The sequence below is a fragment of the Halalkalibaculum sp. DA3122 genome (assembly GCF_043951865.1).
In the GTDB taxonomy this organism is placed as follows: domain Bacteria; phylum Bacteroidota; class Rhodothermia; order Balneolales; family Balneolaceae; genus JAMQKA01.
The window spans coordinates 57672-115342 of record NZ_JBINJF010000003.1; the positions used below are offsets into that span (position 1 = coordinate 57672).

General features: G+C 51.1%; 37 protein-coding genes. 19 read left to right on the forward strand and 18 right to left on the reverse strand.

Translation table 11 applies throughout. The features are described from left to right. The first annotated feature begins 648 nt into the window (after positions 1-648). Together ACG2F4_RS03110 and ACG2F4_RS03115 are read left to right on the forward strand one after the other, a co-directional pair. On the forward strand, positions 649-2856 hold the full coding sequence (locus ACG2F4_RS03110) for a PAS domain S-box protein (RefSeq protein WP_395258284.1): 2208 nt from the start codon (positions 649-651) through the stop codon (positions 2854-2856). A gap of 386 nt (positions 2857-3242) precedes the next feature. After that, on the forward strand, positions 3243-4505 hold the full coding sequence (locus tag ACG2F4_RS03115) for a GAF domain-containing sensor histidine kinase (RefSeq protein WP_395258287.1): 1263 nt from the start codon (positions 3243-3245) through the stop codon (positions 4503-4505). Positions 4506-4699: 194 nt separating this feature from the next. Here ACG2F4_RS03115 and ACG2F4_RS03120 read toward each other — a convergent pair whose 3' ends face one another. The 3 genes from ACG2F4_RS03120 to ACG2F4_RS03130 are packed head-to-tail and all read right to left on the reverse strand — an operon-like array spanning position 4700 to position 9884. After that, positions 4700-5419: a hypothetical protein gene (locus ACG2F4_RS03120; RefSeq protein WP_395258289.1), complete on the reverse strand. Its 720-nt coding sequence runs from the start codon at positions 5417-5419 to the stop codon at positions 4700-4702. Between the two features lie 7 nt (positions 5420-5426). After that, positions 5427-9389 carry a T9SS type A sorting domain-containing protein gene (locus ACG2F4_RS03125; protein ID WP_395258292.1) on the reverse strand — a complete coding sequence of 1321 codons (3963 nt, stop codon included), beginning with the start codon at positions 9387-9389 and terminating at the stop codon, positions 5427-5429. A gap of 9 nt (positions 9390-9398) precedes the next feature. Beyond that, positions 9399-9884: a hypothetical protein gene (locus ACG2F4_RS03130; RefSeq protein WP_395258294.1), complete on the reverse strand. Its 486-nt coding sequence runs from the start codon at positions 9882-9884 to the stop codon at positions 9399-9401. 523 nt (positions 9885-10407) lie between these two features. Between ACG2F4_RS03130 and ACG2F4_RS03135 the strand changes: the two genes are divergently transcribed. Both ACG2F4_RS03135 and ACG2F4_RS03140 read left to right on the forward strand, forming a co-directional pair. Beyond that, positions 10408-12726 carry a tetratricopeptide repeat protein gene (locus ACG2F4_RS03135; RefSeq protein WP_395258296.1) on the forward strand — a complete coding sequence of 773 codons (2319 nt, stop codon included), beginning with the start codon at positions 10408-10410 and terminating at the stop codon, positions 12724-12726. A 296-nt stretch (positions 12727-13022) separates the two neighbouring features. Further along, positions 13023-14630, forward strand: coding sequence for a sensor histidine kinase (locus ACG2F4_RS03140; RefSeq protein WP_395258298.1), 1608 nt, complete (start codon positions 13023-13025; stop codon positions 14628-14630). Positions 14631-14948: 318 nt separating this feature from the next. On the opposite strand, the gene ACG2F4_RS03145 is transcribed toward ACG2F4_RS03140, so the two are convergent. The 5 genes from ACG2F4_RS03145 to ACG2F4_RS03165 all read right to left on the reverse strand — a co-directional run bounded on the left by ACG2F4_RS03145 (position 14949) and on the right by ACG2F4_RS03165 (position 23954). Then, entirely contained in the window at positions 14949-16073 is a 1125-nt protein-coding gene (locus ACG2F4_RS03145; RefSeq protein ID WP_395258300.1) for a GNAT family N-acetyltransferase, read from the reverse strand. A gap of 226 nt (positions 16074-16299) precedes the next feature. After that, positions 16300-18753 (reverse strand): SLBB domain-containing protein, encoded by a 2454-nt coding sequence (locus tag ACG2F4_RS03150; protein WP_395258302.1) that lies wholly within the window; start codon positions 18751-18753, stop codon positions 16300-16302. Between the two features lie 480 nt (positions 18754-19233). Then, on the reverse strand, positions 19234-21648 hold the full coding sequence (locus tag ACG2F4_RS03155) for a GumC family protein (RefSeq protein ID WP_395258304.1): 2415 nt from the start codon (positions 21646-21648) through the stop codon (positions 19234-19236). A 194-nt stretch (positions 21649-21842) separates the two neighbouring features. Beyond that, positions 21843-22490, reverse strand: coding sequence for an SDR family oxidoreductase (locus tag ACG2F4_RS03160; protein ID WP_395258307.1), 648 nt, complete (start codon positions 22488-22490; stop codon positions 21843-21845). A gap of 216 nt (positions 22491-22706) precedes the next feature. Next, positions 22707-23954 carry a glycosyltransferase gene (locus tag ACG2F4_RS03165; RefSeq protein WP_395258309.1) on the reverse strand — a complete coding sequence of 416 codons (1248 nt, stop codon included), beginning with the start codon at positions 23952-23954 and terminating at the stop codon, positions 22707-22709. 341 nt (positions 23955-24295) lie between these two features. On the opposite strand from ACG2F4_RS03165, the gene trxA reads away from it, so the two are divergent. Continuing rightward, on the forward strand, positions 24296-24610 hold the full coding sequence (gene trxA / locus ACG2F4_RS03170) for a thioredoxin (RefSeq protein WP_395258311.1): 315 nt from the start codon (positions 24296-24298) through the stop codon (positions 24608-24610). A 94-nt stretch (positions 24611-24704) separates the two neighbouring features. Here trxA and ACG2F4_RS03175 read toward each other — a convergent pair whose 3' ends face one another. Together ACG2F4_RS03175 and ACG2F4_RS03180 are read right to left on the reverse strand one after the other, a co-directional pair. Then, complete coding sequence (locus ACG2F4_RS03175; protein WP_395258313.1) at positions 24705-25637, reverse strand: aldo/keto reductase; 933 nt, start codon at positions 25635-25637, stop codon at positions 24705-24707. 185 nt (positions 25638-25822) lie between these two features. Beyond that, on the reverse strand, positions 25823-26449 hold the full coding sequence (locus ACG2F4_RS03180) for a CPBP family intramembrane glutamic endopeptidase (protein WP_395258315.1): 627 nt from the start codon (positions 26447-26449) through the stop codon (positions 25823-25825). Positions 26450-26888: 439 nt separating this feature from the next. On the opposite strand from ACG2F4_RS03180, the gene ACG2F4_RS03185 reads away from it, so the two are divergent. The 5 genes from ACG2F4_RS03185 to ACG2F4_RS03205 all read left to right on the forward strand — a co-directional run bounded on the left by ACG2F4_RS03185 (position 26889) and on the right by ACG2F4_RS03205 (position 31984). Then, positions 26889-28358, forward strand: a complete 1470-nt coding sequence (locus tag ACG2F4_RS03185) for a GNAT family N-acetyltransferase (protein ID WP_395258317.1) — start codon at positions 26889-26891, stop codon at positions 28356-28358. Continuing rightward, positions 28327-28620 carry a hypothetical protein gene (locus tag ACG2F4_RS03190; RefSeq protein WP_395258319.1) on the forward strand — a complete coding sequence of 98 codons (294 nt, stop codon included), beginning with the start codon at positions 28327-28329 and terminating at the stop codon, positions 28618-28620. Before ACG2F4_RS03185 ends, ACG2F4_RS03190 begins: the two co-directional genes overlap by 32 nt. A gap of 17 nt (positions 28621-28637) precedes the next feature. Beyond that, entirely contained in the window at positions 28638-29240 is a 603-nt protein-coding gene (locus tag ACG2F4_RS03195; RefSeq protein WP_395258320.1) for a flavin reductase family protein, read from the forward strand. Between the two features lie 3 nt (positions 29241-29243). Further along, the gene (locus ACG2F4_RS03200; RefSeq protein WP_395258322.1) at positions 29244-30416 is read left to right on the forward strand and encodes a M20 family metallopeptidase; all 1173 of its coding nucleotides are present in this window, start codon (positions 29244-29246) and stop codon (positions 30414-30416) included. A 296-nt stretch (positions 30417-30712) separates the two neighbouring features. Then, positions 30713-31984, forward strand: a complete 1272-nt coding sequence (locus tag ACG2F4_RS03205) for an MgtC/SapB family protein (RefSeq protein ID WP_395258324.1) — start codon at positions 30713-30715, stop codon at positions 31982-31984. Positions 31985-32001: 17 nt separating this feature from the next. On the opposite strand, the gene ACG2F4_RS03210 is transcribed toward ACG2F4_RS03205, so the two are convergent. After that, positions 32002-32892: a sialate O-acetylesterase gene (locus tag ACG2F4_RS03210; protein WP_395258326.1), complete on the reverse strand. Its 891-nt coding sequence runs from the start codon at positions 32890-32892 to the stop codon at positions 32002-32004. A gap of 601 nt (positions 32893-33493) precedes the next feature. Between ACG2F4_RS03210 and carA the strand changes: the two genes are divergently transcribed. Both carA and carB read left to right on the forward strand, forming a co-directional pair. Beyond that, complete coding sequence (gene carA / locus ACG2F4_RS03215) at positions 33494-34612, forward strand: glutamine-hydrolyzing carbamoyl-phosphate synthase small subunit (RefSeq protein ID WP_395258328.1); 1119 nt, start codon at positions 33494-33496, stop codon at positions 34610-34612. 102 nt (positions 34613-34714) lie between these two features. Then, the gene (gene carB, locus ACG2F4_RS03220; protein WP_395258330.1) at positions 34715-37552 is read left to right on the forward strand and encodes a carbamoyl-phosphate synthase large subunit; all 2838 of its coding nucleotides are present in this window, start codon (positions 34715-34717) and stop codon (positions 37550-37552) included. Positions 37553-37838: 286 nt separating this feature from the next. Here carB and ACG2F4_RS03225 read toward each other — a convergent pair whose 3' ends face one another. The 4 genes from ACG2F4_RS03225 to ACG2F4_RS03240 form a co-directional block, all read right to left on the reverse strand. Further along, positions 37839-40379 carry a DUF5916 domain-containing protein gene (locus ACG2F4_RS03225; protein WP_395258332.1) on the reverse strand — a complete coding sequence of 847 codons (2541 nt, stop codon included), beginning with the start codon at positions 40377-40379 and terminating at the stop codon, positions 37839-37841. A 685-nt stretch (positions 40380-41064) separates the two neighbouring features. Continuing rightward, on the reverse strand, positions 41065-42399 hold the full coding sequence (locus ACG2F4_RS03230; RefSeq protein WP_395258335.1) for a hypothetical protein: 1335 nt from the start codon (positions 42397-42399) through the stop codon (positions 41065-41067). Continuing rightward, complete coding sequence (locus tag ACG2F4_RS03235) at positions 42396-42749, reverse strand: hypothetical protein (RefSeq protein WP_395258338.1); 354 nt, start codon at positions 42747-42749, stop codon at positions 42396-42398. Before ACG2F4_RS03235 ends, ACG2F4_RS03230 begins: the two co-directional genes overlap by 4 nt. Before the next feature lie 2 nt (positions 42750-42751). Beyond that, positions 42752-43876, reverse strand: a complete 1125-nt coding sequence (locus tag ACG2F4_RS03240; protein WP_395258341.1) for a hypothetical protein — start codon at positions 43874-43876, stop codon at positions 42752-42754. Positions 43877-44198: 322 nt separating this feature from the next. Between ACG2F4_RS03240 and recQ the strand changes: the two genes are divergently transcribed. The 7 genes from recQ (at position 44199) to mdh (ending at position 53730) form a co-directional block, all read left to right on the forward strand. After that, positions 44199-46385, forward strand: coding sequence for a DNA helicase RecQ (gene recQ, locus ACG2F4_RS03245; protein WP_395258344.1), 2187 nt, complete (start codon positions 44199-44201; stop codon positions 46383-46385). A 231-nt stretch (positions 46386-46616) separates the two neighbouring features. Further along, complete coding sequence (locus ACG2F4_RS03250; protein WP_395258347.1) at positions 46617-47429, forward strand: alpha/beta fold hydrolase; 813 nt, start codon at positions 46617-46619, stop codon at positions 47427-47429. 11 nt (positions 47430-47440) lie between these two features. Next, positions 47441-48523: an ATP-binding protein gene (locus ACG2F4_RS03255; protein WP_395258602.1), complete on the forward strand. Its 1083-nt coding sequence runs from the start codon at positions 47441-47443 to the stop codon at positions 48521-48523. Between the two features lie 389 nt (positions 48524-48912). Continuing rightward, positions 48913-50115, forward strand: a complete 1203-nt coding sequence (locus ACG2F4_RS03260; RefSeq protein ID WP_395258349.1) for a D-alanine--D-alanine ligase family protein — start codon at positions 48913-48915, stop codon at positions 50113-50115. A 158-nt stretch (positions 50116-50273) separates the two neighbouring features. Next, positions 50274-51764 carry an ABC transporter substrate-binding protein gene (locus ACG2F4_RS03265; RefSeq protein WP_395258351.1) on the forward strand — a complete coding sequence of 497 codons (1491 nt, stop codon included), beginning with the start codon at positions 50274-50276 and terminating at the stop codon, positions 51762-51764. 33 nt (positions 51765-51797) lie between these two features. Further along, the gene (locus tag ACG2F4_RS03270) at positions 51798-52670 is read left to right on the forward strand and encodes an NAD(+)/NADH kinase (protein WP_395258353.1); all 873 of its coding nucleotides are present in this window, start codon (positions 51798-51800) and stop codon (positions 52668-52670) included. 103 nt (positions 52671-52773) lie between these two features. After that, positions 52774-53730 (forward strand): malate dehydrogenase, encoded by a 957-nt coding sequence (mdh, locus tag ACG2F4_RS03275; protein WP_395258356.1) that lies wholly within the window; start codon positions 52774-52776, stop codon positions 53728-53730. Positions 53731-54190: 460 nt separating this feature from the next. On the opposite strand, the gene ACG2F4_RS03280 is transcribed toward mdh, so the two are convergent. The 3 genes from ACG2F4_RS03280 to ACG2F4_RS03290 all read right to left on the reverse strand — a co-directional run bounded on the left by ACG2F4_RS03280 (position 54191) and on the right by ACG2F4_RS03290 (position 57175). Next, positions 54191-54949 (reverse strand): DUF4412 domain-containing protein, encoded by a 759-nt coding sequence (locus tag ACG2F4_RS03280; RefSeq protein WP_395258358.1) that lies wholly within the window; start codon positions 54947-54949, stop codon positions 54191-54193. A 168-nt stretch (positions 54950-55117) separates the two neighbouring features. Next, entirely contained in the window at positions 55118-56248 is a 1131-nt protein-coding gene (gene mnmA / locus ACG2F4_RS03285) for a tRNA 2-thiouridine(34) synthase MnmA (RefSeq protein WP_395258361.1), read from the reverse strand. A 429-nt stretch (positions 56249-56677) separates the two neighbouring features. Next, positions 56678-57175: an HNH endonuclease gene (locus ACG2F4_RS03290; RefSeq protein WP_395258363.1), complete on the reverse strand. Its 498-nt coding sequence runs from the start codon at positions 57173-57175 to the stop codon at positions 56678-56680. Between the last annotated feature and the right edge of the window lie 496 nt (positions 57176-57671).

Consider the following 57671-nt stretch of genomic DNA (forward strand, 5'->3'; position numbering starts at 1 on the left):
CTCAGGGGTTTCATTCCCGCTAAAGAAAAACTGAAGGTCCTGCCCCCCCTGTCAAACTGTTGAGGACATCCACTCTGCATGCGCATAGTGTAATAATTCCTATACAAGGAAACCAATATAGCACCATTTTGCTAACACAGAATTATTCTGTCCTGGAATTTAATCGCCAGGAGGAAAGATGGACAAACGGCCGCACGCAGAACATACAGCATCAGCTGTCGGCATTGTGATGAGATGCTGAATGAAACTCTTTTCGGGTTTCGAAAGTCTCAAGAGGACAACACTATTTTTACTTAAAAATATTTAACGTTTGCAAAACAGCCACTTAAACCGCATCTTTGCCACCTTGAAGGACTTGAGTGCCCCGCCAGCTTCTTATATGCCGGCTTCGCTTTTGTTTTCATATTCATTAAGCGAGGGCTTTGAAAAATCAGGGGTTTTGGTCGAGGTCAACGCTTGAGCGAATTTGAACCCGGAGCTTATTAGCTGTAAGTGAGGATTTCAACTTTGCGAAAATACCGAGACTGGCCAAAACATCGGTTTTGCAAAGGTCTCTAAGCAAGAACAGACATCGTTTACAATTTCATCCGCATTAACCGGTCTACTGAAATCGATCAACAGCATGCCCTTCTGGAGGCAGGATAATTCATGGTTTCTACTCCCTATACATCTTATGGAGAACCGCTTCAAATAAAGGCATTCGATCAACCCGAGATTGTGCTCGCGGTGGGGAACCATGAGAACCGCCGGCTCATCCAGCAATTTTTGCCCGATCATTTTTCAGTGGATGTACCGGACCCCCGCATCGGCGAAGGTGATTTTGACCTCTGTATTCTTGATGAACATTCTCTGGAACTCAACCGGGAGGCCCTGGAGAAGCAAAAACGGGAAGCCGCACCGACCTTTTTACCCATCATGCTGTTGACAAGCCATCATTCCGAGCTCCGAAACGCTTCGTACATATGGGATTTTGTAGATGATGTCCTCTCGATACCGGTACCGGAGGGCGTATTCAATTCGCGCATCAACCTGCTGCTGCAATCAAGAACGTATTCGCTGGCCCTCAAGCGGAAGAACAAGCACCTTCGGGAGCAGAAAGAGCGGTTCCGGCTGATCGCAGAAAATTCTACCGACATGATTAGTCGTCACGCCCCGGACGGTACCTACTTGTACGCCTCCCCCTCCTCCGAGCAGCTCATGGGATATACTCCTGGCGAGCTGGTGGGCAATAACGCCTACGAATACTTCCACCCCGATGATATTCCGGCGGTCGAACAACAACACAAATTTATCTCCCCGCGCGATGAGATCAAGTCGGTGGCCTACCGCATTAAAACCAAAAATAACGGCTACAAGTGGGTGGAAACCACCAGCCGTACCGTCAAAGATCCACAATCAGATCAGCTGGTCGAAATACAGGCAAGCACGCGCGATATTTCCGATCGAAAAGCGTACGAACAACAGCTGGAAGAAGAAAAAGAGTTTGTCAATACGGCCGTAGAGAGTTTACCGGGTATTTTCTATATGCTTGACTCCGACATGAATTTTATAATGTGGAACAAGAACTTTGGTGCCGAACTCGGTTACAGTGATGAGGAGATCAGGCGCAAACACTACCTGGAATATTTCCCGGAAAAAGACCAGGAGCGACTTCAATCTGCGGTAAAAAAGATTTGGACCGAAGGATACGCCGAAATTGAAATTGACGTACTGAGCCGCCAGGGCGAGCGGTTCCACTACTTCCTTTCGGCACGTAAGCTGATAAAAAACGGGCAGGAATTTCTTATCGGGTCCGGGGTCGACATCTCGGCGAGAGTGGAAGCAGAAACGAAGCACAGGTTAAGCGAAAAACGGTGGGAGCAGCTGGTCCAGAAAAACCCCGGGCTTGTCATGATATCCAACCGGGATAAAATTATCAGGTTTATCAATCCCGCCGGTACCGAGCTAATGGGGAAAGAAGATCCCCGCAACCTGAAGGGAAACCAATGGACCGACTACCTGAACCTTGAGGACGGGGAGCGGCTGGAAATGCGTATTCAACAGGTTATGGAGGGCCAAGTGCTGGAACCGGCCACCTTTCGAGCCTCTACCTGGAATGGACGCGAACTGTATGTTGAACTGCAGGGAGTATCGATTCAGTACAAGGGAGAAGAGGCGATTCTCACCATTGGCAAAGATGTGACACAGCGCATGAAGTATGAACAGGAACTGGAAAAATCGATCCGTGAAAAGGAAATTTTGCTGCAGGAGATCCACCACCGGGTCAAAAACAACCTCGCAATTATATCCGGGCTGCTTGAGCTGCAAAGCGGAGAGATCGATGACCAGGAAGTGCAGCAAATCCTGGAAAAGAGCAAGCGGCGCATCCACTCCATAGCCAAAGTCCATGAGCTGCTGTACCGGAACGAGGAACTGAACCGTATAGATTTCAAGGCGTATATTTTTGAACTTATCGACACGATGGACCAGCTCACCCACAATCCCAGGCTCGATATCTCGCTGAATTACGAGCTGGAGCCGGTTTTTATGAATATTGACCAGGCGATTCCCTGCGGAATGGTGATCAACGAACTGATTACAAACTCGATCAAGCACGCCTTCCCGGATCGGGAAGAAGGCACGATCACCATCGGACTTTCAGAAAATGACCGCCGGGCCTCCATTACGGTGGCCGACAACGGGACGGGCCTGCCAGATTTTTTCGCTTCCACCCGGCATAAAACGCTAGGCAAAACCATTGTCGAACTGCTGGTCAAGCAGCTGGATGCCGATTTCAACTTCGGAACCGACAACGGTTCCTTTTTTGAGCTCTCGTTTGAAAAAAGGAGATATTCGGGTCCGGCCGGCAAGGTGTAAAACAGTATTGTTAATATTCACACTTTTATACATTTTAACATCTGTTATAAATACAACGAATCCTCGTGCCTCCGTACAGCACTCTTAATACCTGTAATGGCTTTTCAACAACTTCTGATCAGGCGGTGCCAAAAATCCCGAATTTCGGTCTTTCCAGGCCAGAACCCGGATTACAGCGATCACGCCGATCTGTGCAGACAGATCATGGAAAGATATTCCCTGAACTGCCGTGCCGTGCTGTTATGCGGGAGCATCTTCTCTTGCCCCGACAACCGGAACGCCCTGCACTCCGTGCAACATGAACACCCCGTTTTGAAGAACCCCTTCCCGGGCTGAACATCACCAACTGGTTAACTGGTCACATTATACAACTCAACTGCATCCCAATGAACAGAAACACCCACGATACCGAACAGGCTCCGACACCGGAAGATGAATTAGCACGCATTCTCGAGCTTACCGACCTCGACCTTGACTATACCGATCTTGAAGACAGCCTGAAAGATCTCAGCAAACTTGCCGCTCATGTAGCCGGAACGGAGATCTCCCTGGTCAACCTTATCGACTCATATACCCAGTGGTCGGTCTCCCATTTCGGCCACCACATTGATCAGACTCCGCGGGAGGAGACAATCTGCCAGTACACCATTTTAGATGACCAGGAACTCGAGGTCCCACACCTGCAGCAGGACAGCCGCTTCAAAGACAAAGAGTTCGTCACCTCCAACCCGGAACTGAATTACTACCTGGGCATCCCGCTCTCCACTCCCGATGGAAACCGGATCGGGGCCCTCTGCGTGCTCGACACGGAGAGCAGGGAGCTGACCCCGGAAAAGATTGAGCTGCTTAAAATTATCTCCAACGAGATCGTTAACCGCCTGCAGTCGATCCATGAAATCAACCAGCTAAAGCAGACGCTGGACAATATTTCGGACCTTCCCAAAAAGGTGCTTCATGATATCAAAGGTCCCGTGGGCGGAATTATCGGGCTGACCGACATCATGAAAGATGAGGTGGAAAAAGAGAACCTGGAAGATATTATTGAGCTGATCGAACTGATCAACAAAGGGGGCAAATCGGTCCTTGAACTTGCCGATGAGCTGCTGAGCGTCGATCCCGGCAACAGTCAAAACGGGGTGCCTGATCCAAAAGATCATGAATTTAACCTGGTTTTGCTCAGGGACAAGCTTAAAAAGCTTTTCACCCCCCAGGCCAAGAGCAAGGGCGTGAACCTGCAGATCACCGTCTCCGGGAAAAACCAGCAGCTCCCTTTTCCCAAACAGAAACTGCTGCAAATTATCGGAAACCTGACTTCCAACGCCATAAAGTTTACGCCTGAAGAGGGCAACGTCGCCGTCAAACTTGATCTTGAAAAACCGGGACAGCCGAAAGCCGATTCTTCGCATCATCTGCTTATCTCGGTTAAAGACACGGGCGTAGGCATGGATCAGGAACAGGTAAAAAAAATCCAGGACCAGGATACAAATATGAAAAGCAGGTCTACCGACGGGACCCGCGGTGAAAAGGGTTATGGATTCGGAATTCAGCTTGTAAAACACCTGGTGCAAACACTTGACGGGCAACTCGAAGTCACCTCGGAGAAAGGAAAAGGATCTGAGATTAAAGTGCTGATCCCAATGAGTTTGTAGGAAAAAGGCGCAATCATTGACCGAAAAGTGGCCGGCAAGTCACCCAGAGCCACCTGCTGTATAACCCGGATTATTCACGAAATAGTGAAACTAAGAAGTTAAGCCTATGATATTATTTTATTTATCAAAAACCACCTATAGCTCAAATTTGGGTGGAGTTGCAATTTGCTGCGAATAATCCGGGATAAACCGGTTTAATTGCCGAGTTCATATTCAATCAGCAGGTGGTCCGCCTCCCCTTTTTCAATAGAGAGCTCACCAGTTTCGATCATATCCACTTCAATGGAAGCGTCTTCGCTCCGCAGCGTCACCGATCCGTTCAGCACCGTCTCATTCAACGTCCAGGAAAAGTGCAGTGAGTCGGTCTGCCCCGGCTGTAGCTGCAGGTTCCAGGTAACAGTCGGGGTCTCTGCGTTGCGGTAGTCCCAAAAAAGGTCCTCATCATGCTGAAAGTAGGCGTGCAGATTTTCCGGCGGCGGTGGTGGGGCTGCGGGGTAATCCTCTTGATCTATTCCGTCGGTGGCGGTGGTGAGCTGACCGAAACGGAGTACATTCAGCGTGTCGGAGGTATCAGCAACGGAAAGATGTACCCGGTACTCCGAGCTGGTGGCCTCGAAATTGGCCACCAGGTCAGTGTCTTCCTCGATAATAAAACTATATGGATTTTCCGATGATGTCCTGTCGCCGCTCCACTCTACAAAACCGTACCCGTTGTATGGAAAAGCCTCTACCCTTGCCGTGTCTCCACTTTGAAATTCAGCAGAGGTAAGCGAAAGAGAGCCCGCCTCCTCCATATTTCTGGTCACATTCAGAACGACGGTTTCGGGTTCTCCTCCGCCGGATCCCCCCACCCCGCACCCCGAGATATAGAGAAGACTGGCGAAAAGGAGAATATGCAACATATATTTTTCCATACCGAAATTACTTGATTAAGGTCATCTTCTGAACTTTCTGGAAATCGCCGGCCCGGATACGTAAAAAATAGGTGCCGCTGGACAGGTTGGAACCGTCGAACGTGACGCGGTATTTTCCGGGATTCTGGACCTGGTTTACCAATGTTTGCACCTTGCGCCCCACCAGGTTATACACCTCCATATTTACCATACCCTTTGCTGCTACCTGGTATTCAATGGTAGTACTGGGATTAAACGGGTTCGGGTAGTTCGGGGAGAGCTCGTTGCTCAACGGCATTTCACCGCCACCGAGGCCGGTCAGCAGCAGGCGGTCATAGGCGTTCCCGATCGTTACCGATTTACCGGGCACCAGGTCAAAATGCACTTCCTCCCCGTCATTGATTCCCACCAGCCGATACGCTTCACCTTCGGCTGAACCGGCACTAAGCTGAACCTGCACGGGATACGATGAAGCGGAAATTTCAATCTCGGTCTCATTTTGATCGACTATACGGTACCCCTGGCTGGTGCGCACATCCACTACCGGTCGGGGAGATTTCGGGGGCATCAGGTAGTACTGCTTCTCCTCCGGGGAGAGCGAGCTGCGGCTTAGCATCAGCGAACTGGTAACACCGTTTCGTGAAAACAGCAGGGCATCCAGCTTCTCGCGAGGTACAGGGGCGGCTTCAGCTGCCAGCCTTTTACCGGCACTGGCAGCAGTGCTGGTGTCTACCTCCATCAAGATGATTCCCTCCTCCCGGGCGTGGATAAAGTAGCCGCCCGCCGGTGCGATAAATTGCGCATCCTGGTACCCTGTGCCACTATACGCTTTGACCGGGGTTGTACTCAACACTCCGTTGGGGTCCTGTATATCATTGACCGAAATCGTATCACCGATACCGGAAACCAGGTTCCATCCCTGCTGGAGCTGAAACTCCTGCGAGGTAGAAGCGCTTCCAAGATATTCGATAACCGCCGGTTCGGAATGCTTGACCCAGTACCCCCGGCCCTGCTCTACTTCATCGGCGATCTCGTAGACCCCGTCAAAACCGATCAGGTTTACCCCGTTCGGAATAGTCACTCCTTCAGCCGAGTTTAACGGGACCCCCGCCAGCCTCCAGTTTTCATCGATGGGCAGATCTTCCCGGTATGCCGCAACGGGTCGCGACTGCAGGCTTTCATTCCCTTCGGCATCAACAGCGGATATTGCATAATAGCGAGAAGCAGGAGAAGATTCTTTATCAACAGCCGTAGTTTTCCCCACATTTTTAAAAAGTGTCAACTGGTTTGGCTGAGTCCCGCGGTAGACGTTATAACCGGCGATATCCACTTCCGGATTTTTTTCCCACGAAAGAGTAACAGAATCCTCGGTTACTGAAGCCAACAATCCCAAAGGGGCGCTGGGAGGTCCCGGAGAAGTAAATGTGCCCTGAAACTCTCCTACAAAAATTCCCCGTCCGTGAGTACCCAGAGCAACCGTCCCGTCTGTGTGCCGGGAGGTCACGTATTCTGTAACGGCATTTCCAACACCACCAGGATTCTCCTGTGCCCATTCAGTAGAGCTACCATCCAGGGTTTCAGTCGAAAAAAGTCCAACGCTGGTACCAAGCAAGTAGACAGTATTGGTGCCGTACGGCATAATCGTTGCACTTCGGATGGACGGTCCCACCTCCGACTGGTTGTCCGAGAGGTTCCCCTCAACGGCGCTCCACGAACTCCCGCCGTCGGTTGTGTGATAAACGCCTGTTATTCCGTAGTTGGACATGACGACGATCGCCTCGTCCGCATCGACGGGGTTGAGTGCAATATCGTGGACATAGGCGCCGCTGGCCGCATTGTCGATTGAAATTTCGGTTATATCAAACGTTCCGCTGGCGTTGGCCGCCCTGAAAACACGCGGCGGACCGGATGAGGAGGAAGCCCCAAAATAGAGGATGTTCATCGGCCGCTGGCTGACCTCCAGGCTCGTAACCTGGTATCCGCCGCCACTCAGCATGTCCAGGTCAATATTTTCCCATCCAAGGCTGGTTCCATCCCCGGTGAAGTCGCCCGATCCAATTTCATCAATGGTGGTATTTATCCATATCCGGGGTGTCCCGCTGTTCACATCCGGGTAGTACATCACGGTCTCATTATTGGGATCAACCGCATACGGGTGGACAAACAGCTGGTTTTGTGCGCCTTCGGGGTTAACAACAGCCGTAGCGGTATAGGTTTCGCCCTCCAGGTCGTAGCGAACAATACGACCCAGCTGAGAGGAAGTAAACATGTGGTTTTCCGTAAAATAGGCGTATGATCCGTCTCCAGTACTGGCATCCTGGGACTCCGAATCCTGGTTCCAGCTCTCATCCACGGTAAAATAGGGCGATCCGTTGTCCTGCGTACCGCCGACGATGGAGGGATTTTCCGGGTCATCGGGCAGGGCCACCGTATAAAACTGCGAGGTTATGTATCCCTCGTTCCGGTCTGACCAGGTGACAGCGCTGTCGGTTACATTTTCCGTCAGGCTGACGCCCCCGTCGTGCCCCGACCACATCCGGTTGTCATCGGCGGGATCAAACGCTATGATATGCTGGTCGGGATGCTGATTTTCATACAGTGAGACGTCGTTTGAGCGGGCGTAGCCCCCGATCCAGTATCTCGTTTTTGTGAGATCGCCCGACCCGTCGGGGCCCGTTGCGAAGCCGTCGGCTGAACGAAACAGGTTAATGCCCCCGACCAACACATAATCCGGGTCATCGGGCTTTACATGTACCACCATGTTGTATCCCCCCTGCGGATCGACGCCCCCCACCGGCTCCCCGAAATCGGGGATATTTGCGGAGCGGTCGTCTGTGGAGATCGTGTCGGTGGCCGCTTCATTCAGGGTAAACCTGTGGAAACTGATGCCCTGGTTATTGCCGCCTCCCTTGTATGAGAACACGTAAAATATGGAGGGATCGGACGGGGCGAACGCGCTTACGCTCCGCAGGTGGGTGTTCGGAAATGTATCGGGGGTGATCTCGGTCCAGCTGTCGCCGTCATCCGTTGAAATATGCACGCCGGGTTCCGTTGGTGTTAAGCCCGCTCCATCCGTAGATAGTACCGCCACAATGGTGCCATCCGGGGCGATATCAAAATCTGAGTACCGGTATTCGCGGCTCTCTCCTTTCACGAGCGTATAATTGGTGCCGTCGGAAGAGCGGAAAATCCCGAACCCGTTGGAAGCAAAGAAGACGGAACCCGTGGCAGGGTTCACTTCAATTTTGCTGATATAGTCAAATGGAGAGTTCCACTGGTTGTTGTCCCCGGTTTCAGCAAACACCTGGGCCCATGTTTCTCCATTGTCGGTGGAGCGGTAGATGCCGGTCCCGAAATAGGCGGCATCCTGGCTCCGGTCGGAAGCCGAGTTCCCGATAAACTCACCAGAAGCGTAGTACCAGGTGTCGGGGTTATTGGGATCCTGGGTAAGATAGGAAACACTCATATTCTGGCTGGGATCGGTTTTCATCTCCCACGTATCGCCCCCGTCGGTCGACTTCCAGATGCCCCCGGAGACGCCTCCCGCAATAATGATATCGGAGTTTCGCTGGTCGATACCGAGCGCACGGGTCCGCCCGCCCACATCGCGTGGACCCGCGGAGTTCCAGGCGTACTTCGACCCGTGAGACGACTGGGTCGACATCTTGCTGCGTCCCGAACCACTGTTTCCCCGTTGCGGTAGCAGCCTGGCGAAGCTCAGCTCCCGGGCCCTGATGTTTACAGGAATGCTGTTGGTGGCGGGATCTCTCAGCATCCTGAAAAAATATTCCGCCCGCGCAGCCTTTTTCTCCTGCTTGTTCATGGAATCTTCAAGCACGAGGCCGGGACTACTCAGTCCTTTTGCACGTTCGGACTCGCGCTCCTGTCCTGCAGGGGAATTTGTAAGAGATTCGGCACTGTAGATCCATGCAACAACAATCGTCAGGCATGCGACCGCCATCCACGGCAGAATTTGTTTAACTAACTTCATGACGTCTGTTTATTTCAGTTGCTCGAGAACAGTAACAAGGCTCCAGCTGGGGCTGTTGGAATTACCGGTTCCTTCAAATACCTTCTGGTGGCGAATGATACAGATTAGCTCATCCCGGTCAGCAAAGTCCCCTGGTGCAGCATCGACATTGCTGAAATAGGTGGCGGTATGTATGTTCAACTCGGTTCCTGCTGCCAGCGGGGGCGTGGCCGAACCATAGCCCAGTATCTCCCTTATTTCCGACACCCAGATATCCTGATCCTCATCTCCCGAAATCACCTCTTCTACCTTCAGGCGAACCTGGGCCGTACCGGGAGCTAAATTTTCGGGTGCTTTCAAGTCTGCTTCTCCACTGGAAATTGAGGTTCCCCCACCGGGAGAACTGTCGTTATTTTCAGAACTCTTTTCGGTAGAGCTACAGGCAGCCACCAGTAATATGGCAGCTAACGCGCCGGCAGCGCATCTCAATATTGATGGAAAAAATATTCTTGTCATGTTAAAAAAATGATCCCTGTCAGCTGAATTGGAACTTGTGAAAGGCCTTGCCACCCCGGGCATCCATCATTGAGTACGGGCTGCAATTATCGTATATCGGTAATAATCAAAACACTAAAAATGTGCACGCCCGCCCAGCAGAAGATTTGCAGGTCACAAAGCCCACCGAGAACGTAAAACTCTTTTCACTAGGAATTAATAGATTATGTGTAACTTTTGAAAATTTTATTTTGATCTGACTTTCAAGTAACCCGTTTTTTACGGCTAAAGAGGCTTCGCCTTTCGTTGCCCTTCCGATATTCCAGCCAGGAAAATAGTCCCTGCAAGTTCTTTATTATCAGATATTTGTATAAACTGTGTGAGATAATGATAAAACATGTGACACTTTACACCCGTAACGCCCGTATGAACAGTCAATTAGAAATGTAAAGGAACGGTCCTGATACGAGATTCTGGAGCAAGCAGACCAGGTAACACTGCAGACTTCGGTTGAATAGCGACCGAATCCAACCAGTTAAACAAAATGAATTTCATTGCCATCATACTCTGTGTATCGCTTTTCAGCTTCAGTTCGGCAGTAGCCCAGCCAGGAACGGTAGACAGCCTGGAATCAATTCTTGATGAGGTGAGCGGCAGCGATCGCATCCCCGTGCTGGCCCGGCTGGCTGAGGAGCTTCAGAGAGAGCAACCCGCCACTGCGATACGTTACAGCTCGCAAGCCCTGGCCCTGCTGGAACGTTATCCCGACAGAGCGCTGCAGGTGGATGTGCTGTTTAACAAGGCGTGGGCCCATTATTCACTAAACGAATATGATTCACTGCTGACGCACGCCCATAAGATCCGGCAGATCGCCCGCGCTACCGGTCGACCGGAATACCGGGTCCGGGCCTTGCTGCTTGCAGCCCGCTTTTACAGGCAGCGTGGAGAGTATGAGCAGGGTATCGCCCGTCTTGACAGCGCCCTCACGCTAAATATTGAACAGACAAATTTTTTACAGCCCCTCATCCTGAATGAACTGGGATCCATCTGCCGGCGGCAGGGTCGCAGCAAAGAGGCGCTCGAATACCACCAGCAGGCGCTCGAGGTTATGAACCAGCTAAATGATCGTGCGGGCATAGCAACGACGCTTGGGTATATCGGAATCATGCACGATATCATGGCTCATTATGATGAAGCACTTCGAGCTCATCAACAGGCGCTTGAACTACGGGAGGAGCTAAATGATCAGCGTGGAGTGGCGGCTTCGCTGACGAATATCGGCATCATATACCAAAAACTGGCCAACTATGATGATGCCCTGGATTTTTACGAACGGGCCAAGCAGGTGTGGGATCGCATGGGGCTCAAGGCACAACAGGCCGCAACCCTGAACAATATGGGCGCAGTCTATGAACTGCAACGCCTCTATAAAAAAGCACTGGAACATTACCGGGAGGCTTTTACCATCTGGGACGAACTGGATGACCGGTACAGCGTTTCGATTGCGCTCAGTAATATGGGGGCTATCCACATGCACCTGGGGGAATACCGGCCTGCGCTCGAATTTCAACAACGGGCGCTTCAAAACCGGCAGATGATCGGGGATCAGTATGGCAGTGCGAGTACGCTGCTGGATATTGCGGAGGTGTACCACAAACGAGGGATGCCGGACTCCGCCCTGGTCGCCGCCCGGCAAAGCCTGGCACTGGCGGAAGAGACGGGAAGCTGGTCGCTGCTCCGCGACGTACACGAAATGCTTTTCACCATTTTTGAAGCGCAGCAGGAATATGAACAGGCCCTCTCCCACTTCCGGAGCTTCAAAACGGCGGAGGATTCGATCTTTAACTCGGAACGCCAGTCGGTGATCGCCGAGTTGCAGGAACAGTACCGCACCCGCGAACAGCAGCAGCGTATTGAGCTACTTCAACAGACGCAGGAGGTGCAGTCCCTCTGGCTGGGTATCCTGGTCGGCGGGGTCATCCTGGTAACTTCCATACTGGGCCTACTCTACAACCGCTACAAGCTCAGGCAGCGCGCCCACGAAGCGCTGGAACAACTTCACAAAACTGAAATCGAGAAAGCAGAACTGCGGACCAAAGCCGCCGAGGCGATCTCAAACTATTTCCAGGCTGAAAACGAGCGAAAGACCCAGGAGCTGGAAGCGGCCCGCGAACTGCAACTTTCGCTCCTTCCCTCCGAGGTTCCGCAGCCAGCCACAGCCGAGATATCAGCGTTTATGCAGACCGCCGCCGAGGTGGGCGGCGACTACTACGACTTTTTTCCTTCCGGTGATGAAAGCCTCACGATTGTCCTGGGCGATGCAACCGGTCACGGCACCAAGGCGGGGACGCTGGTAACGGCTACCAAAAGCCTGCTGAACCTGCTGGCCCGGGAGGAGAACCTGGTTACCATCCTGCAACGCACTTCCCACGGACTCAAAAAAATGAACTTCCGCAAGCTGTATATGGCAATGGCACTGGTTCGCCTGAAAGACCACACCATTGAACTGGCAGGGGCGGGCATTCCACCGGCTCTTCTATATCGTGCAAATACCCGAAAAGTGGAACAGATACCGCTGAAGGGAATGCCACTGGCCGGCGTCCCGGAATATCCCTATCGACAGACAACCATTACTGTTGAGGAAGGGGATGCGCTGCTTCTGGCCACCGACGGACTCCCCGAGCTCACCAATGAAGAAGGGCTCATGTTTGGCTACGAACGCATGCCCCGGATACTGATGAAGTGTGCTGAAGAAAGTCCCGAACAGATCATTCACCGCTACAGGGAGGAAGCGAAACGGTGGCTGAATGGGACTCCCCAGCAGGATGACTTCACGTTTATCGCACTCAAGATCAAAGGGTGAGTTTTTTTCGGAATCAGCGGTGGATGGCGAATGTTTTTTACAAGTTGTAAATTCGCTTTGGGCATTCATTTTTCGGCGATGGTTGTATCTTTCATGGACAACATTGAAGTTGAAACAGCCCTTCATCCTGTTCAAACTGTATTTTATTTCACTTTCGGCTATATGTTGTACCTGGTATATTTTTTCTCAGGCACAACCCACCTATTTTTTATTAATAAATATTAGAGTTTCTTAATAAAAAATAGTATTCTTTAAACGGGAAAACAAAACCAACAATCATATCCAATTCCACAACCTTGAGTGCAAGAGAACATCAGGCAGGTTCTGACCATTACACCTGGCAGCCGGTACCACTCGATTTTTTATTATCGAGCTACTCAGCCTTTAATTTTCGTGTGCTTGCCATTTTAAGTACATGGACTTTGTGCATCGCTTTTACGCTCGCAGCCACCATCTACCTGCTGCCGGAGAACCGTATGGTGATCGGCACAGAAAGTACGGAGGTGATAAAATTTTTCCTCTTCAATCCCGCCCTCATACTCGGGCTTCTACTCTTTTTCTGGTTTGGCTTTGAATGGGGATTCATCCCGGTGTTTCTCAGCTCATTTATCATTGCATTCCACTCGAGCATGGCGTGGGGGTGGGCCCTGCTGTTCGGCATCTCTTTTGTGCTGGGCATGTCGATCATGGCGATGGCATATCAAAGTTTCAAGATCTCCTACAACCTGCGGAGTTTGAAGAGCATCGCTTTTTTTATCTCCATCTCATTTATCGCATCGATCGGCAGCTCGCTGGGAGCGTTCATCTGGAGCCTTTCGCATCATTTAAGCGCCCTGGACACGCTCATCGTCTGGAAAGGATGGTGGAGCGGCAGCTTCCTGCAATCTGCTCTTTTTATCGGTCCCCTGCTCTTCTTTTTTACTCCTGTTGCAGAGCACCTCAAGCATCGGTGGCTCAAGATCCCGGAGCAACAGCCGATCTCGCTACGATGGGTGTATGGTGCGGTCATCTCGGTCACAATTGTGCTGGTCATTTTCATTTTGTCCGGTAAAATTCTCGGGGAACTGCGGGTCCAGGAGGTCATGACCGGGGCACAGCGTATCACCCTGACTTCGGTCATGGGAGCGCTGGAGTCTTTTGAAATAATCTCCTGGATATCGATGGGACTCATCATCGTCACCGGCTACGGGGCAATTTATCTTATCAGCGGGTGGAACCGAAAACTGAACAGGGAAGTCAATAAACGAACAGCCGAACTGAGTGAAAGCCAGGAAAAGCTCAGGAAATCGCTCAATGAAAAGGAATTCCTCCTCAAGGAGATCCATCACCGCGTCAAAAATAACCTGGCGCTGGTAAGCGCGCTTCTTGAACTGCAGGAAATGACCAGCGGTGCCGGGCAAAATCCCGAACTGCTGCAAACCTCACGCTCGCGCATCAAGTCGATGGCCCTGGCCCACGAAGCGCTCTACCAGAATGAGAACTTTTCAGATATCAACATCAGGAATTTTATCGAACGCATCGCAGATCTGACCCATAAATCATTTGCCCCCAAAGATGGCTCCATCCGGCTGCATCTTCATCTTGAGGATGCCCGGCTTAATATGAAGCGCTCAATATCGCTTGGCCTGTTGCTGAATGAAATTATGATCAACGCCTACAAGCACGCTTTCAAAGGGCAGCAGCAGGGAACTATTCTGCTCCAAAGCAAAACCGTAGGTGGAAAAGTACTTCTCGAGATCAGCGACGACGGGGTGGGACTCCCTGAAGATACCGGGATGGACAGCCAAAAATCCCTGGGAATGAGCCTGATAAAAAAAATGGCCAAACAGCTCTCCGGCAAGCTGGATATAAGCAGCAGCCAAGAAGGCACCACCTTTCGGCTCAGCTTTGACGAGGAGGACTAGCCTGGATTACCTCACCAAAAAATTTGTTCTTCAGCTAGGCAAAGGGAAAATGTCGCGCAGACGTACCATTGTACGTTGAGCAGGTGATTTACCCTTTAACGCAGCTGAAGGGTAAATCTCGCAGCGCTCTACCCCCTGTCAAATAAAAAGGTCGGCAACATATGAGGTAAGATACTGCCTGCCATCAGGGTACATGATTTGTGCATACATTATCGTGAGAAATACAGGCCAGCCACTTTTTCCGGTACACGCTTTGTTTGTAAATATTCCAGGGTAGATCTGCTTAACCAGCACGAATACTTTTCTCTGCCTGATCCGTTATTCCAGCTCCCTCCGATAGGTACGGCGCCTTTTGTGGAGCTCGTTCTCGTAGCTGTTCCACAGCGCCTGGATCGCCTTGTTGTCCTCCAGCTCGGGATTGGTCTCCACTTCGGTAATACCGCGCCGGTTAAACATCTCGTTCATCTCTTTAAAAATGATCGAAGTCAGCCCCTTGTTTTGGTATTCCGGCTTGATCCCGATAAGGTAAAAAGCGGCTTTCTGGTGAAAAAAGCGAGCCCGCAACAGGTGAAACCAGCCAAAAGGAAACAGCCTGCCTCCAGCACGCTGCAGTGCCTTTGCAAATGAAGGCATGGTGATGGCAAACGCAACAATCTCTCCGTCGCTGTCGGCCACGCAGTTGATAAAGTCGGGATGTAGATAGCGAAAATATTTCTGTTTGTAGTACGCAACCTGCTCCGGCTGTACAGGCACGAATGTACTCAGGTTGCGGTAGGTATCATTGACGAGCTCAAATATTTTGTCGACATGCTTCAGAATCTCTTTTTTACTTGAGAAGCGCACTACCTTCAAATTATATTTTTCCAAAATCAGGCTTGAGAACCGCTTCACTTTGTCGTTGGGACCCTCACCCGGAATTTTTATCTTGAACTCCACCCACTCCTTTTCCCTTTCAAACCCCAGCTGTTCAAAATGCTGCTTGTAGTATGGCAGCCCGTACCAGGTGATCATGGTATTCGGGTGCTCAAAACCCTCGACCAGCATGCCGGCTTTATCCATATTCGAAAACCCCACCGGTCCCTCCATAAATTGGAGCTGGTGGCGGCGGCCCACTTTCTCCACCTCCTGCACCAAGGCCCGCGTCACCTCAATGTCATTAATCGCGTCAAACCAGCCGAATCGAACCTTGGGTTTGTGCTGTTCATTCACTTCCAGCCAGTTTATAATGGCTACTATCCTGCCGGCGGGTCTGCCATCTTTAAAGGCCAAAAAAAAGTGCGCATCTGCATTTTTGAATACCGGGTTTTTACTCTGGTCAAACGTCTCCAGCTCTTCCTTGATGATTGGCGGGACCCAGTACGGATTATCTTCAAAAAGCGAAAAGGGAAATTCAACAAATGCTTTCAGCCCGGAGGTGGTCTTCATCTCTTTGATTTCGATCATGAGTACAGATTCTCCATCCAAAAATTGACTGCTAGCTCTCGTAACCCCGTCATAAACATTCTACAGACCGTTTGTCATTTAATTTTTACGTGTGGTTTGTCATTATGCACCCCGGTTGCAGGTGACCTTGCTGTGCTGTTGCTGCTTGCCTAATGATAACCATTTCTCTCCGCCGTCTGTGAGTTTTGGATAAACGTGCAGCGGCAATGCCAGGTCCGACAGGTTATCAGTTCCGGGTTATCTGGAAGATGGTATTGCTCACGATGGCCGCCATGGAAACGATCGCAGAGAAAATACTGATCCGCTCCTGTGCAGTTAACTGGCGCTGCTCCTCCTTGGGTGGAACGTAGATCGTGGCGCCCGGCCGCACTTTGGGATAATCCCGAAAGAACAAGATGTTGCGGGCGCGATCCACTTCCCCGTTGGCGTAGACGATGTAGGCATCTTTGGGTTTCCCCAGCTCAGAAGCCCCGCCGGCAGCCCGCAGATACTGTTTAAACGACAAATTCTTTTCGTACCGAACACTGATCGGGTACAATACCTCTCCGGCTACCTGCACGGTTTGCAGCTCCTTGGGAATTTCCAGCACATCTCCCGCCTGCAAAATAAGATCGCCCTGTACACCCGGATTTTTCATAATCTCTCCCAGCTGGATTCCCACCCGCGTAGTATTTTGCTGCAGACTGCTGGCATCCTGCAGGCTGTCGGGGATATTCAAAAATGTGGTATCCACCTTCTGCTCCACCTGCCGGGTCAAGTTGGCTCCCTGCGGATAGGCGTACTGGGTGAGTCCGCCGGCCCGCTGAATGAGGTCTGATATACGCATATATTTTTGATCGAGCGTATACTTGCCGGGGAACAGCACCTCCCCTTCAATCGTTACCTCTTCCTGCTCAAAATAGGACGGCGAATTCCTGACAAACACTTTGTCAAACGGTTGAAGCGTAAAGTCTGCTGTCTCCGCATCCAGTTTCAGATCCTCGTCGACACGAAATTGGTGGATTTCGGCAATCTCCCGGGGTACAAACGTGGAGTCTCCCCCGTCTATCCGCCTGGATACCTCAATCCGGTAGGGAGCGGCAGACTCCTTGAAACCGTCGGCCTGAAGAATGACATCCTCGAGCGTCATATTCTCAACATATGGAAATGAACCCGGCTCCTGCACCGCTCCCACCACATTGATGGTATAGTCTTCACGCAGGTCAAAAATGGAGGATATCTGCACGATATCATTTCGCTGCAACCGAATATCGTTCTGCTCCGGATTGTTAAGGACCTCGCGAACACTGAACGGGATCGCCTCGATCGTCAGGTCGGCCTGCTCACGGTATATCAGTCCCCGGTTCATAAACGCATCTTCCCTGATCCCCTCGGCCCGCCGGATCAGGGAATAAACGGTACTGGTGTCCTGCAATTCGTAGTCGCCCGGCCGAAACACAGCACCCTGGATCTCTACCCGGTTCTCGAACCGCTCCAGAACTTTGCCAACCGTAACCTCTGCCCCGTCTCCGGGTCTGAAGTTGCGCTGCCCCGGGTATTCAATATCATCGATCCTTTTCTGGGATTCGGTGTTGCTTATAACCTTGATACGCTTCGTATACGCATTTTCGGAAAATCCCCCGGCAAACGTAATCAAGTCCTGAACGGTCTCCTCCTCTTTCAGCTCAAAAAAACCGGTTCGTTTCGTTTTGCCCTTCAGCTCTACTCGTGAGAGATAGGGATCGATTTTAATTATATCCTGGTCCCTCAGCCGTATGTTATCGCTCTGATCTCCATAAACCAGGAAATCATAGATATCAAGCGTTGCAGCCACGCTGTCGCCCCGAATGACTTCGATCTCCCGGAACGTACCGGTTGAATCGGGTCCCCCTGCCGAATAGAGGGCGTTAAATACCGTGGCCAGCGATGGCAGTGTATACGTGCCCGGAAATCGCGCTTCCCCCAGCACCGTGACATTAATACTGCGAATATTACCCAGCGAAATACGGGCCTGCGTATCAGTAGGTTCTCCTTCAGAGGCTTCCAGGCCGGAATATATTTTGGTAAGTGCGCTCCTGATCCGCTCGCGGGCGTCCTGGATACTCAAACCATTGAGATAAATGGGCCCCAGGTTGGCTACGGTAATGGTACCCTCGGGAGAAACCGTCAGCTGATACGTCTGTTCGGCCGCTCCCCAGATGTCGATCACAATTTCATCTCCCGGTCCCAGCTGGTAATCTTCGGGAGTGGGAATATTCAGTGAGGGTGTGAATGTAATTTTATCACTCCTGAAGAGATTGGCTCCGAATATGCGGGTTTCTATGGTATCCCGCCGCGTGCGCTGTTGTTCTTCTACCTGGGAGGTGTCTGTGGTCACCGTACGGAGTTGCGGGCTGCTCACCTGCCGGGCATCTTCCTGGGAACGCTGCATCCGGATATCGCGCAAGCGACTCACCAGCCTGCTCACCTCGGCGGGTTGCATGCCCCGGGCCAGGGCCATCTGTTCCAGCTGCGAAATCGAGTAGCCCTGGTTCTGGGCACGTTCCCACAGCTGCTGGATCTGCTGGTCGGAAAGATCAGAAGATCGTAAATTCTGAAAATCAACGGACCCGATATCCTGGGCAACGACTCCGCAAACAGCAATAAAAAGAAATGATACTAAAAACAGGCCTACACTGAATAGCTTGTAATTGGCAACCATCAATTATGTATTAGTATTAAGAAATTGAAAGAATTTGTTCAGCAAATACTGTTTACCCCGGTTTCTGACCCAGAAATTTGACCCCTGGCCGGGCAAAGTTACAATCATAACAACGCGTGCCGGCATACGCTGAATGCTTTTTTACCTTCAACGCCGCCCGCCGGCAACATTCGCCGCCGTTGCCCCTTCAAATTTGAGAGGCCGACTACTTCATCCAAATCGAGTAAAAAAATGCGCCACAGGCATTTTTCCTACTCCGAAAACATCCAGGGTTAACGGGTTCAAAGGTAATAATAATTACTTACAAGTAATACCCGTGATCGGACAATTCATCCCTGAAACTTAATAATCAAGCAGCGATTTTTCCCGCTTTTTCAGGAAACGGTCGCACAGGTAAGATCCAGGTAACCCGGCTCCTCACGTGATCAAAACCCGTTTTTTTTGATCTGTGTCCACAACATTGGGTTCATTCACGACGCATCACTCAAGATCGGATGGCCGTTCCCTGTGATACGATTTGTAATCTTCGTAGAGATCCCGATAGTAGTAGGAACCGTAGTAATACTGAGAACCGTAATAGTAGTCGTTGCTCTTCTCATGATCGAACGATGAGAGCACCGAACCGATAATGTGGGCGTTAATCTGGTTGAGGTTGTCGATCGTATGTTTTACTTCCGCCTCATTGGTCTCTCCGAACTTCGTTACCAACAGCACCCCGTCCACCTCTTTTATCAGTGCCGAGGGATCGGTAATAATTCCATAGGGCGCGGAATCCACCAGGACGTAATCGTACTGCTCCTCCAGCCTCTGCACCAGGTTGATGAGCTTTCGACTCTGGTTAATGGCCGACGGGTTGGGCGGTCGTTTGCCGGAGGTCAGAATCGAAAGGTTGGGTACAATCGACTCTTTTATCGCCTCCTCTGAGGTCAAATCATCAAACAGCATCTCTATGATACCGGGCGAACGACTCAGCCCAAACATGTTGTGCAGGTTCGGTCGCCGCAGGTCGGTATCAATCAGCAAAACGTTATATCCCGCCTCGGCCAGCACCACGCCCAGGTTTGAGGCAACCGTGGTTTTTCCCTCTCCCTTGGTGGAACTGGTGATCAGGATAGAACGCATTTTCCGGTCGGGATTTGAGTAGATAATATTGCTTTCCAGGCGCCGAAAAGACTCCGATATGGGGGAAACGGTATCGAGCAGCGTTACCAGGCCAGTATCGATTTTATTGTCGCCGACCTCCACCTTCCGGCTGCCATCATAATGCTCCTTGATGTGGCGATCCATTTTCGGAATAACAGCCAGCAGCGGCGGGCCGAAGCGCCGTAATTTTTCGAGGCTGTCGATAGTGGTATTAAACGCTTCCCTGACAAAGATATACCCCACGCTCAGGATTCCCCCGAGGATAAACCCGACCAGGATATACAAATTACTATTGGGTTTAACCGGCAATTCGGAGACATAGCCGGTGTCTATCGGCCGCCCGAGTCCAAACTGGGTTTGTTTCCACAAGGTCATCTCGGAGTACTGCTGCGAGACCGTCACAAAAAGCTCCTCGTTGATCTCGACCTCCCGTTTTAGCCGGGCCAGCCGTATCATATTGTCAGGCAGCCGATCAAAAAACTGTTCATGCTCCTGCAGCTGTTCGTTGATCACTTCCAATTGAGAGTTGAATTGCTCGCGCTGTACCTGCAACTCAATCAGCTTGCTGTTAATGTCGGTCACCGCCTGGGAGATATTGCCGCCGGAATTGCCCAGGAAACCCAGATACTCATCGCCCTCATCAATAAGGTTTTGGGTTAATTCCCGCACTTTTTTCCTATAAACTTCAATTTTTTCATTAATCTTTTTCAGCTCATCCGGCGGTGTTGCCGCATCGTCTATTCCCGGATTATTGGCAACCAGTTGCATTTTCTCAATTTCCAGTTCTGCAAGCTGGTACTGCAACCGCGTCATGTTGGGCCCTATGGCATCGGCATACTGCTCGGCCAGCCCGGGCTTGATATTGTTGAGCCGCTCCCTGTACTGCTCGATTGCTGAATTTGCCGCCACCAGCTGCACGCGGGTTTCCTGCTTGCGCGATTCCAGGTTGGCGATTGTTGAGATTACCTGCTGGGTCTGTGCATCTACCTGCACAAGTTTATTTTCATTCATAAACTCCTGCAGTCGATTTTCAACGGTTTGGAGAGTATCCTCGATCCGCTCACGTTCGTTTTCCAGGAAATCCACCGCCGAGTTAGCTGCTCTTCGATTTTGGCGGGTGGATACATCCATGTAAATTTGCATGGAAAAGTTAACAATATCGGCCGCTTCCAGCGGAGAAGGACTCTCGTACCCTATTGAAATAACATCGGCCTGTTGATCTGCTTTGGAAAAGGTCAGATTCCTGCTTAAACGCCCGGCTATTACATCCTTGTCGGCCAACGTCGAATCCTCCGGGTAACTGGTAAAAAGGATGGGATACTGGTTCCCGTTTTCCATGAGGCGACGGTTGATCAGGGTGTCGGCCAATTCAGTAGAGAGCCTGCGCGACTGCAACACCTGCATTTCGTTGGCGATGGTACTCCCCGCTCCTATTCCGTAGGTGCTGGTCAATAGGTTGCCCAGATCGCTGCCCGCGTACGAATACCGGTTTTGCTGCTGCGTAATCAGCATAGAGGCCTCGCTGCGATAGATCGGCGTCTGGTAGTTCGCCACCACACCGGCAAGTATGCTAAACAGGATAACGCAGCCGATGATCAGCCATTTGTTATTCCAAAGTATATAAAAAAGCCGTTTGAGATCTATCTCATCCTCATCGTTGCGCTCAGGGGGCTTGCCCCCCTGATACCCGCCCTGGCGGGAGCCGTTGGAAGAAAATTCATTACCATTATTAGGATAATGACTATTTGCCATGAAATTCTTTTTTATTGAATCGGGTGAAGCCTCGAAAATACATATAAAATTACTTTATAACATCCGCTTTTGCCAATTACCCTGACCCCGGGTCGCCGGATTCCCGAACAGACTCTGGAAACCGGCATTTGCAAGGGCTCCTCTGCTGAAAATTCAGTATACCTTCTTCCATTATACAGCAATTCGCGACCGGTCTATCCCATATTTGCTACTGCCCGTACCGCTTCCGGTATCGGCTGCTCACCCGAAACCAGATCGAGCTGAAGCCCGGCTGTCTCCGGCATTTCCAGCACTTCGGCCAGTACTGCGGCCACATCCGCGCGCGGGATCTCTCCCCGCTCGAGCTGCCGGCCCAGCGACACCCTGCCGCTTCCCGGGTCATCAGTCAGCCGCCCCGGCTTGATGATCGTGTAGTCGAGTCCGCTGTTCCGAAGGGCCTCGTCGGCTTCTTCCTTCGCTTTTAGATAGGTCCGAAAGACCTCATTTCCGCGGGGTCTGTCGGTTCCCATTGCGCTGATCATCACGTACCGGCCAATTCCGTTTTTCTTCGCAGCTTCGATTAATTTTATGGCCCCGTCGCGGTCCACGGTCCACTTGCGCTCAGCGCCACTGCCGGGACCCGCCCCCGCCGCAAACAGGACCGCATCTGCCTGCCCAACCGCATCGGAGATATCTGCCGTCTGCTCTATGTCACAGACCACCGGTTCGGCCCCGGCCACGCGAAGATCATCCGCCTGTTCCTCTTTCCGGATAATGCCGCGCACCTCATGCCCCCTCTCCCGTAAAGCAGGGTGAAGGAGCATCGCAATACTTCCATGTCCGCCAACGATCGTTATCTTCATAAGTATAAATATTTGTCGATTGTCATTGCTATGTTAGCCTGTGGGATGATCCCCAACCGAATTGAGAACACCGTTGTTCCTGCACCGGGTTCATCCCCCCGCATCAATTGAAAATCCTCTAATATTTTTTAACAACTTCAATAGTCGATGGTTCCGCTTCCAACAACAGAATATTCCACCGAGCTTTAACCTGCATAAAAAAACGCAATTAAACTCTCACATCCTGTTTTTGGCCTCAATCCATTTCGACATATACCGGGTGCTGGCCATTGTGTGATGCATCAGCATGCTCCCCGTAAAATTATGCCGCCGATGTTTTCCCAGGTTCTCCCTTACGTGCTGGATCCGGTCTGTAAAGGCCGGTTCAAACCTGCTCTTTCCAAAACGGGTGTTAACGATTTCCAGGCCGGTTACCTGGGCCTTTTCCCAGGCAGACCGGTTGGTATACAGCCGAACAGCAGCGGCGGCTATCTCCTCCGAACTTTGTGCTACCGCTCCCGGCCATTCCTTTTCTCCGTTGAGGCCTTCGGCCCCTACCGGGGTGGTTACGCTTGGGGTGCCGCACTGCATCGCCTCCACCAGCTTTCCTTTTAGTCCCGCGCCAAATCGCAGCGGGGCGAGGCAAACTTTGGCGCTGCGGACCACCGCCCGGGCGTCCGGGGTCCGTCCCTTTATGTGGAATCCCTCTCGGGGTTCATGCAAATCCGTTACCTGCCGGGACGGGTAGGCCCCGTACACATGCAGTACCGCCTTTTTCTGCCTGCTCCTGATGCGAGGCCAGACTTCTGTTTTAAGGAATTGGACAGCGTCCCGGTTCGGCGGGTGACGAAAATTCCCCATCGTAATGTAATGGGCGCGGTCGTCAAAGGTGGGCCATTCCTCGACCTGGGCCTGGTCAATGGGATTCAGCAAAAACGGCAGGTAATGGAGCAGCGATTCATCCACCTGGAAATGGTCTGTCAACAGCTTCATTTCGTATTCAGAGATAATCAGCGAGAGATCACATCTCAGGATACTGGCAATTTCCCGCTTCGCCACCTCATCCTCCAACAAGTCGACTTCGGAAAAAGGCCGGTTTTCAAGTATCGCTCTTCTTCGGGCGCGGCGCAGGCAGTGCAGGTCTTCCGTATCCAGGATTCGGAGGGCACCGGGACAGTGCTCGGCCACCCGCCACCCAAACTGCTCTTCAACCACAAACCGGTCAAACATCACGACGTCCGGTTGCAGATTCTCAAGAAAGGTATCAAAACCGGAACTGTTAATCTCCACCGGCTGAGTGTCAATGCCCCGTTCTTGCAAGTCTGCAGCGTGCTCGCTCTCGGTGGCGGAACTGGCAAAGGTGATTTTCCATCCGTGCTCTTTGAATATGGAGATCAGCTGCATCATCCGGTGGCCAGCAGCCGAAGAGTTGGGCTCGGGCCATACATACCCGACAATGAGCAACCGTGGAATATTTTGTTTCATTATTTGGCAATTTCTGCTTTAGTAAAAATTATTCCAACAATATTATATTCGTCTATAATGATAGAGACCTGTGCATAATCTGCTATTTTGTTGGGAGGTAGTTCTACTACCGACTTTATTGACCTTTAACGGGAGTCCAACTCCCTCAGACCAAGGAATTGAGGGTTTTACAAAACCCTCTGATAAAAATTAAGTAACCGATCCTAATTTTTTACACATACGTATCGCATATTGTAGGATTTTCACCGTCATGCGGGGCTCGGTTTCAACCGCAGCAGCTTATTCCAAATCATCATACTTTACCACGAAAGAAATATCAATTTTAATTGAACATCGACATTATGGAAACGGATAAAAAAACAACCTCATTCACCGATTTAATCAACAGCGACACCCCGGTCCTGGTTGATTTCCATGCCGACTGGTGCGGTCCCTGCAAGATGATGAAGCCGATCCTCAAGGATCTCAAAAAACGGGTTGGCGATGATGCCATGATCATCAAGGTTGATGTTGATGCGAACCAGCAGGCAGCTATGAAATACCAGGTCCGCAGCGTACCCACCCTGATCCTTTTTAAAAACGGGGAGATAAAATGGAGACAGGCCGGCGTTGTACAGGCCGGTCCTCTGGAAAAAATTATCAACGACCACAAATAAGCTGAGGCAGTTAGTTACCGGGCAACGGCCCTTTTAAAATTACCTATTTTGAGGAGCTTTTCTATTCCATCCAGAGGACTTTGCAAGTTATTGCCTACAGACCTTCCACAAAATCTACCATTCTCTCCCGCCCTTCCTCATCCGGCAGTCGCCCGTACCCTGCCCCCATGTTGTCCACCAGGTGTTCCGGATTGGAAGTGCCCGGGATGACACAGGTTACCGCCGGATGGGAAAGAATATATTTAAGAAAGAACTGGCCCCAGCTGTTGATATCATATTCCCTTTCAGCCCAGGTGGGAACCTTCCTGCCGCCTACAGCCCCAAACAGCGACCCGCCCTCGTACGGCTCGTTGACAAGGACCGCCACTCCATGTTCTCGTGCCGTGTTGAGTAGGTTGCGCTCCGCACTGCGGGTTCGGATCGAATAGTTAAACTGTACGAAATCTATATCTTCTGTTTTAACGATCTCTTCCAGGCGGCTGTGTGACGATACGGTATGATGCGTCACCCCGATATACCGAATCCGCCCCTGTTCTCTCCAGTCCTTAAGGGTCAGCAGGTGGGTTTGCCAGTCCAGCAGGTTATGTACCTGCATCAGGTCGATCGTATCCCGGCGCATACGCCGCATCGAGGTCTCCATCTGGCTGATACCCGCCTGCCGGCCGGTAGTCCACACCTTCGTGGCATAGAAGAATTCGTCAGCGATTCCAAGATCGGCTGTCAAGTCGCCAATAACCGTTTCCGCACGGCCGTACATCGGAGATGAGTCGATCACCTTGCCTCCCTCTTTGGCCATCAGCCTGAGGACTTCGCGAAGGGGTCTCCGCTCCGATTCTGACTTGCCCACGTCAAACTGGATCCATGTACCCAGGCCTACGACCGGTATCTCTTCTCCGGAAGAGGGGATTTTTCTTCTGCGCATGGTGGTTTCCCGGCTAAACAATGGTTGAAAAGGCTGAACCATTAGCCCGATGCCGGTCACTCCCAAGCGCTTTAACAGCTCGCGGCGTGTAATCCTCGATTCCATAATACATATTCTAAATTATGTGTCTGATTAAACGTTTGTGAAATCTCATTTTCAGAGAGCTTTGAAAAATCCTCAGTTCCTCGTTCTGAAGTTGTACTCCCATTTAAAAGACCTGCAAAGTGGTGCAACCACCTCCCAGCAAAATAGCAGGTTCTGCAAAGATCCCTGTTAACAAAACCGTGCCCTCACGGCGTTTGCCCGGACCGACTCATAGATCCATCGGCCACCAGGTACAGCATAATCAGGTCATATACGGCATGAGCTGTCATCGCCGCAGCCAGACCCGCATATTCAAAAAGATATCCCAGTCCCATGCTGAGACCAAACATCATGGCACCGAAGACCCAATGTCCTGGTTTCTGAAATTTGAAGTAGCCGTGGATACCGACAAAGATCACAGACGTGACCCAAATGCCAAGCAGGGGCTGAATGGCTCCGCGGAACAGGAGCTCCTCCCCTGTCCCGGCAAACAGGGAGAGCTGAACACAGTCAAACTTTGTCAACGGCGTATTTTTAAGTGCCCGAACAATGTAGAAGTCGTCAAGGACGCCGGCGACCGGCGGCCTTTTAATCAGGAGCGTGACGACTGCAGCCCCCGCACCTCCCGCAACCGCACCGGTCCACAACTGGTTACTTAAAGAGAAGCCGTGTTCAAATGCAGAAACAAGTTCAGTTTTGTGAAAAAAATAGAATATGAGCCAGGCCAGCAACAAATACACAACCGCAGACCCGACCGAAAGGAGCAGTAAATTGCGTTTCGGAATCTGCAGGTGTCTCCCGGGCTCATCATTTATATCTGGTTTGTCAGTCATCAATGGTGTCGATTTCCTGGTATTTTTCCCCGATTCAGGCAGCTTTAATTTAATGTATTCTGCGGTTAACTTTTTGCCCGCTCTCTGCTGGAAAGGAACCGATCACCACAGTAGGGGAAACGCCCACAATGAGGTCGGGAATAACATGCTTAACCTTTGTCTGTCTATCACCTATTGTTAGTGTCAATAAAACAGGTCAGCCCGGGGCAACCCTTGAGCGCTGATACCGGAAAAGTAGATGTTGCGTAATACAACCTCGCTCTGTTTAATTTCGTACTTCAAAGTATCGGTTCAATCATAATCCTTCATGATTTTCCTGGTTCTTTTTCCTCATGAATTGTTTAACTGTACATTGGGGAACAGCCAGGGGAAATGGGGAGGGGACTGGAATTGCAAGAAAACGGCAGTACAACAAAATCATAAAGATTCAGAATTCTGAATGGAAGCTTATTTATACCTGGAAGCTCACATAAAGGCGATTGAGCCGGTGACCGACTTTACCTACAAATGGTGCACCAGCATGGGGATGCAGCCGGATGAAGCCGCGCGATTCAGCCTTGCGGTGGATGAACTGCTGACCGACATGATTCTTTTCGCCTATCCCGATACCGACGGTTACATGGAGCTCTGGTTTCGCTACTCTCTTCCTCAGCTCGAGATTATCATACAGGAGTCCGGGGAGCCGTTCGCCCCCGACAACTACCAATACTCGCGGAAGAAAGCCCTGGACAGCGGTGATTTTGAAGGGGCCGGGCTGGAACTGGTTCGCAATTTGACCGATCATTTCCTCTTCCTGAACCGTGGCCGTGACGGCAAGGAGTTTCGGCTGGCCAAGCAGCTGACAGAACAGAGCTACTCGAACTTACAAAAGGAGGAGACTGCCGGGCCCGACGCCCCAAAGCAGAAAGAAACAGAATACACCTTAGACTCCGTAACCAAAGAAGATGCCGAAGATATTGCCAAACTCATCTACCGGTCATACGACTACTCCTACAGCAAGGAAGACCTCTATTTCCCGAAACAGAATGAGCTGGCGATTGAGCACGGGAAGAAGTTCGGTACCATCGTGCGAACGGGCAGCGGCCGACCGGCAGGCTATTTTGCCGTTATCAAAGCCCCCGACTCCCTGGTCGGTGAAGTGGGAGAAGCGGTCGTTTCTCCGCCACACCGCAAACAGGGGCTGATGAAACGGATGATGGGCAGACTGATCAAAATGAGCAGAGAGAGGGGCCTCCAGGGCCTGTATGGGCTCGCACTGACCGTCCACACGATCAGCCAGAAAGTGAATCACTCCTTCGGGTTTGGCAGCACGGCACTGCTGGTGGCGGTCACCCGCGGCTCCGGGCACCAGGATAGTACTGCGGGCAACACCCAGCCCAAATCGATCCTGGTCGATTTCCTGCCACTGGTCGACCAGTGGAACCGGACCATTGTTCTGCCGGACCGTTACCGCGGAATCCTCCGCCAGATCTACCGGCAGTTTGAAAAAACCTGCACTCTGGAAGAACCCGCAACTCCCGGCCCGCAAGGCCAAAGCGAGACCGAGATGAATCTGGAATTCACCTATAAAAACAAGACGGCCACCGTGGTGGTCTCCAGTATCGGCAACCAGTTTATTACTGCCGCCGAAAGCATGATGCGCAGCCTGGCAGAGGTGGACCTCCACGCCATCTATTTCGATATTCCATTGCAGGATTCCCCCAACAGCGAGGCCGTGGAGTGGCTTCGCAGGAACCGGTTCATTTTTGCGGGCCTGATGCCGATGAACCACCGGGAGCAGGACTACCTCCGCATGCAGAAACTCCTGGTTCCGATCAATTTTGACCTGATTGAGGTCTATTCGGATACGGCCCGGAACATAAAAACCTTTATCAAGGATGAATATAATGCAGTATACCAGGAGCAATAGTCGACTGACCGTACAACTTGAAAGCGATTTCAACCTGAATGCAGTGCGAGAAATCAAGACATTGTGGGACGGGCGGAAAGAGCTGCATGTTGACCTTCAGCAAGCACGATTTGTTAATACCGAGGCTGTCATATTCATCCACAAGCTGCTCCAAGGTCGCACCAGAGTGCGACTGAAAAATCCCCCGAAAATCTTTTTCGAAGTACTGCACATTTTGGGCCTGCACGAAATCTGGGATCTTGAAAACATCATACAGCGGTAACTCAAACACCCATCACTATGGAAAACAATGATCAGTCAACCGTCTCCCTTGACCTGGAAACGCTCTGGGATCACGTCTTTACCGTGCATCCCCTTGTAATCATCGGGTCAATGGACGACGAGGAAACCCCAAACTTTGCTCCAAAACATATGGCGTTCCCGGTAGGGTGGGATCGTTATTTCGGATTTGTCTGCACCCCGGCCCACAGTACCTACCAGAATATCAGGAATTTTGACGAGTTTACGGTTACCTATCCCAAACCCGATCAAGTCATTTTTACCAGCCTGACCGCCACCCGGCGCCGGGAGGATGATACCAAGCCCGAGCTTGAAACCATCCCGCGTTTTGCGGCATCAACCGTGGCGCCCTTCTTCCTAAAAGAGGGATACTTCTATCTTGAATGCCGACTGCACAACATTATTGACGGTTTTGGGGAGAACAGCCTTATCCTGGGTGAAGTGGTGAAGGCGCATGCTGATGAGAACTATATCCGGAAAAATGCACGTGACGACAATGAATTGATCTATAATCATCCTCTCATGGCCTACCTGAACCCGGGGCGTTTTGCGGTCGTGAATGAATCGCAGGCATTCCCATTCCCGAAAAAATTCAGGAAATAATCGATGGTTGATCAAGATACGGCAACACGTATTTTAAAAACCTGCCAGGAGGAGGAATCCTGGTTCCTGGACCTGCTGGAGCAGCTGGTAAAGATAGAAACACCACCCCACGAGCCGCATTCACACCGCACCCTGTTCGAGCAGATCCAGAGTGTATTGACCGACCTGAACTTTACGAGCTCGGTTTACCCGGGGGATACCAGCGGAGGACAGCTTTATGCGCGGCCATCGCCCCCCCAGGCAGGCGGGTACCAGCTGATGCTTGGCCATATCGATACCGTCTGGCCGGCGGGAACCCTCGAGAGCATGCCGTTCGCCCGGAATGGAAATGTCATCACCGGTCCCGGCATCTACGACATGAAAGCCGGCGTCACCATGATGCTGACAGCCCTGAAAGTGCTAAAAGAACTCGGTATCGATCCGCCTCTTCAACCGATCCTTTTCATAAATTCAGACGAGGAAACCGGCAGTACCGATTCCAAAAAACGGATCACCTGGCTGGCCCGGGTCGTACATCGGGTGTTTGTACTTGAACCGTCGATGGGCAGGGACGGGAGGATTAAAACACGCCGCAAGGGAGTGGGACACTTTGTACTGCGGGTTACCGGGAAATCCTCCCACGCCGGACTGGAACCGGAAAAGGGACGGAGCGCGATCCTCGAACTTTCGTACCTGATCCAGCAGCTTTTTCAGCTAAATGACCCGGAACACGGCATTACCGTCAACGTGGGCAAAGTTGACGGGGGTATCCGAACGAACGTAGTGGCCCCGGAAAGCTCGGCTGATGTCGACGTCCGCGTCCTGAACAAGAAAGATGCCCGGAAAATTGAAGAAGCAATCAAAAACTTGTCCCCCTCCACCCCGGAGGTATCGGTGGATATTTCGGGAGGATTCGGCCGCGAGCCGATGACCCAAAACGAGCGTAATCGCCGGTTATGGCACACCGCCAAAGCCCACGGCCGCTTGCTGGGGATGGAGCTCAAACAAGCCACTTCCGGCGGTGCTTCGGACGGCAACCTGACCAGCCAGCATGCCGCCACCCTGGACGGCCTCGGAGCCGTTGGCGAAGGAGCACACAGTCCGGATGAAAAAATATTCCTGGAAGAGACGGTCCGGCGCACGGCTCTGCTTGCCCTGCTCCTTTTGACGCCCGACCCGGAAAAATTCACAGGTTGACCGCAGAAGCTTTATTTTACTTAGGGTTTCGCAAAACCCTTAAATCTTCGTTCTGAGGAAGTTGTACTCCCGTTTAAAGGTCACCAAGGTCGGTGGTACAACCCCTCCCAACAAAATAGCAGATTCTGCAAAGATTCCTTACTATTCTTAACCTCGGCATTCGGTATAATAATCCGACCTTCATCATTTTATTGCACAATAACCGGAGACAGAACGAACGCGCATATATTCCGGATTTAAATCAGCGATGGGGAAAACCAAAACTCCCGATCATCAAATGTAAATCGGTATTATAGATGGAAACAGAAGCGGCGGTACTGTGGAACTTGCTTTCGGCCCTCGGTGTGGGACTGCTCATCGGTATTGAGCGCGGGTGGACCGGGCGCAAGGAGGATGAAGGAGACCGCGTGGCCGGAATCCGGACCTTCAGCCTTGTGGGACTTCTCGGGGGACTTTCCGCCGAGATGACCCACTATATCGCGGATTGGTTCCTGGGGGTGATCCTGCTGGCCCTTGCGGCCCTCATTGTCACCTCCTATATGGTTGAAGCCACCGTCCGCGAAGACAAGGATGTCGGTATTACCACCGAAATAGCACTCTTGCTGACGTTTGCTCTGGGTGCCTGGGCAACCAGTGACTATCGTATTTATGCCCTTGGAGCGGCCGTACTGGTGATGGTTCTTCTCAGCCTAAAACCGGTACTGCACCGATGGCTTCGCATGATTGAGGTCAAAGAAATCTATGCCGGTATCAAACTGTTGGTCATCTCCGTTCTGTTCCTGCCTCTCCTTCCCAACAGGGGCTACGGTCCCTGGGAAACCCTTAATCCCTATTGGATATGGTGGATGGTGGTGCTTATTTCGGGCCTTTCGTTTGCCGGATATGTTCTTATCAAGTACAAGGGAGAACGGCTGGGCACCCTGTTGACCTCGATCACCGGGGGACTGGCCTCCTCCACAGCGGTTACGCTCAGCCTGGCCCAGTTTGCACGCCAGCAAAAACAGGCGCTCAGCACTATCTTTATCGCCGGGGTGCTGGTCGCTTCTTCCATCATGTTCGTCAGGGTGGCTGTTGAGGTCGCCATCGTAAATGCAGAGCTGTTGCATCCCCTCTGGATCCCGCTCGCAGTAATGCTGGTACTGACCGCGGGTGGTGGAATTTGGCTATGGAGTCGCCACAAGGAGTTTTCCCGGGACCAACCGACCCTTGAACTGAAAAACCCACTCCAGCTTTTTACAGCCATCCAATTTGGACTGCTGCTGGGACTTATCCTGCTGCTGGCAACGGCGATGGAAAAGTGGTACGGCAATCAGGGGATATACCTGCTGGCTCTCTTTTCCGGGCTGATGGATGTCGATGCGATTACGCTCTCCCTCTCCCGCATGGCACAAAATGAAACCGATCCCCAGGTTGCGGTATCAGGCATCATAATTGCAGTAATTGCCAATACTTTTGTCAAAGCGGGCCTCTTTGTCTTTTGGGCGGGATTCAGGAAAAGCAAGTCCCTGATATGGCTCGTACTCATGATTTCAGCAGCTGGAGTCCTCTCACTGATTCCCTTTGTGTGACGCCAGTTCTCCCCTGATTATGAGACCAGTTCAGCCATCGCCTCCGCCATTCGCCGGCCCAGCTCAATATATGTTTGGCTGTCGTAATGCCAGGGATCGATCCATCCGTGCCCTTCCGGGGGGCGAACAAAGGCCGCACAGGCATCATTACCTGCCACCTTTTCCTGGGCTTGCCGGACAATACCCGCCCACGGCAGGGCCGGACGCCCCTCTTCCCGGCCGGTTTCTGAAACACCGGCGATGACAACCGGAAGCTGGGGATGGCCCGTCAGCTTTCGCATGCGACCAATGATCTTTTCCAGGTTTTCCTCATATGCCTCCGCGATCTCCTTTGTATAAGCAGCGTCACTCTCTCCCTGCACCCAAAGTATACCGGCCGGGCTCAACTTCAGGACCTCTCCATCCCGGTCACGACCGGCGCGGGAAACTGCCCGCCGATAGTAATATTTGAAATGTGTCCACTGGTTGACATCCTCAACATCCGGATCCCAGCAACCCCAGTCATCAGGCGTCTCCGGGTGAATGGAGGAGCCACTCCTGGCGTATTTTAAAAGAGCCACTCCCCGGCCTGCATGGAGGGTACGAATACGAGCTGCAAATGCCAGCTCCGGACCAAAGCGGCCGGAGGGGAGGCTCATCTCCCCCTCCTCATTCCTGATAAAACGGTGCCCGTACCCGTGACCGGGACCAAGCTCCACCCATCGTCCGATATCCTCTGGCGGCTCCCCGTCATCTTTGCGGTTGGGATTGTAGATAAGGACATTCTCCTGCGTGCGGTTAAGATCGGGGGGCAGTTCCAAGACAAATCCCATGCCGTCCATATTCGACTGACCCGCAAGGATATACAGCGGATAGCTTCCGGAGCTGGATTCTTTTTCGAGGGATGAACGGGAAATATCATCAGTCATCGGCTTACAGGCTCATTGTAAAGAGGATAACTCGGCACTCCGTGAAAAGTACGCCGAGTTCGGTATAACAGCAATTCCACCAGCGAAAGGAGTTTTACCAACCCGCTGCTGGTGTCACGCCAGATCCCGGATCTCGACCTTTCACTGACGTGTGAACACGGATACTACCGCACTGCACAGACAGATCAGGTAAAGGGTGGTATAGAACCTCCTGCTTTGTTGGGAGTTGATTTTACTGGGGGGGGCAAGCAGACGTACAACGTCTTAAAAACGACAAATCGAGTATTCCCTCCTCCCTAAAACCCTCTAAAAGCGAGTCTCCACGTTTTTAAAAAATGCGTTGAATATAGAGTAGGGAGTTTATATATTTGACCAGTTTTGGACTTAATTACGTGAACACTCAAAACGACCTGCATTTGTTTTATAAAATGAAGCCGGATGCGATACCCAAATCATGCTTTTTAAAGCATTGGGCTTCTCTTTTCAAAAAATTTTTGATCAACACACTTCACCCTTCTTTCTCTCAATCCGACACATTTTTTGTTGTCGGATTTTTTTTAGATATAAACCGCAACCCGTTAACAACACTCCATCAAAGATAATGTCCCTTTACCCTCGCGATAAAGCCATAATTGCACTTTCCGACGGTACCGTCGAACATGGATACGCCATCGGCAAGAAAGGTACCACCGGTGGTGAACTCTGTTTCAACACCAGCATGACCGGGTACCAGGAAATATTTACCGACCCCAGCTACTACGGGCAGCTTATGATGATGACCTATCCCCATATCGGAAACTACGGCACCATGAGCCGCGACGATGAAGCCCGAAAAGTGATGATCGCCGGACTCATTGTACGCTCGTTTTCCTGGGAGTTCAGCAATCCCCAGGCCGACGGCAGCCTTCAGGAATACCTGAAACGAAATGAACTCGTTGGCATCACCGGTGTCGACACCCGCAAACTGGTACGCCACATACGGGCCAAGGGCGTCATGAATGCGGTCATTTCGTCGGAAGAACTGGATGAAGAAAAACTCGTTAAAAAAGCCCGGGAATGGCCACAGATGAAAGGGCTCGAACTGGCCACCAAGGTAACCCGGCAGGAACCGCAGACCATCCACAGCGACGGTCCCTACAAAGTGGCCGCTTTTGATTACGGAATCAAACAGAATATTATCAACAACCTGAACAAGCGCGGGTGCACACTGCGTATTTTTCCCGCCAAAGGGGATTACATCGATGAGATCGAGGAATGGAATCCCGATGGCTTTTTCTTCAGTAACGGACCCGGCGATCCCGATGCCACCAGCCAGTACGCCCTCGAAACCGTCAATTATGCCAAGGAGACCGGCAAGCCGATGTTCGGCATCTGCCTGGGGCACCAGCTGATGGCCCTCTCTGAAGGGATCCCGACCATGAAAATGTATGTCGGCCACCGGGGAGCCAACCAGCCGGTGAAAAACCAGGAAACCGGGAACGTGGAGATTACCACGCAGAACCACGGATTTGCCGTAGACGAAGATGCACTCGACGAATCAAAAGTGGAAATCACCCATGTGAATCTGAATGACGATACCATTGAGGGCCTCCGTTTTAAAAACTTTCCGGGATTCTCCGTGCAATATCACCCGGAGGCGTCTCCCGGCCCGCACGACTCTTCCTATCTCTTTGACCAATTCCTGGATATGATCCGGGAGCATAAGGAAGAGCTGGTTTAGACCAGTCCGCAACCACACGGGCGCGGGCCTGTAGCGCTCCAACCGACCTGTGCCTCACATAAATCCAAATTTGATCAAAAGAACAGAACCCTAAAAAATAAAATGCCAAGACGCGACGACATCCACAAAATTCTCATTATCGGTTCAGGACCCATCGTAATTGGACAAGCTTGCGAATTCGACTATTCCGGATCACAGGCATGTCGCTCACTGATGGAAGACGGCTACGAGGTCGTGCTTATCAACTCGAACCCGGCCACCATCATGACCGACCCCCTTATGGCCGACGAGGTCTACCTGAAACCGCTGACTACCGATTCTATCAAGGAAATTGTAGAAAAGGAATCTCCTGATGCCGTTCTCCCCACCATGGGCGGGCAAACCGGACTAAACCTGACGCGGGACCTGCAGCAGGAAAACTTCTGGGAAGAAAACGGCATCGAGATCATCGGTGTCAACATCGACGCTGTCGAGATCACCGAAGACCGGCAGGCGTTCCGCGACCTGATGGACGAGATCGACATTCCGCAGTGCCACAGCCGCATCGCCGACTCCCTGCTGGAGGCCAAGGAGATTACCGAAGAGCTGGGCGGCCTCCCGATTGTCATCCGCCCCTCTTTTACGATGGGCGGCGACGGGGGCGGTATCGTCTGGAGCGAGGATGAGTTTGAACGCAAGGTCCTGCGGGGGCTGGAGTTGAGTCCCGTTCACCAGGTGCTCATCGAGGAAAGCATCTTCGGGTGGAAAGAGTACGAGCTGGAGCTGCTGCGCGATCCCAACGACACGGTCGTCATTGTCTGTACCGTGGAGAATATCGACCCGATGGGCGTGCACACCGGTGACTCGGTGACCGTGGCCCCCTCCCAGACGCTGACCGACAAGCAATTCCAGATGCTGCGCGATGCCGCCATAAAGATGATGAACTCCATCGGCGAGTTTGCCGGGGGGTGTAACGTGCAGTTTGCCGTGGAACCGGGCTCCGACCGTTTTGTGGCGATTGAGATCAACCCGCGCGTCAGCCGCTCCTCTGCCCTGGCCTCCAAGGCCACCGGCTACCCGATCGCCAAAATTGCAACCAAGCTCGCGGTCGGTTACGACCTGCACGAACTTCCAAACCCGATCACCGGCGTATCCTCCGCCTGCTTTGAACCCTCCATCGACTATGTCATTGTAAAGGCGCCCCGCTTCAACTTCGATAAATTTCCCGGCGTGGATGAAGAACTGACCACCCAGATGAAGGCGGTGGGCGAAGTGATGTCGATCGGGCGAAACTTCCCGGAAGCCCTTAACAAAGCCTGGCAGTCGCTCGAAATCGGTCGTGCCGGTCTCGGGGCTGACGGATACGAGGAGATCGACCGTAAAACCGTGCGGGAACGCCTCATGAAACCGTACTGGGACCGGCTCCTGAATATACGTCACGCCTTCAAGCTGGGAGCCTCGGTTGAAGAAATTGCCGATATTACCAAGATCGACCCCTGGTTCCTCCAGCAGATCCGGTACATGGTTTCACTCGAAAACCGAACAGAGGGCCAGTCGCTGGACAGCATCAGCAAAGACGACCTCTACGAGCTTAAACAAGCCGGTTTCAGCGATACCCAGATCGCCTGGATGCTGAGCCAGAGCAACGGCCCGGTAAGTGAATATGATGTACGGGAAAGACGAAAAGAGCTCGGACTCAAGCCGGTCTTTAAGGTTGTGGATACCTGTGCGGCCGAGTTTCCCGCCGAGACTCCCTACTTCTACTCCTCATACGAGGGCGAAAACGAAAGCGAAGTCTCCGACAGGAAAAAGGTGCTGATCCTCGGCAGCGGACCGAACCGCATCGGGCAGGGTATTGAATTTGACTATACCTGTGTGCATGCTGTAGCAGCCGTCCAGGAGATGGGCTACGAGGCGATTATGGTCAACTGTAATCCCGAGACCGTCTCCACCGACTTCGATATTGCGGACAAGCTATACTTCGAACCGGTGTACTGGGAGCGCGTGCTCGATATTATCGAGTATGAACAGCCGGAGGGCGTGATCCTGCAAGTGGGCGGGCAGACAGCACTCAAGCTCGGCAAGCGCTTTGTAGAGGAGGGCATCAAGATTTTCGGAACGCCGTTCGAAAAGATCAATTTTGCCGAAGATCGCGGTGCATTCTCCGACTTTCTTGAACGACTCGATATCCCGTTCCCGGACTACGGCACCGCCCGAACAGTCGAAGGCGCCCTGGATGTGGCCCGGGAGATCGGCTACCCGGTCCTTATTCGTCCCAGCTATGTACTCGGGGGGCAGGGTATGCGCATCGCTATCAAAGAGGAAGAGCTCAGGGGATATACCGAATCGATCCTGAAAACCCACCCGGAAAACGACTTCCTGATCGACCGCTTCCTTGAAGATGCGGTTGAGGTGGATGTAGATGCGGTTTATGACGGCGACCAGCTGCATATCGCCGGCATCATGCAGCATATTGAACCGGCGGGCGTCCACTCGGGCGACTCTACCGCGGTAATCCCGACCTACTCCCTGAGCGATACTGCCCTCGATAAAATCAAGGAGTACCACGAAAAGATCGCCAGCAACATGGGCATTATCGGGTTCCTGAATGTGCAGTATGCCGTAAAAGGGGACCAGGTATATGTACTTGAGGCCAACCCGCGCTCTACCCGTACCATCCCGTTCCTGGCCAAAGCCACACAGCGGCCAGAGGCGCGTATTGCGGTGAAGGTGATGCTGGGAGCCAAGCTCAAAGACTTCCCGGAAGAAGATCTCAAATCCAAGCTGACCAAGTGGGCGATCAAGGAGCCGGTATTCCCCTTCAACAAATTCCCGGAAGTCAAGAAAGAACTGGGACCCGAGATGAAGTCGACCGGTGAAACAATCTACTTTGCCGAAGATTTCAACGACGAGCACTTCAAAAAGCCGTATGAGTTCAAGAACCTGTACCTGAGCAAGTAGGCTTGCCTTTTATACTTCAAATCGCAAGATCCATCCTGACAACTTCGGGATGGATCTTTTTTTGTTGAGGAGGGGGCAAAAAGTCAAGGTTGCTTTTTTCCGGATACAGGGATCACTTTGGGATCAAGCCTAAGGGAACATCTCGATTGGGAGAACAGCCCTATTTTCTTGTCGGGGCCTTTTCATCCACTTTCCTTGTTCATTTTCTACCGGAAAAAACGCAATAATCATCAGGTGATTTTTTTGCGTTCCCTCCGCCTTGCCGCAACCTGGACTTCTCTCTTGATCAATACAAAAAGGTGTACTCTATCTTCAGCAGCAGAGCATTTTCGGGAAAGATCTCAAAGGTATCGTTGATACGTTGATTGATAGAACGCCCATACGGGGAGCGGCCGTACGGAGCCAGGGGATTCAGGCTTTCCCGCAACTGACGACCGTGGGTCCAAACCAGATAGATATTGGAACCCGGCTGATATTCCCAGCGCAGTACGACGTTTGACTGAAGACTACTCAACGAGAACTCTGATCGCTTCGGGTAGGACGAATATCCTGCCAGTTGGTCCCAGTCCTGCATAATCTTGAAATCCTGGTAACGCCCCCGGGCTAAAAACAGCTGACTGTAGAGTTGCAGCGAAAGTTTTGGGGTAAAGGTTACGTCGCTGCGCAGGGTGAGATCGAGCGAGCGGGTGTCGCGCCGGCCAAATACCGGGGTGTACCAGGTGTTGCCGTTATAAGGTGAAATATTTGCAAAAATGGTATTCAGGCGGCCCTGGTTCTCCAGTGTTCTGTACTCACCGTCGGCAAGCTGATCCGGCGAGGCCGAGCGCTCTCCAATCTCCCACTCGGAGCCGGTATATCGGAACGACTCGTTGGAAGCCCAGGCCGTGACATCTTCTTCCCATTCCCCCTCCAGGTTCGCATACAGGTTCAACCGGGTCCCGATATTCCAGTCGCCCCAGAACCCAAAAGCATATCCCTGTCCTCCATCTTCATGCCAGGTGTAGGATGCCTCTGGCTGTACCTGCCACTGACGGCGTTCGTCGGTGTTAAATTCCCCCACAAGCTGGTAGGAGGCAGGCCGTGCCCAGGGACCCAGTCCACGCGTTTCAAACAGGTCATATCCTCCAAACGGGCGTTCGATATTCATGCCAAACTCGATTTCCTGGAACTCCATGGTCATCCAGGAAGACGTAAGTTCAAGTGAGAATCCCAAATTGAGCCTCTCGTCATAGGAAAATTGCTGAATGCCAAATGCTTCGACGTCAGCACGTCGCAGGGGTCCGAATGGCTCCCCCCTGTTGATTTGGTATTCTAACCGGTATAGATTGGCGATAAAATTATTCTCCCTTAGCTGGCCGATATCGTTGGGATCAAATTCATCCCCAAACAGATCCAGCCCAACAAAACCGTTTAGGATACCCTGGCGCTTTCGGAGCCAGACTTTCCCGGCCATCCCGGTGCTGGAGCTTCGGCCCGGAGCTGTCCAGTTTCGGTGGGTAAAGGCCGAAAACCCTTCCACCCCGTAGCGGTTGTCAAGGAAACGAATATCCCAGTCAACTCCCCCGCTGGCAGTTTGAATCCGCCCGGTACCGTCGGGCGAAGGAGCATCATAGCCGGTTACTATCGCTCCGGCCTCTGAAACGGAGCCGATCTGCTGGCGTACCCGTGCCGCCCCGTAATTGCGGCTCGGGTCAAAATCACTGCCCGAAGTGGCCCCGAGAATACCAAAAGAAGTTCCACTTTCGGTTCGGCCAGACAGCTTTGTCGCCCCGATAATGGGTGCCTCTGCACCGATCCGACGGGTATACAGCAGTTCACCGGGTCCCACGGAAAATTCGTAAATCTGTATCCCTTCAATAAAAAAGGGTCGCTTCTCGTCAAAAAAAGTTTCAAACGCTGTAAGATTGAGCACCGCCGGATCGGATTCCACCTGTCCGAAATCCGGGTTGATCGTGGCGTCGAGGGTAATGTTCGGTCCAAGACCGATCTTGAGATCTCCACCCAGGTCCATATTTGTACTGACATCGGCCCGGCCGGGATCCTGCAGGCTCTCCTGCGAGGTGAGTCCGGCAACGGTATAGGGCCTCACCTGGATATTGGGTTTCGGCTCAATATTCTCGATTTGAGTCAACCGGCCGAACCGGGCCACCAGATTAGATCGGTCCGCCCGGGAAACCAGTGGCCACTCTACTACTTCCCCCAGCCTCGGAATGCGGCGGGTAAAATGGATACCCCATGTCTGGAGATCGGTATCAGGAAAACGCAACATGCTGTTGGGAATTCTCATCTCCACAACCCAGCCTTCATCGTTAACCGAAACGGCGGATTCCCACACCGCATCCCAGGAAGGATCCATGCCGGGTGGGGCATCCCCTCCCCCGCCACCGCCTCCCGAACGAAGAGCATCAAACTGGACCCCGGCAGCATTCAGTCCAAATGTGTAAGCAGTTCGTTTGTTAAAGTATGAATCAATAGATACCAGAAACCAGTCGGCCTGATTATACTCATCCCGTCGGCCCAGCGTCTGTTGTATTTCGGATGGCCTTTGATCATGGAGTATCGCCCCTATATAAACATTCCCCTCTCCGTACAACACCCGGACTTCAGTACGTTGGGAGGCGGGGGAACCCTCATTCGGTTCAAACTGCTGAAACCCGGTAACCGGTTGTGCCTCTTTCCAAATAGCCTCGTCCAGCATGCCATTAATTGAAACCGGTTCATCGATTTTTGTTGCAGGAATCTCACTATTACCCTGGGCAAAATTGACATCCACCTGAATAAAGAGCAGTAAAATGAACGCTATAACCAGAAATCTGTATATAAACATGGCATGACTGTTAAAGGCATGTAAAATATTGACTTGCCCGATAATTTAAGTTTTTCGTTGTATTTGATCCAAAATTGAAGTTTAACAGGTTCTTTAATATAACGAACTTGGAAAACCTGTATAAACTTTAAGAGACCTTTGCAGAACCTGCTATTTTGTTGGGAGGTAGTTGTACTACCGACCTTGGTGACCTTTTAACGGGAGTACAACTCCCTCGGAACGAAGAAGTGAGGGTTTTGCAAAGCCCTCTTTAAAACAATGGCTTTTTAGCCTGGATTATTCACCAATATTTTTTCATCTGCATGACGAAGTTGAAATAGTGAGTGGAACGTATTCCTATACGTTGAATGAGCTATCTCAACTTCAACCAAGCACAGTGAAAAATTCCGCCGTGCCGGGAAAAGGATAAAATTAAATATCTTTCTTCACTACAAGCTAGCCTAATTGTTAAACATCGATGTATGGTATCAATGAATATTGTTCGTGAATAATCCGGGTTCGTAGCTCAATCCATAGCCAAAAGGATACAAGGTATGCTCCCCGGGGTATCCCGGAGCGTCGGGATCCTGCTCAATGACCGAAACGACAGCTTTCCCTGTGGAGGGTAGCTGCCTGTCAATACATCCATAATAGCCGCGTCGCGCACACCAAAGGCAGCCAATAGGGCGCCGGCGTCCCGCTTGGCCTACTCACTTATATCCTCCCGTGTAGGTCCTCCAAAACCGAAATTGAGTGAGAGCAGGGAAACCAGGGTATTTTCCGAATTAACGATCGACTCGAAGCTGTCTCCAAGGCTGTAGGTCAGTGCCAACCGATCGTTCAGGCGATACACGAAGGTCCCGATTGCCTGAAAATCGGAGCGGCCAGCTTTGCGAAACAGCTGGTTGCCTTGCTGATCCCTGCCAGCCGGGATGAGCGCGTTTCCACTTCGTCCCACGGCCTCTATTTGCAAAGAGAAGCGTTCGAAATCTCCCGCAACGGCGATCCCGTAATCAAAATTATGCTCAAATACTTCGGAGGTGGGAAAGTACTCTTTGTAATAACCGGTATTGTAGGTCTCAAAACGGAATACCCCCATGAGCTTCAATCTGCTCATATCATCTTTAAACCGGTAGGAAGGGGTGACCCAAAGTGCATGACGCGGGGCCACCGCCGAGCTGAAGTTATTGGCGGGAAAATTCAGAAAAAATCCATAAGCCACATCCAACGAAAATCCCTGCCGGTTTTTAATATAGGCTTTAAAATTATCAAACACCTGCTGTGCATTCAGCTTCCTGTCCGCTTCCGTCAGGTTCTGGTCCACCATATTCATAAAGGCATCCAAAAACCCATCCACGTCGCTGTTATAGGTCGGAAGTGTGCTACTGTCGGCCAATATGGTGTTAACCTGAGCCTCAATCAGCTGCGTGGAATCCACCATATACAGATCCTCAAGTGCATCTGCTATCACCGGGCGGATAGCCTCGATAAAATCTGACCTGCTCTGGATCTCCGGTTGAAAAACCAGCTGATTGGCCCCGGCCCCGATCCTGGCCTGCACCTTTTGATTTTTCGCTATCTGCTGGCGAAATCGGTCTATTACCTCGCGATCTTTTTTATTCCCAATATAAAGGGTTGTGCGGTATCCAGCGCTTAACCCGCTGGTGGTGGTACTGTCTGCAAGACGAAAATTCTGGGTCGTGGCCATCGAAAAAGAGGAATTTCGCACTATTTGACCGCTCCAGACATTTTGCGGGTAGAGATATTCTTCGATGCTCAGGCTGTGGTCACTGGCCCAGTACGGGGTGAACTCGATACCAAAATCGTTAGGCAGGACTGTTTCGCCCCTGCTGTTGAGAAAATTGGAAAAAAGAGCTGCTTCCAGGGCGCTATAAGATTTGGGAGAGAGCACGGACTGGGGCTGCACACCAATTAATGCCGAGGCTGGAGAGCTCGGGGCAGTTATATCCTCAAGACGATCTTGTGCAAATGCAACCGATGCCAAACAACTAATGACCAGAACAAAGACAAGACGTCTCATTTGTTGGGAAATTTAATTGCCAGTACAATGTAGGGACGCTCCTCTTCCGACTTTTCATTCGAGTGCTCAACAATCAGCTTGTCATTGATTTTAAAGTTAATTCGAACATGATCCTCTTCGGGTACAGGATTTGCCACATCTGAAAAACAGATCGTCTGGGTATCGCGCAGGTCCATCCCCTTGCCGAGGACCCTTGTACCTTCTCCCTCAATTTCGGGATCATTGTCCCCGGGCGTATTTATCACGGTTTGTACCATGTTTCCATCGGAAACGAACTCCACTGTAAGCTGCACATCCTCATCATCTGCAACCGGAAATTCCAGGTCTTTATAGCGATAGGTTTTACGCATACTTACTTGGGTTGGGTTGCGGTATCTTTTCCTTTTGTAATCTCATTCTTGAGGTTGATTACTCTCTTCAACAGGTCGAACCAAAATGGAGCTCCAAGACTGATCGCTACGGCCGTTACGGCCCACCCGATCACCCGTAACACCCAATCCCAAAATCCGGTTTTACCGGACAGGTTTCCCCATCCCAGTCCAAGTACCGATGAAACCTGTTCAATATCTTCTTGCACGAGCGCGTGTATCGTTTCATAGCTTCGGTCTATCCGCGCCAGGATTGGATACGCGGCATTTACAGAGTCTACGCAAGCCGTGGTGTTACCACAATGCTCGTATTGGCTCCGCAGGAAATCATGGATGGCATAACTGCTTTTGAGGGTGTGGCTGGTACTTGTAGTGGTTCCAGCAGTATCAGCGACGGCGACTTCGACAACCACGCCCTCTTCCAGGTTGTGAGACTCAATAAATCCCTCAGCCTGCTGCACAACCGCTCTCCTCGTTTCCGGATTATTGGCCAGTGTTTTAAAAATTGTAATGGCATCGACATTGAAACCGGCGGCGGTCAGGAATCCCAGCGCCAGCAATACATACCGAAGTTTTTGCTTGTACCACTCGCTGGTATACGCCATAATTTCATTGAACCAGTCTTCAATCTCATTGCGGAGGACCTCAATCTCTCCATCGGCCCGTTCATATATTTGTTCCAAAAACGGCGCTTGCCTGAACAGCTCGTCCCGCTGCTTCTTATCCCGGATAATTTCTATCAGGGTATCGGCGAATGTAGTTGGAGAAATTTCTGAGGGGTAGGCGTTGTTGGTAATTTTCTTCTTCAGGTCATCGCCCCTGACGTCAATATCTCTTGAAAACTTTGTCCTGATCCACAAGTAAATTCCCCAAAAGGGGGTGCCGTAAAAAAAGCTCGAACGGTATTTGGTCTTGTTGATCTTCGGGTTCTCGTAAAATTGATCGCGCAGGGCTTTCCCGATCATCCGTTCTATTGAAAAACGCAGCTCTTTGCCCCGTATCTTCAGGAACTGGTTGATGATTTCATTCACAATGCTCACAAACAAGCTGAAGAGCAGGTATACAAATATAAGACCGATGACGACCTCGAGAGCTTCTATCCCAAACATAATCCCTGCAGTTAAATAATATTGAAGATGAGTCTAAGTACTGAGTCAGGACAGATGTGCTGCTTTAATCAAACATTCCCATCTGCCCAGCAGATCTAAAAGGATAATTATCAACTACTTAAATCACAACTACATTTTACCCGAACCCCTTTTTTCGCGCATTCTAAATTTTCATATTGGGATTTGCGGTGTTCTGATTTGGCCCCGTATTAACTCTGGAAAATCCCTTGTTTTTCAACAACCTGTTTTCATCAACTTGAAGTAAAAATTGAAGGATTATATCATTATTATTGTACCGTAAAATTAACGCTTAATACAGGTTATGATACAAAAAGCACGAGAGGCGCTGACCAACATTTTCGGATTTAAGGATTTTCGTCCCCTGCAGGAGGAGGTTATCGATCACGTGTTACAAAAGAACGATGCCCTTGTGGTCATGCCCACCGGCGGGGGGAAATCGCTGTGTTACCAGATTCCCGCCCTTATCTTTGACGGCCTCACTATTGTTGTCTCTCCCCTGATCTCGCTGATGAAGGACCAGGTGGAACAACTCGAGCAGTTCAATATTAATGCCGTATACCTGAACAGTACACTCGCACCCCGGGAATACCGTCATAATATCAATTTATTAAAGCGTGGCGAGGTCTCCATGCTCTACCTGGCCCCTGAAACACTGATGCTCGAGCGCACCATGCGACTGCTCGAAACGCTCGAGATCGCGTGTTTCACCATTGACGAAGCCCACTGCATCTCCGAATGGGGGCACGATTTCAGGCCGGAATACCGGCAGCTGGCCGATGTGCGCACCAACTTTCCGAATGCAGTAACGATTGCCCTTACAGCTACAGCGACGCCCCGCGTGCAGCAGGATATCAAGGCTACCCTGCAGCTCAAGGAGACAGAGACCTTCATCGCCAGCTTCAACAGGGCCAACCTGTTCCTGGAAATCCGTGACAAGTATCGGCCGCTGGAGCAGGTCCTGGACTTCCTGGAGAACCACAAAAAGCAGTCGGGCATCATCTACTGCTTCTCCCGCCGCCAGGTTGACGAGCTGGCGGGTGACCTGGAGCATGAAGGATACTCGGTCCGCCCGTATCACGCGGGGCTTGCCGAGCATGAACGAAGTCGCCACCAGGAGGCCTTTATCCGGGATGATGTTAATATCATAGTGGCGACGGTGGCTTTTGGGATGGGGATTAACAAGCCGGATGTCCGCTTTGTCATCCACCACGACATGCCCCAAAATATTGAATCCTATTACCAGCAGATCGGGCGGGCGGGTCGCGACGGTCTGCGCGCCGACTGCCTGATGCTGTTCAGCTATTCTGATATCAATAAAATAAAGTACTTCATCGACCAGAAAAGCGGCAAGGAACAGCGGGTGGCACGCCGGCACCTGAACGCCCTGCTCCAGTTTATTGAAAACAACGCGTGCCGTCGTATTCCGCTAATGGATTATTTTGGAGAAACCTATCCCTCCGACAGCTGTGACATGTGTGACAACTGTGTCGGCGATGTCCGGGAGGTGGAGGACCTGACAGTACCGGCTCAGAAATTTCTCTCTTGTGTGGTCCGCACCGAACAACTATTCGGAGCCAGCCATATCGCCAATATATTGCGCGGATCAAACGCCAGGAAAGTAAAAGAACACGGCCACCAGCAACTTTCCACGCATGGTATTGGCCGGGAATACTCCAAAAAACAGTGGAGCAAGCTGGCACAGCAGCTCGTTATCCACGGGTACCTCAGGCGCGATCCCGAATACGGGAGCCTCAAACTTACACAGGAGGGTGTCAATCTGCTTAAGGGAGAGGCTACCCTGTACGGCCGGGTTAAAACCCAACAGCCTGATCGCCCTGACCGGTCGTCGGGCAAAACTGTACCGGCGGATCAACTGGACTACGATGAAGAACTGTTCCAGCTGCTGAGAAAAAAACGAAAGGAGCTTGCTGACGAAGACGATGTCCCCCCCTATATCATTTTTCCCGATACCACGCTCATAGAGATGGCTCACTACTTTCCGCAGGGAGAACAAAACATGCGGAAAATTCATGGTGTCGGTTCCGCTAAATTGAAAAAATATGGGGATATATTCAGTAAAATTATTGAAGCCTACTGTGACGAAAAGGGAATCCGGGAAAAACCGAAATCCTCAGGCAGTACGAACAGAACCGATCGTTCGGGGCGAACCGGCCGTAAACGTCACCATGAAGTTGGCGACGCCTATAACAAAGGGAAGTCGATTCCCTCACTTATGAATTCGTATGACGTCAAACTTTCTACTATTCTGAACAACCTGCGAAAATACGCTTCTGAAGGGCATGCACTGCGTTCCGACGGACTCCTTGAAATCACGGAACTGGACGAGCAGCAGATCAGCGAGGTAATGGAGGCGTACAGCACCGTGGGGACCGAACTGCTGCGCCCGGTTCATGATGAATTGAACGGCAACATAAGTTACAAAGAACTCAAGATTATAAGACTTTATTACCTGGCAACAACGGGATAAAATCGGCAGTGACGCCTGCCGCGACAGAATCATCGCAATAGGGCCTTGAAAAGAACCTTTTTTTGCAGTCAAAAAAATTGCATTGAGTCCCGGGCATTCGCCGGACGAGCAAACCAGTCGTTTTGACGAGTTACCCCGCGGGCAGTCTCAATCCCATTCAAGGGAAAAATGATGCGTTTCTGTCAAATATTTACGATTTTTTAAAAAAGTTAAAAACCACTTATCTGTTCCATGAATAAGAGCATCTTGTCCAGAAATAATGTTCATGTTTCAGGAGAGGGTGACCAGCCAATGATATTTGGCAATGGATTCGGCTGTGATCAGCATATGTGGCGTTACATCGTCCCCGGTTTTCAGCAAAACTACCGAACTATCTTATTTGACTATGTGGGTTCCGGCGATTCTGATGTTGAGGCCTACAACTCTGAACGGTACAGTTCTCTTGGTGGATATTCACGTGATCTCATAGAGATAATGGATGCGATGAAACTTGATGACATCATCTTTGTCGGGCACTCGGTCAGCTGTATGATCGGTATGCTCGCTGCCATCCAGCGACCCGAACGGTTTCACCGGCTTATAATGATTGGGCCGTCAGCCTGTTACCTCAACGATCCTCCGGACTACCACGGCGGGTTTGATCGCGAAACCATAGAAGAACTGCTCAACCTGATGGAGAAAAACTACATTGGATGGGCCACCACATTCGCACCGGAGGTTATGAAAAACCGGGATCGTCCTGAACTCTCGGAAGAGTTGAAAGAAAACTTCTGCAGCACCGACCCGCTGATTGCCCGCGAGTTTGCGGAAGTCACCTTTCTGTCAGACAATCGCGATGACCTGGAAAACTGCACGATTCCCACACTCCTTATCCAATGCGCCGATGACGCCATCGTCCCGGTAGAAGCGGGCAAATTTATCCACAAAAAAATTCCCGACTGCAGCTTTGACCTGCTTCCGGTGAGCGGACATTGTCCGCACCTGAGTCATCCCTCCAAGACAATCGAGTCGATTATTCGCTATTTGAATTCCGAAACCGATTAGATGTGAAAAATATGATAGACAACATACCGGGTGGTTTTTTGGCGCTTGATGACGAAGGAATTATAAAAGCGGTGAATGAGAGATCCTGTACCCTGACTGGATACAAGAAAACAGAGTTGATCAATTCGCATGTCAAACGGATCCTCACCCCCGGTTCAACGATTTTTTTCCAAACACATCTTTACCCGCTTATCAAAATAGAGCACCATGCAAAGGAGATCTACCTTTCCCTGCTCTCGGCAGAGGAGGAAAAGATTCCTGTACTGGTCAACGCCGAGAAAAGGGATGTTGAAGACGGTTCGTCGCTCTATTGCTGCCTGGTACTGCCGGTGGAACGGCGCTCCGAGTATGAGGACCAGCTTCTGCATGCCAAAAAGAAGGCTGAAAAGAAGAGTGAGCAGAAGGAGAGGTTTCTCTCCATGATATCTCATGAACTCCGGACTCCCCTCAACACGATTCTGGGAATGGTGGATTTGCTGAGTGAAGAGCTGAACGGGAATGCCGGGAATGAGGAGCGAGAATATCTGAGTCTTATTAAGAGTGCCGGCAAAAACCTGGGGCGACTGGCTGACGACATCCTCAATTTTGCCAAGCTTGAAACCGGTTATTTTGAAATAGCCAAAGAGCCTTTCTCCCTGGAGGAAGCAATAATAAAGGCATACATGATGGCCATGCGCAAAGCCGATGAAAAAGGAATTAAATTAATTCGTCATCAGAAAACGGAACTCACAGTACATGCTGATGCCGACCGCCTGCAACAAATATTGTTGAACCTGCTGCATAATGCGATAAAGTTCACCGACAGAGGGGGAATCGTTCAGTTGCATACGGATCAGGATGATCAATTTGCGTATATCTATGTTAAAGACAACGGCATCGGCATGAGCGCCGATAAGCAGGACCGTATTTTTGATCCTTTTGTGCAGATAGAGCATAACAGCCACACGGGCAACGACAGCGGATTCGGGCTGGGGCTGCCCATCAGCCGGAAGCTGGCCAGGCTGATGGGAGGCGATTTACAGGTCGAGAGTACACCGGGACGCGGCTCCGTTTTCACGGTACGCCTGCCAATTGCCGAGTCTCCCGCCAGCTGAACCCAATTTGTCAAAAACAGCAACCCCTCGCTGAAATAGGGTAATAAGCCTGAAGGATTTCCCGGCAGTAAAACCTTCAGGCTGCAACCATCACTTCCCCGATTGGAAAAACCGGGTTTCAGGAAAATACCAATCTTTACCAGAGGGCTTTGCAAAACCCTCAACCCTCGTTCTGAGGGAGTTGTACTCCCATTCAAAAGGGTAATAAAGTCGGTGGTACCACCACCTCCCAGCAAAATAGCAGGCTCTCCAAAGGTCCCTACCATCAGTCCAGGTAGTCGACACATCGGCAGCTGTGGATTCCTTTTGCTACTTTGCTCACATCTCAGGAGATCTTTTCTTATCATTAAACCAAATTTCTCAACTGCTTCGAATATCAGTTAGACAGCATGAAAAAAAATATCCTGATAGCTTTTGGCGGCGTTTCTCCTGAACACGAGGTATCCGTTTTAAGTGCCATGCAGGCGATATCTGCGCTGGAGGATACCAGCTACTCGTTACTTCCACTTTATATCACCAAAAGCGGGCGCTGGCTGACCGGTGAATACCTGCTGGACCTGGAACACTACCAGGAACTTGATACACTGAAGGAAAAGGCCATACCGTGCACTTTTTCCCACAACGAAATGGGGAAACCGGTACTGCTGGAAACCAAAAAACGGGGACTGTTCTCCTCTCCCCGGGAGCACTCCATCTACGCTGTGCTTCCTGCTTTTCATGGGTCAGAGGGTGAAAACGGCGCATTCCAGGGGACCTGCGAAATGTACAACCTGCCTTTTGCCGGCAGTGGGGTACTGGCTTCCAGCCTGGGAATGAACAAAGTAAAAGCCAAGGAGCTCTGCAGCGCGCACGACATCCCCGTAGTGGAAAGTGTTCACTTTTTTGAATCGCAGTGGGAGGCCGGACAAAAGGAGCTGCTTGCAGAAATTGATTCGATCGGATACCCCGTCATTGTAAAGCCGGTCAACCTGGGCAGCAGTATCGGGGTGAAGCGAGCGGACGATCGCGACTCTCTCATCGAAGCGGTGGAGACCGCCTTCCGCTATGATGCCAATCTGCTGGTAGAGAAGGCGATATCGCCCCTGATGGAGATCAACTGTGCCGTGCTTGGCGATCCGGAAGAGGCCCGGCCCAGCGTGTGCGAACGTCCTCTCGGAAAAGAGGAGACCCTTTCTTTCAGGGACAAGTACCAAAATGAAAACGGCGGCGGCAAAGGCATGGCTTCAGCTGACCGTGTTATTCCCGCCGACATCCCGGACAAGCTCACGGAGCAGATACAGCAGATGTCGCTCTCCATCTTCAGGGCATTCCGCGCCGCCGGCGTGGCCCGGCTCGACTTCCTGGTGAATGCCGAAACCCACGAGGTCTTTTTCAATGAAATAAACACTATTCCTGGTTCTTTCTCTTTCTATCTCTGGGAGGAATCCGGTATCTCAATCCGCGATCTGATGCTGCAGCTTATTGAAATTGCGCGCAGGCAGCATCAGCGAAAGATCGGCCGGGTGCGCAGCTACGAAACGAACTTGTTAAGCCAAAAGGCCGTTCAAGGCATCAAAGGGCTGAAGGGAAAACAAAAAAATGGCGAAACTTAACATGACGTTGCCACAACTTTTCGCGGCAGTCCGGGTTAACATTCAGAGGCTTTGACCATTCGGGAAACTTGATTAAAATTAAAGATTTACGTCAAAAAAGGATGTAGCATCCGCCCCTGAAGGTATGCCCCATAATTATCATTCATAAAACTATCTTAATGAAAACGTTATTCTATTCTCTGATCTTCGGAGTCATATTGGGACTCATGCTTCACGGTTGCGCCAAGCAGCCTGAAACGATTGTCATCGAGGATTCTCCGGAATCTCCGCAGGCTCCGCCAGCCCCCGATACCGCGGTTTCTCCCATCGAGACTGCGGATTTCAGGCAACTCATCCTCGGCGAAATACACCCGGTCCCCACCCTCGATCCCCTCTTTGCCGATAACAACAGCGCAAAAAGGACCCTGCAGCTCCTGTATGAGGGATTGGTCCGATATGACCGGGATGGAGAGATTGTTCCCGCCGCGGCCAAGCGGTGGTCGGTTGGCGGCGACTCCCTTTCCTACGTGTTCACACTTCGCAACGATCTTTACTATCACGACAGCGATATCTTCAGCAGTGGGCTGGGGCGTAAAGTAGTGGCCGGGGATGTAAAATTTGCCTTCGAACGGATGGCAAGGAACGGGGTTCCCTCCGATGCTGCAGAACTTTTCATGGCAATTGAAGGCTTTCAGCCCTATTTCCAGGAACAGCACAATGTACTCAACCCCGCCTACCGGCAAATCAGTAGCGTCAGCGGCATCCAGGCACCCAACGATACCACGGTGGCGTTCGTACTGGATGAGCGGGATCCGCATTTCCTGCAAAAGATGGCCTCTCCCTACGCCTCGGTCTACCCCAGCGAAGCAGTGGCAGAAAATCCACTCGATTTCACGCCCGTTGGATCGGGTCCGTTTGAACTCTCGCAGCAGGTGGGAGACTCGGTCTATATATTTTCGGAGTTTGAGAATTACCCGCGGCCGGGCGGCGACCCTTCGTCACTGGATCGGGTAGATGTGGTTATTGAGCAGAATGAATCGAACCTCCTGAAGGCACTGGCGGCGGGCGACATCCATGCCATCCCGGAACTTGGCCCCCAGATCATCCGCAATATACTCACCCCGCAGGGCGAATTATCCCCGGCATATTCGACCGATTATATCTTTTCCACACCGGGCGGATTCACGACCTACAGCCTGCTTCATAATCCCGCTTCTTCCGTTTCCCGTTCGGGAGTTCGGTCCATATTCAGCAGAGTAGACCCTGCACCGCTGAGTCAGAATATTCCCGCTGACATCGTGCAAGTGGAAACTGTTCCTGATTCGGTTTCGGTACCTTCCGCCGAGCAACCTTCCACAATCTACAGCACCTTTTGGACAGATCCGTTTCAGCGCTGGTTTTTGCAACAGCTTTCAACCCAGTGGCGCGGGCAGCCCAAGCTACAGATCGTCAATATTCGCACCCCAAGCAAGCACACCGCGCTCTATACGAGCTCTTTTGTCCCTTTTTATCCCGGCCACTCGGCTATGATCAACTCAAATATGCTGGTAAAATACACAGTCAAACAGGCAACATTGTCGATCAATGAAATTGAGGATCTCCGGTTTAACCGTTATCCTTGGTGGATTAATGTCAGAACGGTCGATATGCCTGGTATTGACGAGCTATAAGAAGAACATGGACCTGATTTCAACTTTGTTATTATGAAACTGGCTGTTATAGCTAATCCGCAAAAATATTCAGTTAAGGACCCCTTTCTTGCCGCCCTCGACTGGGCCGACAGGCAGGGCGTCAAGATCTATTTTAACAGTGATCTGAACTCTCTCTATGACGCGTCGACTCATGAGTCGGCCGTAGTGGTAAATTCGGAAGAGGAAGCGATCAACCAGGCCGATATCATCGTTGCCATGGGGGGAGACGGAACCATGCTGTACACCGCCCGGCTTATGAAAAACATCCAAAAACCGATTCTCGGCGTAAACAGCGGTAGACTGGGATTCATGGCCAACACACAAAAAGAGAACCTGCCGCGGGCGCTGGAGAGCATCCGGGACAGCAACTACCGGATTGACAAGCGACACCTGCTGCAGGCTGAAGATGGAAACGGGCACATCTATCACGCACTGAACGAATTTCTTTTTTCAAAGCGCGACTCCACCTCAATGATCACCGTTGAGGCCGAATACGACCACATGTTTATCAACACGTACTGGGCTGACGGACTTATTGTGGCATCTCCCACCGGGTCAACCGCGTATAATCTCTCTTCCGGGGGACCCATCGTAATGCCCAACACCGATGTAATGGTACTCACCCCCATCAACCCACACACGCTCACCACACGCCCGCTGGTGCTGCCCTCCGACAAATCGCTCAGGATAACCGTCGAAAAACAACAGCATGAAGTTCTGTTTTCTTATGACGGCAAAATTTATGAAATTCAAGACTATCCATTTCAGGTAGCGATAAAACGCTCCAATTTTACCATTGATCTTATTGAACTACCTGATCAAAGCTATTTTGAAACGCTCCGCAATAAACTGATGTGGGGAATGGACTCGAGAAAACGATATTAATTTTGTCCGGTATATTTTGAATGTAGCGAAACAATCGTTTACACCGCTTTTGATTACCAACGTTCAATATTAATTACAAATTTAACATCCAAATTTAATATTCATGAAAGTAACTGTAGTAGGTGCTGGCGGAAATGTCGGTTCAACCGTATCGATGGCCATAGCTCAACGCGATTTCGCCAAAGAAGTGGTAATGGTCGATATCGTCCAGGAAAAAAACGGCGACAAGATCTACCCCTCCAAGGGGCGGGCGCTGGATCAGTGGGAATCGGCCCCGATCCATAAATTTGATACCAGGCTAACCGGAACGGTCGATTATGAGGATACGGTCGACTCCGACGTCTGCGTCATTACCGCCGGGGTTCCCCGCCGGCCCGGCATGAGCCGCGATGACCTGCTGGAAACCAACGCCAATATTGTACAGAGCGTGGTGGAGCAGCTTGTTGAGCACTCGCCAGACACCATTCTGATTATTGTCTCCAACCCATTGGATGTGATGGCACAGGTCGCCCTCGAAACCAGTGGATTTCCCTCCAACCGCGTGATGGGGATGGCCGGCATCCTTGATACCGCCCGCTTCCGCGCCTTCCTGGCCGAGGAGATCGAGGTCTCTCCCAAAGACATCCAGGCGCTGCTGCTCGGCGGACACGGCGACACCATGGTGCCTCTGCCCCGCTTCACCACGGTTTCCGGCATGCCGATCACCCATTTTATCGATGATAATCGCCTGGAAGAAATTGTGGAACGCACAAAGAAAGGCGGAGGTGAGCTGGTCAACCTGATGGGAACCTCTGCATGGTACGCCCCCGGTGCTGCTGCCGCACAGATGGTGGAAGCCATTATGCTGGACCAAAATCGCGTATTCCCCTGCGCTGCATACCTGAACGGCGAATACGGGCAGGAAGAGCTGTTTTTAGGCGTTCCCGTCAAGCTTGGTCACGGGGGAATTAAAGAGATAATTGAGGTTGATTTAAACGAAGAAGAACAACAACTTTTGGATACATCAGCAGATCACGTGCATTCTGTGCTCAGTGATTTCCGAAAGCTGATGTCCAGTTAATCAATCGCAATAAAAATGAAGAACCAGGCTTCTTCACTACTTGCATTTGCAGAAAGGCTCTGTCGATCATAGCAGAGCCTTTTTGCTTTATAGGGCTTCCTCAAAAAGTCACGAAACTCTTTTTCATTTTTGCACATCCAAAAAATGAAAAAATCGCCGCCGGTGGGAATTAGGAATGTAGAACAAGAAATAACGAATTTCGGAGGAGAGGTCGTACCATCGGGTATAGCACCACGTTCTAAACCGTAAGAATTTCTCTCTGACGAAAGGCCGGACTTGAAAAGGACACCCTGTCTTTCCCGGCTTCGAATGGGGCGTGGAAGCCGAAGCAGGCGGGTGTGGATAAGCAAGACCGGTGTTGGAGCCACCTTGCCTGGTCAGGACATTGCTCTTCTCACTTACCTTACCAATTTCAACCCGTTTAAGCAGGAACTTCTGGGCTTGAAACTGCTGATGAGGCCTACTGCTCACTCATTTTATTGAAAAGGTAGTCCTGGAAACTCAACACTTTCACCCCTTGTGGAATCTGCACCATCGCCCTGGCAATATCAGATTGTTCAATTTCCTGTATTTCAGTAACCTGACGAAGCTCCCCGGACTCATATCCTTCAATACGCATCGGGAAGTATCCATCCCTGAAAATTAAGTCCGTTGAAAACTGGTCGCCCATCATATCCAGGTCAGTATTTCCCCACGGTTCAGCCAGCATTCCCCAATGTATATTCAGCTCATTGGTCATCCACACCTCTGCATGCGCATTGGGTTCTTCCTGGTCGGTAAAAATAAATTTTTCACAGCTGTAGCCGTTCACATTTTGGGTCTCCCCGGTTCTTTCATATTCAACCTCCTGGTCCACATCCGGGGTTTGTCCGGCAGCATTTCCATTGCTGAACATATTCATCATGGCGCTTATATCCTGCTTGGAAATCTTTAATGCCGACTGCTCTCCGGTTAAGAACACAAAATCCTCAAAATCCAGCCGCACCAGTACCCCTTCAGTCTGAATAGAGCCGCCAAAACTGTATTGGTTTTCCCCTTCCAGCAAAATGCGGTCGTTCGTAACATACATGGAGAACTGGTCATTCTGGCTCTGCGAACCATCAGGGGTAACCTCGTAACTGTTAAATACGATTTTTCCCTCGAACTGCGCCACCGCGGGTACACTAAAGATTGCAAGCAATACTGCGATTCCAACCGAAACACCGAATTTTTTTATCATAACCGGACCTTTCTAAAAAAATTTTAAGTATGAACCTTAAAAGTACAAAAGTTTACAAATGGTTGTACCCCAAATATAACGCTGTGTTTCAATATACTGGTATAAAAAAAGTGCGATGCTCGTTATTGTGCATCGCACATGCCAAAATATAAATTTTGAATTATACGCCTACGCGGGCTGGAGCGCATCGGATTCAACATTTACTTTTCGAATCCAGCCCCCCGCCACTACGTCATCATCTTCGTAGCAAACCACGGCCTGGCCCGGTGTAATCGCCTCACGACCCGCGGGAAAATGGACTTCCATCTCGTTGTCATTAATCTGTGTGAGATGACCAATCGCCCCGTCATCATTATACCGGATAGCGCCGGTGATTTCCATGCCACCTTCCGGAATACGATCATATTTTACCAGGTTCAGCTCTCCGGCACGGCAGGTTGTACTAATCAAATCCTTCTTGCGGCCAATCGTGATTACATTTTGATCCGCATCGATATCGGTAACATAGACCGGGTATCCCATTGCCAGGTCGAGTCCACGCCGCTGACCGATGGTATAAAAAGGATAGCCTTTGTGCCGGCCAACGACTTTCCCATCCTGGTCTACAATTTTTCCGGGCCCAATTCGGTCATCCAGGTCCTCCACCCGGTCGCGCAAAAAGCGATGGTAATCATCATCCGGGATGAAACAGATCTCGTAAGAATCCGGTTTTCCGGCCACTTTAGTGAGCCCGAACTCTTCCGCCAGATCCCGGATTTCCGTTTTTTCATAATTGCCGAGTGGAAAAATCGTGCGCTTCAGATGCTTCTGGGCCACGCCCCAAAGGGCATACGACTGATCTTTTCGGGGATCTTTACCCCGCGAGATAACATACCGGCCGTTTTCTTCCCGAACATTGGCATAATGACCAGTGGCGATATAGTCACAACCCAGGTTATCTGCCCGGCGCAACAGGGCAGCCCATTTTATATGCGTGTTGCAAAGCACACAGGGATTAGGGGTACGCCCCCCCATATAATCATCCACAAACCGGTCAATTACCCAGTCACCGAACTCGTCGCGGATATCCACAATAAAATGCTTGAACCCGTGCTTGACCGCTATCTGGCGGGCGTCGTTCATCGACTCGAGCGTGCAGCAGCCGGTTTCCTTGTCCGACTTGCCGCCTACGCGGGAATAGTCCCACGTTTTCATGGTAATGCCGATTACATCGTATCCCTGTTCTTTGAGCATTACAGCCGTTACAGAGGAGTCAACCCCCCCGCTCATTGCCACTAATACTCGTCCTTTTGAGTTCATGGATCTAACACTTGATAATTATTTCGATTCGAAAACTATTAAAGATAAGAGTTTTTTATGTAAATAGTGTGAAGCGGATTATCCGGTTTTGGACTTCCAAACGGATGCAATCCCGGTTCATTGTTTCAGGCGCAAAAAACTACTCATCTGACAATATTATTCACACTGTCTCCACGTCGATATCTCCCGGAAAATAATCTTTGACCGGTCACTAAGAACGGCAACAAGAAGCAAAGGGGCCTTTGCAAAACCTTCGATTTTGTTGGGAGGTAGTTGTACTACCGACCTTGGCTACCTCTAAAACGGGAGTACAACTCCCTCAGAACGAGGGATTGAGGGTTTTGCAAAGCCCTCGCAAAGTCAGCGATACAAGGAAGGATACCCGCTTCCCCTCCCCCGGGTCTGGGAAAAAGTTGTGATATTGAAAAGTCACATATACAGGTAGGGCTTCCAATCTTCCTGAACACCTCCGAGGATCGATTGGAGAAACGTGATATGTACAGGGCGAAACGGCTTCTTTTTGAGCGGCATGCCGGCTTCTTCCGGCGTTCGATTGCCTTTGCGGACGTTGCATTCATCGCAGGCCGTTACAAGGTTTTCCCACGTATCTTTTCCGCCGCGACTCTTCGGCATCACATGATCAATAGTCAGATTCTTCCCCACCCCGCAGTACTGGCACTTGTTGCGATCTCGCTTCATGATATTTCTGCGGGAGAGCACAATCTTGTTGTAGGGGAGATTGATATAACGACGCAGTCGAATCACCGATGGATAGGAGTATTCCTCTGATACCGTACGTATCGTGCGATCAGGATAGTCGTGTACCATTTCTGCCTTTTCCATGAAGAGGAGTTTGACTGATCGTTGTACCGAGCATACACTCAGGGGCTGATAGTCCTGATTTAGTACCAAAACATTAGCGTCCATAGGTATCTTGTATTTATTTAATCATGCAAATGCTTTTGGCCTGACATACATTGGGATCAATTTTATATTCAGATGGTAAAATCAACATCATATTTTCCTAAAATGCAACAAAAAATGACACTTGGGGCGTTCAAGCGCCCATTAGCCGCCTTTACCTACTCTCTGGAAAGATCAATTAACGGCAAAAAAGGGTGCCAACAAGCACACTGCAAAGCCGGGGGCGCCGTCTTTTCAGAAGGCCGGCACACTTTGCCCTGATAAGGCCCCGGGCTTACTGCTCTGCATATTTTTTTATACTTTAGGTAGGCCCGGAATATGCAACAATCTCATGCGTAATACAGTTATATTCAGTAGCCGGGTTATACAAGATATTTCATCGACCGCGAGCTATGCCTCACCAGAAAAAACAGTTTATTCGGCCACTGGAACTGCACCCCGGATATAGTTTCCTGCCAAAGTTTCCACTCACTACCCTGGAACAGGCCCCGGCTTTCAT

What these genes read in the sequence shown, in the direction of transcription:
- ACG2F4_RS03110 (WP_395258284.1), top strand. Translation starts at nt 649, where the DNA reads ATGGTTTCTACTCCCTATACATCTTATGGAGAACCGCTTCAAATAAAG.
- ACG2F4_RS03115 (WP_395258287.1), top strand. Translation starts at nt 3,243, where the DNA reads ATGAACAGAAACACCCACGATACCGAACAGGCTCCGACACCGGAAGAT.
- ACG2F4_RS03120 (WP_395258289.1), bottom strand. Translation starts at nt 5,419, where the DNA reads ATGGAAAAATATATGTTGCATATTCTCCTTTTCGCCAGTCTTCTCTAT.
- ACG2F4_RS03125 (WP_395258292.1), bottom strand. Translation starts at nt 9,389, where the DNA reads ATGAAGTTAGTTAAACAAATTCTGCCGTGGATGGCGGTCGCATGCCTG.
- ACG2F4_RS03130 (WP_395258294.1), bottom strand. Translation starts at nt 9,884, where the DNA reads ATGACAAGAATATTTTTTCCATCAATATTGAGATGCGCTGCCGGCGCG.
- ACG2F4_RS03135 (WP_395258296.1), top strand. Translation starts at nt 10,408, where the DNA reads ATGAATTTCATTGCCATCATACTCTGTGTATCGCTTTTCAGCTTCAGT.
- ACG2F4_RS03145 (WP_395258300.1), bottom strand. Translation starts at nt 16,073, where the DNA reads ATGATCGAAATCAAAGAGATGAAGACCACCTCCGGGCTGAAAGCATTT.
- ACG2F4_RS03150 (WP_395258302.1), bottom strand. Translation starts at nt 18,753, where the DNA reads ATGGTTGCCAATTACAAGCTATTCAGTGTAGGCCTGTTTTTAGTATCA.
- ACG2F4_RS03155 (WP_395258304.1), bottom strand. Translation starts at nt 21,648, where the DNA reads ATGGCAAATAGTCATTATCCTAATAATGGTAATGAATTTTCTTCCAAC.
- ACG2F4_RS03160 (WP_395258307.1), bottom strand. Translation starts at nt 22,490, where the DNA reads ATGAAGATAACGATCGTTGGCGGACATGGAAGTATTGCGATGCTCCTT.
- ACG2F4_RS03165 (WP_395258309.1), bottom strand. Translation starts at nt 23,954, where the DNA reads ATGAAACAAAATATTCCACGGTTGCTCATTGTCGGGTATGTATGGCCC.
- trxA (WP_395258311.1), top strand. Translation starts at nt 24,296, where the DNA reads ATGGAAACGGATAAAAAAACAACCTCATTCACCGATTTAATCAACAGC.
- ACG2F4_RS03175 (WP_395258313.1), bottom strand. Translation starts at nt 25,637, where the DNA reads ATGGAATCGAGGATTACACGCCGCGAGCTGTTAAAGCGCTTGGGAGTG.
- ACG2F4_RS03180 (WP_395258315.1), bottom strand. Translation starts at nt 26,449, where the DNA reads ATGACTGACAAACCAGATATAAATGATGAGCCCGGGAGACACCTGCAG.
- ACG2F4_RS03185 (WP_395258317.1), top strand. Translation starts at nt 26,889, where the DNA reads ATGGAAGCTTATTTATACCTGGAAGCTCACATAAAGGCGATTGAGCCG.
- ACG2F4_RS03190 (WP_395258319.1), top strand. Translation starts at nt 28,327, where the DNA reads ATGAATATAATGCAGTATACCAGGAGCAATAGTCGACTGACCGTACAA.
- ACG2F4_RS03195 (WP_395258320.1), top strand. Translation starts at nt 28,638, where the DNA reads ATGGAAAACAATGATCAGTCAACCGTCTCCCTTGACCTGGAAACGCTC.
- ACG2F4_RS03200 (WP_395258322.1), top strand. Translation starts at nt 29,244, where the DNA reads ATGGTTGATCAAGATACGGCAACACGTATTTTAAAAACCTGCCAGGAG.
- ACG2F4_RS03205 (WP_395258324.1), top strand. Translation starts at nt 30,713, where the DNA reads ATGGAAACAGAAGCGGCGGTACTGTGGAACTTGCTTTCGGCCCTCGGT.
- ACG2F4_RS03210 (WP_395258326.1), bottom strand. Translation starts at nt 32,892, where the DNA reads ATGACTGATGATATTTCCCGTTCATCCCTCGAAAAAGAATCCAGCTCC.
- carA (WP_395258328.1), top strand. Translation starts at nt 33,494, where the DNA reads ATGTCCCTTTACCCTCGCGATAAAGCCATAATTGCACTTTCCGACGGT.
- carB (WP_395258330.1), top strand. Translation starts at nt 34,715, where the DNA reads ATGCCAAGACGCGACGACATCCACAAAATTCTCATTATCGGTTCAGGA.
- ACG2F4_RS03225 (WP_395258332.1), bottom strand. Translation starts at nt 40,379, where the DNA reads ATGTTTATATACAGATTTCTGGTTATAGCGTTCATTTTACTGCTCTTT.
- ACG2F4_RS03230 (WP_395258335.1), bottom strand. Translation starts at nt 42,399, where the DNA reads ATGAGACGTCTTGTCTTTGTTCTGGTCATTAGTTGTTTGGCATCGGTT.
- ACG2F4_RS03235 (WP_395258338.1), bottom strand. Translation starts at nt 42,749, where the DNA reads ATGCGTAAAACCTATCGCTATAAAGACCTGGAATTTCCGGTTGCAGAT.
- ACG2F4_RS03240 (WP_395258341.1), bottom strand. Translation starts at nt 43,876, where the DNA reads ATGTTTGGGATAGAAGCTCTCGAGGTCGTCATCGGTCTTATATTTGTA.
- recQ (WP_395258344.1), top strand. Translation starts at nt 44,199, where the DNA reads ATGATACAAAAAGCACGAGAGGCGCTGACCAACATTTTCGGATTTAAG.
- ACG2F4_RS03250 (WP_395258347.1), top strand. Translation starts at nt 46,617, where the DNA reads ATGAATAAGAGCATCTTGTCCAGAAATAATGTTCATGTTTCAGGAGAG.
- ACG2F4_RS03255 (WP_395258602.1), top strand. Translation starts at nt 47,441, where the DNA reads ATGATAGACAACATACCGGGTGGTTTTTTGGCGCTTGATGACGAAGGA.
- ACG2F4_RS03260 (WP_395258349.1), top strand. Translation starts at nt 48,913, where the DNA reads ATGAAAAAAAATATCCTGATAGCTTTTGGCGGCGTTTCTCCTGAACAC.
- ACG2F4_RS03265 (WP_395258351.1), top strand. Translation starts at nt 50,274, where the DNA reads ATGAAAACGTTATTCTATTCTCTGATCTTCGGAGTCATATTGGGACTC.
- ACG2F4_RS03270 (WP_395258353.1), top strand. Translation starts at nt 51,798, where the DNA reads ATGAAACTGGCTGTTATAGCTAATCCGCAAAAATATTCAGTTAAGGAC.
- mdh (WP_395258356.1), top strand. Translation starts at nt 52,774, where the DNA reads ATGAAAGTAACTGTAGTAGGTGCTGGCGGAAATGTCGGTTCAACCGTA.
- ACG2F4_RS03280 (WP_395258358.1), bottom strand. Translation starts at nt 54,949, where the DNA reads ATGATAAAAAAATTCGGTGTTTCGGTTGGAATCGCAGTATTGCTTGCA.
- mnmA (WP_395258361.1), bottom strand. Translation starts at nt 56,248, where the DNA reads ATGAACTCAAAAGGACGAGTATTAGTGGCAATGAGCGGGGGGGTTGAC.
- ACG2F4_RS03290 (WP_395258363.1), bottom strand. Translation starts at nt 57,175, where the DNA reads ATGGACGCTAATGTTTTGGTACTAAATCAGGACTATCAGCCCCTGAGT.